Annotated in this window: 50 protein-coding genes, 2 other RNA genes, 2 pseudogenes and 1 riboswitch (1 of these 55 running past the window's edge); of the genes and pseudogenes, 28 read left to right on the top strand and 26 right to left on the bottom strand. The window is 56.7% G+C overall.

Annotated elements, in window-relative coordinates; translation table 11 throughout:
- Both AC07U6_RS20650 and AC07U6_RS20655 read left to right on the top strand, forming a co-directional pair.
- A non-coding RNA gene (locus tag AC07U6_RS20650) (RtT sRNA) lies at positions 1-98 on the top strand.
- A 14-nt stretch (positions 99-112) separates the two neighbouring features.
- Positions 113-226: non-coding RNA, RtT sRNA (locus AC07U6_RS20655), on the top strand.
- Between the two features lie 64 nt (positions 227-290).
- Here AC07U6_RS20655 and AC07U6_RS20660 read toward each other — a convergent pair.
- Positions 291-1,742, bottom strand: coding sequence for an AlkA N-terminal domain-containing protein (locus tag AC07U6_RS20660; RefSeq protein WP_494762035.1), 1,452 nt, complete (start codon positions 1,740-1,742; stop codon positions 291-293).
- 167 nt (positions 1,743-1,909) lie between these two features.
- Between AC07U6_RS20660 and AC07U6_RS20665 the strand changes: the two genes are divergently transcribed.
- From AC07U6_RS20665 to pnuC, 3 genes are all read left to right on the top strand, one after another.
- Complete coding sequence (locus tag AC07U6_RS20665; protein WP_494762036.1) at positions 1,910-2,416, top strand: methylated-DNA--[protein]-cysteine S-methyltransferase; 507 nt, start codon at positions 1,910-1,912, stop codon at positions 2,414-2,416.
- 159 nt (positions 2,417-2,575) lie between these two features.
- Positions 2,576-3,637, top strand: a complete 1,062-nt coding sequence (gene nadA / locus AC07U6_RS20670) for a quinolinate synthase NadA (protein WP_494762037.1) — start codon at positions 2,576-2,578, stop codon at positions 3,635-3,637.
- A 28-nt stretch (positions 3,638-3,665) separates the two neighbouring features.
- On the top strand, positions 3,666-4,367 hold the full coding sequence (gene pnuC, locus AC07U6_RS20675) for a nicotinamide riboside transporter PnuC (RefSeq protein ID WP_494762038.1): 702 nt from the start codon (positions 3,666-3,668) through the stop codon (positions 4,365-4,367).
- 57 nt (positions 4,368-4,424) lie between these two features.
- On the opposite strand, the gene zitB is transcribed toward pnuC, so the two are convergent.
- Positions 4,425-5,357, bottom strand: a complete 933-nt coding sequence (gene zitB / locus AC07U6_RS20680; RefSeq protein WP_494762039.1) for a CDF family zinc transporter ZitB — start codon at positions 5,355-5,357, stop codon at positions 4,425-4,427.
- A 184-nt stretch (positions 5,358-5,541) separates the two neighbouring features.
- Positions 5,542-5,868, bottom strand: coding sequence for a protein YbgS (locus AC07U6_RS20685; RefSeq protein WP_494762040.1), 327 nt, complete (start codon positions 5,866-5,868; stop codon positions 5,542-5,544).
- Positions 5,869-6,153: 285 nt separating this feature from the next.
- Between AC07U6_RS20685 and aroG the strand changes: the two genes are divergently transcribed.
- Positions 6,154-7,206: a 3-deoxy-7-phosphoheptulonate synthase AroG gene (gene aroG, locus AC07U6_RS20690; protein WP_494762041.1), complete on the top strand. Its 1,053-nt coding sequence runs from the start codon at positions 6,154-6,156 to the stop codon at positions 7,204-7,206.
- Between the two features lie 228 nt (positions 7,207-7,434).
- Here aroG and gpmA read toward each other — a convergent pair whose 3' ends face one another.
- The 6 genes from gpmA to modE form a co-directional block, all read right to left on the bottom strand.
- Complete coding sequence (gene gpmA, locus AC07U6_RS20695; RefSeq protein ID WP_494762042.1) at positions 7,435-8,187, bottom strand: 2,3-diphosphoglycerate-dependent phosphoglycerate mutase; 753 nt, start codon at positions 8,185-8,187, stop codon at positions 7,435-7,437.
- A 156-nt stretch (positions 8,188-8,343) separates the two neighbouring features.
- Positions 8,344-9,372, bottom strand: coding sequence for a galactose-1-epimerase (gene galM / locus AC07U6_RS20700; protein WP_494762043.1), 1,029 nt, complete (start codon positions 9,370-9,372; stop codon positions 8,344-8,346).
- Positions 9,366-10,514, bottom strand: a complete 1,149-nt coding sequence (galK, locus tag AC07U6_RS20705; protein ID WP_494762044.1) for a galactokinase — start codon at positions 10,512-10,514, stop codon at positions 9,366-9,368. Before galK ends, galM begins: the two co-directional genes overlap by 7 nt.
- A gap of 2 nt (positions 10,515-10,516) precedes the next feature.
- Positions 10,517-11,563, bottom strand: coding sequence for a galactose-1-phosphate uridylyltransferase (gene galT, locus AC07U6_RS20710; protein ID WP_494762045.1), 1,047 nt, complete (start codon positions 11,561-11,563; stop codon positions 10,517-10,519).
- 402 nt (positions 11,564-11,965) lie between these two features.
- Positions 11,966-13,432, bottom strand: coding sequence for a molybdate ABC transporter ATP-binding protein ModF (modF, locus tag AC07U6_RS20715; RefSeq protein WP_494762046.1), 1,467 nt, complete (start codon positions 13,430-13,432; stop codon positions 11,966-11,968).
- Between the two features lie 74 nt (positions 13,433-13,506).
- Positions 13,507-14,286, bottom strand: coding sequence for a molybdenum-dependent transcriptional regulator (gene modE / locus AC07U6_RS20720; protein ID WP_494762047.1), 780 nt, complete (start codon positions 14,284-14,286; stop codon positions 13,507-13,509).
- A 154-nt stretch (positions 14,287-14,440) separates the two neighbouring features.
- Here modE and AC07U6_RS20725 point away from each other — a divergent pair, with 154 nt between their 5' ends.
- The 4 genes from AC07U6_RS20725 to modC all read left to right on the top strand — a co-directional run bounded on the left by AC07U6_RS20725 (position 14,441) and on the right by modC (position 17,284).
- Positions 14,441-14,593: an AcrZ family multidrug efflux pump-associated protein gene (locus tag AC07U6_RS20725; protein ID WP_494762048.1), complete on the top strand. Its 153-nt coding sequence runs from the start codon at positions 14,441-14,443 to the stop codon at positions 14,591-14,593.
- A gap of 170 nt (positions 14,594-14,763) precedes the next feature.
- Positions 14,764-15,537 carry a molybdate ABC transporter substrate-binding protein gene (gene modA / locus AC07U6_RS20730; protein WP_494762049.1) on the top strand — a complete coding sequence of 258 codons (774 nt, stop codon included), beginning with the start codon at positions 14,764-14,766 and terminating at the stop codon, positions 15,535-15,537.
- Positions 15,537-16,226: a molybdate ABC transporter permease subunit gene (gene modB / locus AC07U6_RS20735; protein ID WP_494764455.1), complete on the top strand. Its 690-nt coding sequence runs from the start codon at positions 15,537-15,539 to the stop codon at positions 16,224-16,226. Before modA ends, modB begins: the two co-directional genes overlap by 1 nt.
- A complete protein-coding gene (gene modC / locus AC07U6_RS20740) occupies positions 16,226-17,284 on the top strand; it encodes a molybdenum ABC transporter ATP-binding protein ModC (RefSeq protein WP_494762050.1) in 1,059 nt (352 codons plus the stop codon). Before modB ends, modC begins: the two co-directional genes overlap by 1 nt.
- On the opposite strand, the gene AC07U6_RS20745 is transcribed toward modC, so the two are convergent.
- Positions 17,285-18,103, bottom strand: a complete 819-nt coding sequence (locus AC07U6_RS20745) for a pyridoxal phosphatase (protein WP_494762051.1) — start codon at positions 18,101-18,103, stop codon at positions 17,285-17,287.
- Between the two features lie 113 nt (positions 18,104-18,216).
- On the opposite strand from AC07U6_RS20745, the gene pgl reads away from it, so the two are divergent.
- Positions 18,217-19,203: a 6-phosphogluconolactonase gene (gene pgl, locus AC07U6_RS20750; protein WP_494762052.1), complete on the top strand. Its 987-nt coding sequence runs from the start codon at positions 18,217-18,219 to the stop codon at positions 19,201-19,203.
- Positions 19,204-19,353: 150 nt separating this feature from the next.
- Here pgl and AC07U6_RS20755 read toward each other — a convergent pair whose 3' ends face one another.
- The 3 genes from AC07U6_RS20755 to bioA all read right to left on the bottom strand — a co-directional run bounded on the left by AC07U6_RS20755 (position 19,354) and on the right by bioA (position 22,528).
- Entirely contained in the window at positions 19,354-19,830 is a 477-nt protein-coding gene (locus AC07U6_RS20755; protein ID WP_494762053.1) for a kinase inhibitor, read from the bottom strand.
- 260 nt (positions 19,831-20,090) lie between these two features.
- The gene (gene curA, locus AC07U6_RS20760; protein WP_494762054.1) at positions 20,091-21,137 is read right to left on the bottom strand and encodes an NADPH-dependent curcumin/dihydrocurcumin reductase; all 1,047 of its coding nucleotides are present in this window, start codon (positions 21,135-21,137) and stop codon (positions 20,091-20,093) included.
- A 98-nt stretch (positions 21,138-21,235) separates the two neighbouring features.
- Entirely contained in the window at positions 21,236-22,528 is a 1,293-nt protein-coding gene (bioA, locus tag AC07U6_RS20765; RefSeq protein ID WP_494762055.1) for an adenosylmethionine--8-amino-7-oxononanoate transaminase, read from the bottom strand.
- A gap of 88 nt (positions 22,529-22,616) precedes the next feature.
- On the opposite strand from bioA, the gene bioB reads away from it, so the two are divergent.
- From bioB to bioD, 4 genes are read left to right on the top strand one after another with little or no spacing between them, the layout of a single operon-like run.
- Entirely contained in the window at positions 22,617-23,648 is a 1,032-nt protein-coding gene (bioB, locus tag AC07U6_RS20770; RefSeq protein WP_494762056.1) for a biotin synthase BioB, read from the top strand.
- Positions 23,648-24,799 (top strand): 8-amino-7-oxononanoate synthase, encoded by a 1,152-nt coding sequence (gene bioF / locus AC07U6_RS20775; protein ID WP_494762057.1) that lies wholly within the window; start codon positions 23,648-23,650, stop codon positions 24,797-24,799. Before bioB ends, bioF begins: the two co-directional genes overlap by 1 nt.
- Entirely contained in the window at positions 24,783-25,541 is a 759-nt protein-coding gene (gene bioC / locus AC07U6_RS20780) for a malonyl-ACP O-methyltransferase BioC (protein ID WP_494762058.1), read from the top strand. Before bioF ends, bioC begins: the two co-directional genes overlap by 17 nt.
- Positions 25,534-26,205: a dethiobiotin synthase gene (gene bioD / locus AC07U6_RS20785; protein WP_494762059.1), complete on the top strand. Its 672-nt coding sequence runs from the start codon at positions 25,534-25,536 to the stop codon at positions 26,203-26,205. Before bioC ends, bioD begins: the two co-directional genes overlap by 8 nt.
- A 61-nt stretch (positions 26,206-26,266) precedes the next feature.
- Here the strand turns inward: bioD and AC07U6_RS20790 are convergent, their stop codons facing one another.
- A complete protein-coding gene (locus AC07U6_RS20790; protein ID WP_494762060.1) occupies positions 26,267-26,983 on the bottom strand; it encodes an ABC transporter ATP-binding protein in 717 nt (238 codons plus the stop codon).
- A gap of 838 nt (positions 26,984-27,821) precedes the next feature.
- Between AC07U6_RS20790 and uvrB the strand changes: the two genes are divergently transcribed.
- Entirely contained in the window at positions 27,822-29,846 is a 2,025-nt protein-coding gene (uvrB, locus tag AC07U6_RS20795) for an excinuclease ABC subunit UvrB (protein ID WP_494762061.1), read from the top strand.
- 176 nt (positions 29,847-30,022) lie between these two features.
- Here uvrB and yvcK read toward each other — a convergent pair whose 3' ends face one another.
- A complete protein-coding gene (gene yvcK / locus AC07U6_RS20800; protein WP_494762062.1) occupies positions 30,023-30,931 on the bottom strand; it encodes a uridine diphosphate-N-acetylglucosamine-binding protein YvcK in 909 nt (302 codons plus the stop codon).
- A 164-nt stretch (positions 30,932-31,095) separates the two neighbouring features.
- A riboswitch (molybdenum cofactor riboswitch) is annotated at positions 31,096-31,231 on the top strand.
- Between yvcK and moaA the strand changes: the two genes are divergently transcribed.
- The 7 genes from moaA (at position 31,222) to AC07U6_RS20835 (ending at position 35,933) form a co-directional block, all read left to right on the top strand.
- Positions 31,222-32,208 carry a GTP 3',8-cyclase MoaA gene (moaA, locus tag AC07U6_RS20805; RefSeq protein ID WP_494762063.1) on the top strand — a complete coding sequence of 329 codons (987 nt, stop codon included), beginning with the start codon at positions 31,222-31,224 and terminating at the stop codon, positions 32,206-32,208. Its footprint overlaps the riboswitch before it by 10 nt.
- Before the next feature lie 15 nt (positions 32,209-32,223).
- Entirely contained in the window at positions 32,224-32,739 is a 516-nt protein-coding gene (gene moaB / locus AC07U6_RS20810) for a molybdenum cofactor biosynthesis protein B (protein ID WP_494762064.1), read from the top strand.
- A 1-nt stretch (position 32,740) separates the two neighbouring features.
- On the top strand, positions 32,741-33,226 hold the full coding sequence (gene moaC, locus AC07U6_RS20815; protein WP_494762065.1) for a cyclic pyranopterin monophosphate synthase MoaC: 486 nt from the start codon (positions 32,741-32,743) through the stop codon (positions 33,224-33,226).
- Complete coding sequence (moaD, locus tag AC07U6_RS20820) at positions 33,219-33,464, top strand: molybdopterin synthase sulfur carrier subunit (RefSeq protein WP_105591131.1); 246 nt, start codon at positions 33,219-33,221, stop codon at positions 33,462-33,464. The genes moaC and moaD overlap by 8 nt, the downstream gene beginning before the upstream one ends.
- A gap of 1 nt (position 33,465) precedes the next feature.
- A complete protein-coding gene (gene moaE, locus AC07U6_RS20825) occupies positions 33,466-33,930 on the top strand; it encodes a molybdopterin synthase catalytic subunit MoaE (protein ID WP_494762066.1) in 465 nt (154 codons plus the stop codon).
- Between the two features lie 78 nt (positions 33,931-34,008).
- On the top strand, positions 34,009-35,100 hold the full coding sequence (locus AC07U6_RS20830; protein ID WP_494762067.1) for a DUF1615 domain-containing protein: 1,092 nt from the start codon (positions 34,009-34,011) through the stop codon (positions 35,098-35,100).
- 122 nt (positions 35,101-35,222) lie between these two features.
- Positions 35,223-35,933: a Bax inhibitor-1/YccA family protein gene (locus AC07U6_RS20835; protein WP_494762068.1), complete on the top strand. Its 711-nt coding sequence runs from the start codon at positions 35,223-35,225 to the stop codon at positions 35,931-35,933.
- A gap of 45 nt (positions 35,934-35,978) precedes the next feature.
- On the opposite strand, the pseudogene AC07U6_RS20840 reads toward AC07U6_RS20835, so the two are convergent.
- The 3 genes and pseudogenes from AC07U6_RS20840 to AC07U6_RS20850 form a co-directional block, all read right to left on the bottom strand.
- Positions 35,979-36,701, bottom strand: a pseudogene (locus AC07U6_RS20840) (lysylphosphatidylglycerol synthase domain-containing protein); the annotation flags it as partial.
- A pseudogene (locus tag AC07U6_RS20845) lies at positions 36,688-36,831 on the bottom strand (cardiolipin synthase ClsB); the annotation flags it as partial. The pseudogenes AC07U6_RS20845 and AC07U6_RS20840, both read right to left, overlap by 14 nt.
- Positions 36,828-37,550: an endonuclease/exonuclease/phosphatase family protein gene (locus tag AC07U6_RS20850; protein WP_494762069.1), complete on the bottom strand. Its 723-nt coding sequence runs from the start codon at positions 37,548-37,550 to the stop codon at positions 36,828-36,830. The pseudogene AC07U6_RS20845 and the gene AC07U6_RS20850, both read right to left, overlap by 4 nt.
- A gap of 221 nt (positions 37,551-37,771) precedes the next feature.
- Between AC07U6_RS20850 and AC07U6_RS20855 the strand changes: the two genes are divergently transcribed.
- From AC07U6_RS20855 to dusC, 3 genes are all read left to right on the top strand, one after another.
- Positions 37,772-38,161, top strand: a complete 390-nt coding sequence (locus tag AC07U6_RS20855) for a YbhQ family protein (RefSeq protein WP_105591138.1) — start codon at positions 37,772-37,774, stop codon at positions 38,159-38,161.
- Positions 38,162-38,418: 257 nt separating this feature from the next.
- On the top strand, positions 38,419-39,885 hold the full coding sequence (rhlE, locus tag AC07U6_RS20860; protein ID WP_494762070.1) for an ATP-dependent RNA helicase RhlE: 1,467 nt from the start codon (positions 38,419-38,421) through the stop codon (positions 39,883-39,885).
- A gap of 51 nt (positions 39,886-39,936) precedes the next feature.
- Positions 39,937-40,875 carry a tRNA dihydrouridine(16) synthase DusC gene (gene dusC, locus AC07U6_RS20865; RefSeq protein ID WP_494762071.1) on the top strand — a complete coding sequence of 313 codons (939 nt, stop codon included), beginning with the start codon at positions 39,937-39,939 and terminating at the stop codon, positions 40,873-40,875.
- A 126-nt stretch (positions 40,876-41,001) separates the two neighbouring features.
- Here the strand turns inward: dusC and AC07U6_RS20870 are convergent, their stop codons facing one another.
- Positions 41,002-41,748, bottom strand: coding sequence for an SDR family NAD(P)-dependent oxidoreductase (locus tag AC07U6_RS20870; RefSeq protein ID WP_494762072.1), 747 nt, complete (start codon positions 41,746-41,748; stop codon positions 41,002-41,004).
- A 179-nt stretch (positions 41,749-41,927) separates the two neighbouring features.
- Between AC07U6_RS20870 and AC07U6_RS20875 the strand changes: the two genes are divergently transcribed.
- Positions 41,928-43,130 carry an MFS transporter gene (locus tag AC07U6_RS20875; protein WP_494762073.1) on the top strand — a complete coding sequence of 401 codons (1,203 nt, stop codon included), beginning with the start codon at positions 41,928-41,930 and terminating at the stop codon, positions 43,128-43,130.
- Here the strand turns inward: AC07U6_RS20875 and ppk2 are convergent.
- Positions 43,124-44,041 carry a polyphosphate kinase 2 gene (gene ppk2, locus AC07U6_RS20880; RefSeq protein ID WP_494762074.1) on the bottom strand — a complete coding sequence of 306 codons (918 nt, stop codon included), beginning with the start codon at positions 44,039-44,041 and terminating at the stop codon, positions 43,124-43,126. The two genes, AC07U6_RS20875 and ppk2, sit on opposite strands and share 7 nt — an antisense overlap.
- 258 nt (positions 44,042-44,299) lie before the next feature.
- Between ppk2 and AC07U6_RS20885 the strand changes: the two genes are divergently transcribed.
- Positions 44,300-44,782, top strand: a complete 483-nt coding sequence (locus AC07U6_RS20885; RefSeq protein WP_494764456.1) for a CorA family divalent cation transporter — start codon at positions 44,300-44,302, stop codon at positions 44,780-44,782.
- Positions 44,783-45,224: 442 nt separating this feature from the next.
- Here AC07U6_RS20885 and AC07U6_RS20890 read toward each other — a convergent pair whose 3' ends face one another.
- From AC07U6_RS20890 to AC07U6_RS20915, 6 genes are all read right to left on the bottom strand, one after another.
- A complete protein-coding gene (locus AC07U6_RS20890) occupies positions 45,225-46,430 on the bottom strand; it encodes a L,D-transpeptidase family protein (protein WP_494762075.1) in 1,206 nt (401 codons plus the stop codon).
- Between the two features lie 500 nt (positions 46,431-46,930).
- Positions 46,931-50,101, bottom strand: a complete 3,171-nt coding sequence (locus AC07U6_RS20895; protein ID WP_494762076.1) for a glycosyltransferase — start codon at positions 50,099-50,101, stop codon at positions 46,931-46,933.
- Positions 50,102-50,121: 20 nt separating this feature from the next.
- Entirely contained in the window at positions 50,122-51,378 is a 1,257-nt protein-coding gene (locus AC07U6_RS20900; protein ID WP_494762077.1) for an HlyD family type I secretion periplasmic adaptor subunit, read from the bottom strand.
- Complete coding sequence (locus tag AC07U6_RS20905; RefSeq protein WP_494762078.1) at positions 51,359-53,557, bottom strand: type I secretion system permease/ATPase; 2,199 nt, start codon at positions 53,555-53,557, stop codon at positions 51,359-51,361. The genes AC07U6_RS20900 and AC07U6_RS20905 overlap by 20 nt, the downstream gene beginning before the upstream one ends.
- On the bottom strand, positions 53,554-54,987 hold the full coding sequence (locus tag AC07U6_RS20910; RefSeq protein ID WP_494762079.1) for a TolC family outer membrane protein: 1,434 nt from the start codon (positions 54,985-54,987) through the stop codon (positions 53,554-53,556). The genes AC07U6_RS20905 and AC07U6_RS20910 overlap by 4 nt, the downstream gene beginning before the upstream one ends.
- Before the next feature lie 218 nt (positions 54,988-55,205).
- Positions 55,206-56,767, bottom strand: partial view of an Ig-like domain-containing protein gene (locus AC07U6_RS20915; protein ID WP_494764840.1) — the 3' portion only. 607 nt of this gene lie beyond the right edge of the window; the window shows 1,562 of its 2,169 coding nt (coding positions 608-2,169); its start codon lies off the right edge, out of view; it ends in the stop codon at positions 55,206-55,208.

The following is a 56,767-nucleotide window of genomic DNA, read 5'->3' on the forward strand; positions in this document are numbered from 1 at the left end:
GAAGGATGAGAACCGAAAAAGGTTCGAGTCGAGCGAAAGCGAGACAACGTTGCGATAGCAACGGCCCGTAGGGCGAAGTCATCCTGCACGACCCACCATCACTTCAGGTGATGCACGATATAAATCGTGAAGGATGAGAACCGAAAAAGGTTCGAGTCGAGCGAAAGCGAGACAACGTTGCGATAGCAACGGCCCGTAGGGCGAAATCATCCTGCACGACCCACCAATGTAAAAAGGCGCCCTAAAGGCGCCTTTTTGCTATCTGCGATTAGGGCAGGGTTCGAATCAGATTAGCCCAGGCTCTTCCAGATATGCATTACCGCATAGCTCCGCCACGGGCGCCACGCCTGAGAGCGTTTCTCCGCCTCTTTCGCATCAATCCTCCCCAGGTTATTACGCACAACGATATCGCCTGCAGGAAACGCGTCAGGCCAGCGTAGCGCGCGCATCGCCAGGTACTGCGCGGTCCACTCGCCAATTCCCGGTAGCGCCAGCAGCTGAGTCACGGTTTTATCGGGCTGGCTTACCGCATCCAGCATCAGCGTACCCTGTGAGCAGGCGGCAGCGAGCGCCAGAATGCAGCGGGTGCGGGCACTGACGATTCCGAGGCTGGCGATATCATCAATACTGCATTGAGCAACCCGTTCAGCCAACGGCGACAGATGCGTCAGCTGCGGCAGTGGGCAGTCAAAGGGATCACCAAAAGCCGTCGCAAAACGTCCACCCAGCGTCGCTGCTGCTTTAACGGTGATCTGTTGCCCAAGAATCGCTCGCACTGCCATCTCGAAGCCATCGAAAGCACCGGGCACACGCAGTCCCGGATAAGCCTGTAAAGAAGGCTGCAGCAGCGGGTCCTGCCCCAGATGCGCGGCAATTAAATCCGGTCGCGCACTCAGGTCAAACAGATTTCTCAGGCGGCGCAGCAGGGCGGGCAACACGGGGATAAGTGAGTGGCTGAACTCCACCTGCAGCATATTCTTTGCCGTCTTCTGGCGAACCTGAATCCAGCCGCAGTGCTGCCTCAGCCTGACCGTCCGGCTGTAGCTCTCCGCATCGACATATTCCACCCCTTGCAGAGCGCGAACGCGCAGGAAATCCAGCATCGCCTGCCAGTCGTACGGCGGACGATACCCTAACTGAAGCATCGAGGTATCGCTGCTATTCATGTCAGAGTCTTTTTCCGTGCTCTCTTTTCTCAGACGGCTGGGCGGCATGCGGTACTGACTGCTGAAGGCATCATTAAAGCGCCGCAGGCTGGAGAAACCGCTGGCAAAGGCAATTTCCGTAACCGGAAGCCGTGTTTCGCTAAGCAGCTGCTTTGCCAGCAGCAACCGGCGTGTCTGACGCAGCTCCTGTGGCGAAACACCGAGTTCTTTCTGCACGATCCGCCGTAGCTGCCGCAGACTGAGATCGAAACGCGCTGCAATTTCTTCAAGGCTTTCTACCTGCTCAATCAGCCCTTCATCAATTTGCTGCATCAGCCGCTCTGCTACCCGCTGGCCGTGATCAACCGGCGCGTTGCCCGGTGCCAGCTCAGGCCGGCAGCGCAGACAGGGGCGAAAACCCGATTTCTCAGCGGCTTCAGCGTTTGCAAAAAACAGGCAGTTGGCCGCTTGAGGCGCTTTCACCGGACAGATCGGGCGGCAGTAAATCCCCGTTGACGTAACGCCAACGAAAAAAACGCCATCAAAACGCGCATCACGAGAGGTGAGGGCAAGGTAAGCTGAGTCCCGGTCGATCATAAGTGGCTCCTGTTATACAGCGGTCGGCACAGGTTAGCGCCTGAGCAGATACCTGGCTGGCCATATTCGGACATCACACTATTTTATGCCGGTGTCCGAAAACGGCTAGTACCGCCATACAAAAAGCGGATAATCAATCGGGAACTGAGACATGGAGGAAGCAACACATGAGTTATGACTTCAAAATGATGCAGTCGCCGGTTGGCGAGCTGAAGCTGGTCGCCTCTGAACGTGGGCTGGTTGCCGTGATGTGGGAAAATGATGACCCCAAATGCGTGCGTTTCCTGCCGCAGGTTGAGCAGCCTGAGAATCCAATTCTGTTGGAGGCGGAACACCAGCTGTGGGAATACTTTTCCGGCAAGCGGCGGGAATTTGCCCTGCCGCTGGAATTTGTTGGCACCGAGTTTCAGAAACAGGTCTGGGCGGCGCTGGTCAGCATTCCCTATGGTGAGACTCGTAGCTACGGCGACATCGCACGTCAGATTGGCAATCCAAAGGCTGTGCGTGCGGTGGGTGCTGCCAACGGACGTAATCCGCTTTCCATTATCGCGCCATGCCACCGGGTTATCGGCACCAATGGCAAGCTGACCGGTTTTGCCGGGGGGCTGCAGACCAAAGCCTTCCTGCTGCGCATTGAGGGCGGTGGCCAGCTATGGCCGGAAGAGGCACTTTAACGATCGTCATCACATCCTGATGTGAAAATTAAAAACTCAGCGACATTGCTCTATATTTCAGCTACCGTGTTTAGCATATAAAACAAACCAGCCGAAGAGTTGGCGCCGGACCGGGTTCCTGGGCCGTTTCGGTTAAGTTGAAAAAACGAGAGTTGCACTATGAGCCTGATGTTTAATCCCGAAGACGCCATCTATCCGTTCCCGCCTAAACCGGCAAAACTGTCCATCGACGAGAAACAGTTTTACCGCGAGAAGATAAAACGCCTGTTAAAAGAGCGGGATGCGGTGATGGTCGCCCACTATTACACCGATCCGGAAATTCAGTCGCTGGCGGAAGAGACCGGCGGGTGTATTTCCGACTCGCTGGAAATGGCTCGCTTCGGCAGCCAGCATCCTGCCTCGACATTGCTGGTCGCCGGCGTACGCTTTATGGGCGAAACAGCCAAGATCCTCAGCCCGGAAAAAACCATCCTGATGCCGACGCTACAGGCCGAGTGCTCGCTGGATCTCGGCTGCCCGATCGACGAGTTCAGCCGCTTCTGCGATGCGCACCCGGATCGTACGGTCGTGGTTTACGCCAATACCTCTGCCGCCGTTAAGGCCCGCTCTGACTGGGTCGTGACCTCCAGCATTGCCGTTGAACTGATCGAGCATCTCGACAGCCTGGGAGAAAAAATTATCTGGGCACCGGATCGCCATCTGGGCCAGTACGTTACGCGCAAAAGTGGGGCCGATGTGCTGTGCTGGCAGGGAGCCTGCATCGTCCACGACGAATTTAAAACCCAGGCGCTACAGCAAATGAAGGCGCTCTATCCGCAAGCCGCCGTGCTGGTGCACCCTGAGTCACCACAGGCAATCGTCGATCTGGCCGATGCCGTGGGATCGACCAGTCAGCTGATCCAGGCTGCGCAGACCATGCCGCATAAGAAAATGATCGTCGCCACCGATCGTGGCATTTTTTACAAAATGCAGCAGGCGTGCCCGGATAAAGAACTGCTGGAAGCGCCCACCGCCGGTGAAGGCGCCACCTGCCGCAGCTGTGCGCACTGCCCGTGGATGGCAATGAACGGACTGAAAGCGATTGCCGATGGTCTTGAGGAGGGTGGCAGTGCCCACGAGATACACGTTGATGAAGCGCTGCGCCAGGGCGCATTGATCCCGCTGAATCGTATGCTAACCTTTGCAGCACAACTCAAACTTAAGGTTAAGGGTAACGCCTGACCGACGCTCTTCAGGATAAGGTCTTAATATGGATTTCTTCAGTACCTCAAATATTCTGGTTCATATTCCTCTCGGCAGTGGTGGTTACGATCTTTCATGGATCGAAGCCATCGGTACGCTGGCGGGCTTGCTCTGCATCTGGCTGGCAAGCCTGGAAAAGATCGTCAACTATGCGTTTGGCCTGCTAAACGTCACGCTGTTCGCCGCGATCTTTTTCCAGATCCAGCTTTACGCCAGCCTGCTGCTACAGCTGTTTTTCTTCGTGGCCAATATTTACGGCTGGTACGCCTGGAGTCGCCAGACCAGTGATAATCAACAGGCGTTGAAAATTCGCTGGATGCCGCTGCCAAAAGCGCTTCTCTGTGGCGTTATCTGCATACTGGCGATTGCGCTGATGACGGTATACATCGACCCGGTATTCGCCTTTCTGACGCGTACTTCGGTGGCGCTGATGCAGGGGATGGGATTGAACGTGGTGATGCCTGAGCTTCAGCCAGATGCCTTCCCGTTCTGGGATTCCTGCATGATGGTGCTGTCAATTGCCGCGATGATCCTGATGACGCGGAAATACGTGGAGAACTGGCTGCTGTGGGTGGTGATTAATATCATCAGCGTGATGATATTTGCGCGGCAGGGGGTTTATGCGATGGCGCTGGAGTATGCCATTCTGACAGTGATTGCGCTTAACGGATCCTGGCTGTGGATTAAAAGCGCGCGCCAGCGCGTTTAGTCCGGCACTGCGAGAGCCCCTGATTAGCGGCTCCCGCAGTTGACGGCTACTGGCTAACTAATGATGATGGCCGTGGTGGCTGTGACTCTCGCCCTGAATCCAGTGCAGATCGCAGTCATCGCCGTCGCAACGCTGATACTCCATCTGCACCGTTGCGTGCTCGATCTGATAATTCTCATGCAGGTAATGGTGTATTCGCTGCAACAGCGCATCATGGTCGCGCGGCGGTATCACCTGCACATGCAGCGTGATCACCGGCTTCTCTCCCACCTGCCACAGATGAACATGGTGCACGTTGCGAACCTCGGGAAAATTCAGCGTCAGCGCTCGCTGCAGCTTGTCGGCATCAATATGCTGAGGGGCACCTTCCAGCAGCTCGTGAGTGCTCTCTTTAATCAACATCCAGCCGCTGCGCAGAACCAGCATCGAAACCAGTACCGAGAGAATGGGGTCAATTGGCGTCCAGCCGGTAAACATAATAATCAGCGCAGCAGCAATCGCTCCCACTGAACCCAGCAAATCCCCCAGCACGTGCAAGGCCGCAGCCCGCACGTTGAGATTTTTTTCACCGCTGCCGCGATGCAGCAGCCAGAATGAGAGGATATTGGCCAGCAGGCCGCCAACGGCAATCACCAGCATCATGCCGCCCGCAACGGGTTGAGGGTGGGAAAAGCGTTGGATCGCCTCCCAGACAATCAGCACGGTAATCACCAGCAAAGCGAGGGCATTGACGAACGCAGCGAGTGTCGTTAAGCGCAGCATACCGAAGGTATGACGCTTGTCCGGCCGGCGTTGGGCAAACTGAACCGCCATCAGCGCAACCAGCAGCGCGGCGGCATCGGTGAGCATATGTCCGGCATCCGCCAGCAGGGCGAGCGACCCGGAAAGCAGGCCGCCGACCACTTCAGCGACCATATAGATTGCGGTAACAAGGAAGGCCGCCAACAGGCGAGAACGGTTTCCATCCGCAGCAGAATGACTGTGTGCCATAGATATCCGGTTGAGTTAACAGAAGCTTGATCCAGTATACTAATGGATTCGTTGCAACAATTATATTGTGCTGTCTCTACTCATCGGTCTGATGACTCAGTCATCAACGGTTTGCAGGCAGCTGCCGTGCAAAATAAAACACCGGGTCGATCACCTGTCCCGGTGCTAAAGCGACAACGCGGCGTTACTGCGTAGTGCCATCCGTTTTATGGTTGGCTTCATCACCGACTTTCTTGCCAATATCCGGGCATTTACCGTCTTTGCACTGAGAATTCTTGTGCACTTCTTCGGCACTCAAATTTTGGTACGCAGAGCTGGCATCGCCCGTGTTGATTTTACTGTTATCCACATTGTTAGGCTGAAGATTCTGTTTCGCATCCGGCGCTTTTGCACCGGCATCGGCTGCTGCGTTAGCCGCACCGTTATTGCTGCTGGTATCTGCGGCTATCGCCGTTGTGCTACCCAGGGACATGGCTGCAGTGAGGAAGATAATCGCTAGCTTATTCACCATTGTGCTCCGTTGAGTTCTGAGTATTGACCAAACCGGCTAAACGGTTTGAAAGTGAATATTTTGAAGAGAAATAAATCTCTATAAAGATAACGGATGGCAATCATTAATTGTGTCGATTACATTTTTATGAACATTAACATTTAAAATTGTAGTAAAGAGGAGCAGAAAATCAAATTTACCCTGAAAAACGTCAGGGAAAGGCGATTTACAGGGCCGGGGACTCGCGATAGATTGGAACAGATGCGCCTGGTGTGCAGTTCGGCAATGAACTAACCTGGAACTATTATGAATTATCAGAACGATGACTTAAGAATCAAAGAGATAAAAGAATTATTACCTCCTGTTGCCCTGTTTGAAAAATTCCCTGCCACGGATAAGGCTGCTGACACAGTATTCCGCGCTCGCCAGGCAATTCATCAGATTTTGCAGCAGCAGGACGATCGCCTGCTGGTGGTGATCGGCCCCTGTTCAATTCACGATGTGACAGCGGCAAAAGAGTATGCAGAACGCCTGCTGAAGCTGCGTGAAGAGTTGAACGATTCGCTGGAAGTGGTGATGCGTGTTTATTTTGAAAAACCGCGTACCACGGTTGGCTGGAAAGGGCTGATTAACGATCCCCATATGGACGGCAGTTTCCAAATCAACGATGGCCTGCGTATTGCGCGTAAGCTGCTGGTGGATATCAACGACAGCGGCCTGCCAGCTGCCGGTGAATTCCTTGATATGATCACCCCACAGTACGTCGGCGATCTGATGAGCTGGGGCGCTATTGGTGCGCGCACTACGGAATCTCAGGTTCACCGTGAACTCTCTTCCGGCCTTTCCTGCCCGGTTGGCTTCAAAAACGGCACCGACGGCACGATTAAAGTCGCCATTGATGCTATTGGTGCCGCCGGTGCGCCACACTGCTTCCTGTCGGTGACCAAGTACGGTCATTCAGCGATTGTCGAAACCAGCGGTAATCAGGATTGCCATATCATTCTGCGCGGCGGCAAAGAGCCAAACTACAGCGCTCATCATGTCAGCGCAGTGAAGAGTGGCCTGGAGAAGGCAGGTCTGCCGGCGCAGGTGATGATTGATTTCAGCCACGCTAACAGCAGTAAACAGTTTAAAAAGCAGCTGGATGTCTCTACCGATGTGGCGGGGCAGATTGCCACGGGCGAGCGTGCGATTATTGGCGTGATGATTGAGAGCCATCTGGTAGAAGGTAATCAGAGCCTGGAGAGCGGTGAACCGCTGGTTTACGGTAAAAGCGTGACCGACGGCTGTATTGGCTGGGAAGATACCGAGACCGTGCTGCGCCAGCTGGCGGCGGCGGTGAAAGCGCGTCGCGGGTAAAGGTCAATGCGGTGGGCGTTGCCTGAACTGACGGGCGTGGCCAGTTAGCTTTCTGATTACAGCGCGTGAAGCGAGGACCGGCCGAGAGGCCGGGAACCCGGTACGGTTTCATCAGCGACAAAGTCGCCGTTCCGACCGGCCTTGTCCCCAAATCGCACGCGAAAAAAACCGCCATCTCAACGACGGCGGTTTGATTAACTCAGCGAACTCCTACCTGTCGGCAGAAAATTACTTCGCTTTACCCTGGTTTGCTACGGCTGCGGCTTTCGCTGCGATCTCGTCAGCATCACCCAGATAGTAGTGCTTGACAGGCTTGAAGTTTTCATCGAACTCATACACCAACGGCACGCCGGTTGGGATGTTCAGTTCCAGAATCTCTTCTTCGCTCATGTTGTCCAGGTATTTCACCAGCGCACGCAGGGAGTTACCGTGGGCAGCAATGATCACTTTCTCGCCGCTTTTCATGCGCGGCAGAATAGACTCGTTCCAGTAAGGCAGAACGCGTTCGATAGTCAGCGCCAGGCTTTCGGTGGTTGGCAGCTGCTCTGCGGTCAGTGACGCATAGCGCGGGTCGTGGCCAGGGAAACGCTCATCGGCACGATCCAGTTCCGGTGGCGTCACCGCAAAACCACGACGCCACTGCTTAACCTGCTCGTCACCGTATTTGTTCGCGGTTTCTGCTTTATCCAGGCCCTGCAGCGCACCGTAGTGACGCTCGTTCAGACGCCATGATTTCTCAACAGGCAGCCAAACCTGATCCACTTCGTCCAGAATGTTCCACAGTGTGTGGATGGCACGTTTCAGCACGGAGGTGTAAGCAAAATCGAAGGTGAAGCCTTCTTTTTTCAGCAGTTGACCCGCTGCTTTAGCTTCGGTGCGGCCTTTATCAGACAGATCAACGTCGTACCAACCGGTAAAGCGGTTTTCGTTGTTCCACTGGCTTTCGCCGTGACGCACCAGAACCAGCTTAGTTACAGCCATAGCTTAACTCCTTAATAACTTTACGTTTCTATGATAATGGGAATCGGTAAACTGCCGGAGCCTGCGCGCGACAATTTTAATGTGCATTACCATAGCTGAAATCGGCGCAGCGCGTAAGCCCGTCGCGCATGCGTTGCGCGTTTTTCATGCGCTTTATCAAACTGCAATCAACTGGTAACGCGTCACCGACTGATACGATTCACCTGGCGCCAGCCAACAGTCCGGCTGCGGCCATTCAGGGTGATTAGGCGAGTCGGGCAGGAACTCGCTCTCCAGAGCAATGCCCTGGAAGGCATTATAGACCCCCTGTTCGCGCGCCGGGGTTCCCGCCAGGTAATTCCCACTGTAAAGCTGCAAAGCCGGGGCTGTGGTAAACACTTTAAGCTGCAGCTGACCGTCGGCGGACCACAGCTCGGCGGCCGGTTCCGGCGAGTCATTTAACAGGTAGGCGTGATCGTAACCTTTAACCCGCTGCTGATCGGCATCCTTCAGGAAATCCTGGGCTACGCTCTTCGCCTGACGAAAATCAAAGCCGGTTCCTTCTACCGCTTTCAGTGGCGCAGCGGGGATACCTTCGCTATCCACCGGCAGATAGTAATCGGCGTTCAGCAACAGGCAATGCTGGCGCGCATCGCCGTGTTCCGCATCCAGATTGAAATAGGCATGATTAGTCAGATTCACCGGGCAGGGTTTATCCACCGTCGCCTGATAGCTAATCGACAGGGTGTTATCTTCATCCAGATGATAGCGCAGCGAGACGACCAGTTCGCCCGGGAAGCCCTGATCGCCGTCGGATGAATCAAGACGGTATTCCACTTCGCTATCGCTCTGGCAGACAATCTGCCAGCGACGATGGTTGAAGCCTTCCGGGCCGCCGTGCAGCTGATGTTCGCCCTGGTTAGCGCTAAGTTTAATAACCTCACCGTTCAGTACCAGCTGCGAGTGGGCGATACGGTTCGCGTAGCGGCCAACGGTCGCACCAAGATAGGCAGACTGGTGAAGGTAGTCGGAAGGTGTCGCGCAGCCCAGCAGCGCTTCACGAACGCTGCCGTCGCGCATCGGCACGCGTGCGGAAAGCCACGTTGCGCCCCAGTCCATAAATGTGGCCACCATGCCGTTGCCGTTGCGCAGGGTGGTGATCCGCCACGGCTGTCCGTCCGGGGCGTGAGAATCAGGTTTTAGCATGGACCGGCTCCTTCTGAGGCTTTGCAAACGTAAAATGTCTCTTTGATACCGGACTGCGCCTCGTACTGTTCCGCCACGGCCGCCTTCACGCCCGCAACACGATCCTGCGGCATCAGCGCCACCACGCAGCCGCCGAAGCCGCCGCCGGTCATGCGTACGCCGCCGCTCTCACCCAGCGCGGCTTTAACGATATCCACCAGCCGATCGATTGCCGGTACGGTGATTTCAAAGTCATCGCGCATTGAGGCGTGGGATTCTGCCATCAGCACCGCCATGCGGGTCAGATCGCCGTTGGCCAGCGCATCAGCCGCTTCCAGGGTACGGGCATTCTCCGTCAGCACGTGGCGTACACGTTTCGCCACCAGCGGGTCCAGCTCGTTCTGGCGCTCGTTAAACTGCGTCAGGGTTACATCACGTAGGGAAGGCTGGCCGAAGAAGGCCGCACCTTCTTCGCACTGCTGGCGGCGGGTATTGTATTCGCTGCCGACCAGGCTGCGGCGGAAGTTGGAGTTAATGATCACGACCGCGATATCTTCCGGCATCGGAACCGGACGGGTGCCGAGCGTACGGCAGTCCAGCAGCATGGCGTGATCCTTCTCACCCAGCGCCGAAATCAGCTGATCCATAATGCCGCAGTTGCAGCCGACAAACTGGTTTTCCGCTTCCTGACCGTTAACAGCAATGGTCGCGCCATCCAGAGCCAGTCCGTAAAGGTGATTGAACACGGTGCCTACCGCCACTTCCAGAGAGGCCGAGGAGCTTAAGCCTGCACCCTGCGGCACGTTGCCGCTAATCACCAGGTCCGCGCCGCCGAAGTTGGGCTGACGCTGCTGCAAATGTTTCACCACGCCGCGCACGTAGTTGGCCCACATATAGTCCGGGTGGGAAACAATCGGCTGGTCGAGGGAGAAAACATCCTGCTGGCTGTCGTAATCAGCCGCAACAACCCGTACCTGACGATCGTCGCGCTTCGCGCAGCTGATTACCGTCTGGTAATCAATCGCACAGGGCAGCACAAAACCGTCGTTATAGTCGGTGTGCTCGCCAATCAGATTCACCCGGCCGGGCGCCTGGATTGTATCGGTTGCCGCGTAGCCAAAAGCGTCGTTAAAAATCTGTTGGGTAGTGGTCTTTAACGTCATGGTTATGCTCCGGTTGCGCGGAAATGAATATCGCTGACGGCACGCAGATGTTCGGCTGCCTGTTCCGGCGTTAAATCACGTTGAGTTTCAGCCAGCATTTCGTAGCCGACCATAAATTTACGTACCGTTGCTGAACGCAGCAGCGGTGGATAGAAGTGCGCGTGCAGCTGCCAGTGCTCGTTGTCGTCGCCGTTAAATGGTGCACCGTGCCAGCCCATGGAGTAGGGGAAGGAGCACTGGAACAGGTTGTCGTAACGGCTGGTCAGCTTTTTCATTGCCAGCGCCAGATCGTCGCGCTGGGCGTCGCTGAGTTCGGTCAGGCGCTTCACGCTGGCTTTCGGCAGCAGCAGGGTTTCAAACGGCCACGCCGCCCACCACGGCACCACGACCAGCCAGTGCTCGGTTTCCACTACCGTACGGCTGCCGTCCTGCCGTTCACGGGTGCAGTAATCAACCAGCATCGGCGATCCGTTTTTGGCATACCACGCGCGCTGCAGATCGTCCTCGCGCTTCGCTTCATTCGGTAGAAAGCTGTTGGCCCAAATCTGGCCGTGCGGATGCGGGTTGGAGCAGCCCATCGCCGCACCTTTATTCTCAAAGACCTGTACCCATGGATAGTTTTGGCCCAGCTCGGCGGTTTGTTCCTGCCAGGTTTTCACCACCTGAATCAGGCCGTCCAGCGTCAGTTCAGGCAGGGTTTTGCTGTGATCGGGAGAAAAACAGATCACCCGGCTGGTGCCGCGCGCGCTTTCACAGCGCATCAGTAAATCATCGCTTTCCGGTGCATCCGGCGTATCGGTCATCAGCGCCGCAAAGTCGTTAGTAAAGACATAGGTACTGGTGTAATCGGGATTTTTATCACCGGTCACCCGAGTGTTGCCCGGGCAGAGAAAACAGTCGGGATCGTGCGCAGGCAGCTTATCCTGCGAGGGCGTTTCCTGCGCGCCCTGCCACGGTCGTTTGGCGCGATGCGGGGAAACCAGAATCCACTGATCGGACAGCGGATTGTAGCGACGATGTGGATGATCCACCGGATTAAATTTTTGCATGTTAAGTCCTGATAACCTTCTGTCTGCGTCAGATCTGATAAAAAAATAGCACAGCCGCGGCGCGGAAAGCGTGATCGAAATGGAAAAAATGGAATCGATTACACAAACTTTAAAAACGTCAATGTCGCTAAGCATAACGCATTAATGAGTTTCTGTAAGATTTTGGTAGTGAAATAGTGGTAGCGATTACAATGCGTGATTTAAACCACGTGCTGATCACTGTAAGCCTGGATAAAACGCAATGGGGTGAAGAGGTAGAGCCGCGTCCGTGCTTGAGATAAGTCATGCAGAAACGGGAAGGGAGAGTGCGAATGAGTATTAAGAGAATAATGCCGGGTGAGTTCCACCAGAAGTGAGAGGAGAACAGGGCAGGTCCACGAACGAACCCGCCCGGCGTAAGAATTACAGCCTTTCCTGCAAATATCCGTAGCGATCGCCATCGGCAATAAAACTCAGACGATGGGTAATGCACTGCGGGGCGTCTTCCGCATGGTGGGAGACAAACAGCAGCTGGGTGCGGCCTTCACCAATCAGCACATCGACAAAGCGGCGTACCAGCAGGCGGTTAATCGGGTCCAGACCCTGTAGCGGTTCATCGAGGATCAGCAGGGCCGGGTGTTTGACCAGCGCGCGGGCGATAAGCACCAGCCGCTGCTGGCCCCAGGAGAGATCGTGGAACGGCGTATCGCCCTGTTTTTCCATGCCCAGCAGATGCAGCCACTGTTTCGCCAGCGCCTGCTGACGATCGGAGACGGCCTGATAGATGCCTATCGAATCAAAATAGCCGGAGATAATCACGTTGCGCACGCTGCTGCTGACCCGATAATCAAGATGCAGGCTGCTGCTGACGTAGCCGATATGCTGTTTGATATCCCAGATGGTTTCGCCGCTGCCGCGACGGCGGCCAAACAGCGTCAGATCGTTGCTGTAGCCCTGAGGATGATCGCCGGTGATCAGGCTGAGCAGCGTCGATTTACCGGCTCCGTTCGGGCCAACGATCTGCCAGTGCTGCTGGCGATCGACCTGCCAGTCGAGATGGTGCAGAATCGGACGATCGTTATAGGAGACAACGCCGTCGCGCAGTACGATCAACGGTGCGTCAGCGGCCAGCTGCGGAATGGCTTCCGCGTCGTCGGGTTCCGGCAGCGTCATGCCGTCAAGTTTTTCACTGTGCGCCAGCTGGGCGACCAGCGCCTCGGCAAGGATCGCTTTACGCGGGCCGGTATGGCTGAGATGACACTCCGCCAGCACGCCCACCTGCTGAATGAAGTCGGGGATATCATCAAAGCGGTTCAGCACCAGCACCAGGGTGAAATCAGGCCGCTGCAGTTCCCCCAGCACGCTGGCGAGATTAGCGCGCGAAGCCACATCCAGCCCGTCAAACGGCTCATCGAGGATCAGCAGGTCGGGCTGCGCCATCAGCGCCTGGCATAGCAGGGTTTTACGGGTTTCCCCGGTGGAAAGGTATTTGAAGCGGCGATCGAGCAGGTAGGTAATGCCAAACTTCTCCGCCAGCTGCTGGCAGCGCGCCGGGTCGCGCACCTCATCCTGAATAATCTCAGCCGCCGTACGTCCGGTATCTTCTTCGCCGGGGCTGAGCAGGTCGGTGTTATTACGCTGCCATTCGTCGGCCACCAGCTTCTGCAGCTGTTCCAGCGACAGGCGTACGGGGTGCCTGAAATCGCCGATCGCCTGGCCTTTAGAGGGGGGTAGCTCACCGGAAAGGGCGCGGGTCAGCGACGACTTACCGCTGCCGTTGGCCCCGACGAACGCCCAGCTTTCACCGGCGCGTAAAGTCAGATCGTTCAGGTTCAGAGTTCGGGTATCGCTCAGGCGAAAGATGCCTTGCGTAATTTGCAATATTGACATTATTCATTCCATTTTATGCATCACACGGTTATTAGGGGCTTCCTGTCGTACAATGTCAAATTCTGCCCGATGATTCAGAGCAGCGTCGCGATGATGACGCGATCGGCATTAAAATATGCTGTCACGGCCGAGCCGGGCTGCAGTTTTTGCTGGGCGATAAGCTGATTTTCAACGGTGGCGCAAAGCGTTTCACCGCTGCCGAGCGTCACCAGCACTTCGCTGCGGCTTTCACCCTGTTCGATTTGGCTAATGTGGCCCGCCAGCAGATTATCCGCGCTGACGCTTCCCCGGGTAACGCCAATCCACGGTGCTTTAATCAACACCAGCACCTCTTTGCCCTCAGCCAGCTGCAGGCGGTTGGCGCTCTGCTCGGTCAATGCGACCTTTATTTGGGTGTCACCGTCGGCCAGCTTTACCGTAACATGCTGCTGTACCGGCAGATTGTCGCGGCTGACGACGGTGCCGTACAGCTGGTTTCGGGCGCTGGTTTGCAGTGAAAAACGTGCGATTGCGCCCAGCAAGCTGCCGAGTGGTGCATCGTCCTGTAAAACATCAAATGCCTTCTGCTGAATCTGTTCCAGCAGTGCATAGAGTTGGATCAGCCGCTCGCCATAAGGGGTAACGATAGCGCCGCCGCCGCCTTTACCGCCGGTGGCGCGCTCAACCAGCGTACGGTCGGCCAGCTGGTTCATCTCGTTAATCGCATCCCAGGCGCTTTTATAGCTGATCCCCGCCAGCTTCGCTCCCTGGCTGATCGAGCCGCTCTCCTTTACCTGGCGCAGCAGTTCAATGCGGCGCGGATCGGCAAACAGCCGCTGCTGTAACTTCAGAATCAGGGCAATTTCGGCCTGCATTTTGCTCTCCTGTTTTCATCATTTCATTGCCGGATTGTAACAGCAGGGGATGCGGATGCGTGGGGAATAAATTCAGCACGAAAGCACAAAAGGTCAGTGCAATCCTGTGTTCTATCGGTACAATAACTTTTTTATTCAGCGAAATGAGGCTTCCATGCTGGAATTACTGAAAGGCCTGGCTGTAGCGATCCTGATGGTCCCGGTTGTGATGGCGATTATCCTTGGTCTGATTTATGGATTGGGTGAAGTCTTTAACGTCATTTCTAAAATCGGGCACCGCGACCGTCCGGCTAAAAACCACCAGTAAAATGTTTTCCCCCTTACGCCCGGTTTACCGGGCGTTTGTTTTCCGCGCTATCCGCTTTTGTGAAATTGACCTCAAATAATGTTCTGTTCCTCTTCATCGATTTTTCTGTGACGTTCGGCCGCGCTGTCGTTATATTAATAGCTACATAACGAACCTCTCTGGAGAAGTGCATGTCTGTAAAAACGAATACCTGGCTGACCGCGGCGGTCGTCACCCTGAGCATCAGTGGCCACGCGGTTGCCGCGGATAACATTACCGTTTTTGCTGCGGCCTCGCTGACCAACGCCCTGCAGGACATCGCCAGCCAGTATGAAAAGGGGAAAGATGTCAAAATCGTTTCCTCATTCGCTTCATCCTCTACCCTGGCCCGTCAGATTGAGCAGGGCGCTCCGGCCGATCTGTTTATCTCTGCCGACCAGCAGTGGATGGACTATGCCGCAGAGAAGAAAACCATCGATGAATCCAGCCGTTTTACTCTGCTGGGCAACGATCTGGTGCTGGTGGCGCCGGCCTCTGCCAAAGCGCAGAAAGTGGATATCAGCAAAACCACCGACTGGAAAACGCTGCTGAACGGCCAGCGTCTGGCGGTGGGCGATCCTGACCACGTTCCGGCCGGTATCTATGCCAAAGAAGCGCTGAAAAAACTGGGTGCCTGGGATCAGCTGTCGCCGGTGATGGCGCGCAGCAACAGCGTTCGTGCCGCTCTGGCGCTGGTCGAGCGTGATGAAACCCCGTACGGCATCGTTTACGGCTCTGATGCGGTTGTCAGCAAGAAAGTGGCCGTGGTCGGCACCTTCCCGGAGGACAGCCACAAGCCGGTGGAATATCCGGTGGCCATCGTAAAAGATCATAAAAACGCCAGCGTCAGCGCCTTTTATGACTACCTGAAGGGGCCACAGGCGGCAGCGATTTTCAAACAGTATGGGTTTGCGCCTAAGTCATGATGTTCCTCAGCGATCCCGAATGGCAGGCGGTGGCGCTCAGCCTGAAAGTCTCTGTGGTGGCGGTGGCATGCAGCCTGCCGTTCGGTATCCTGATGGCGTGGCTGCTGGTCCGCCGTCAGTTCCCAGGCAAAACCCTTCTCGATAGTATTATCCATCTGCCGCTGGTGCTGCCGCCGGTGGTGGTGGGCTATCTGCTGCTGCTGGGCTTTGGGCGGCGCGGGGTGATTGGCGAATATCTGTATAACTGGTTTGGCTTCAGCTTTGCCTTTAGCTGGCGCGGTGCCGCGCTGGCTTCGGCGGTGATTGCCTTCCCGCTGATGGTGCGTGCTATTCGCCTGGCGCTGGAAGCGGTTGATACCCGGCTGGAGCAGGCTGCCCGCACGTTGGGTGCCGGGCGCTGGCGGGTGTTTCTGACCATCACGCTGCCGCTGACCCTGCCGGGGATTATTGTCGGTACGGTGCTGGCTTTTGCCCGCTCGCTGGGCGAGTTCGGCGCCACCATCACCTTTGTTTCCAATATCCCGGGTGAAACACGTACGCTGCCGTCGGCCATGTATACGCTGATTGAAACACCGGGTGCAGAAGGCGCTGCCGCCAGACTGTGTGTGATTGCTATCGTGCTGGCGCTGTTTTCTCTGCTTGTCTCCGAATGGCTGACCCGCTGGGGTCGTAAGCGTTTAGGTCTTTAATGTTAGAACTCGATTTCAGCCAGCAGCTTGGCAACTGCCTGCTTAACGTTCAGACCAGCCTGCCGGGTAAGGGAATTACCGCCGTATTTGGCGTGTCCGGTGCGGGGAAAACCTCGCTGATTAACGCCATTGGTGGTCTGACAGTACCGCAGAAGGGCCGCATTGTGCTCAACGGCGGGGTGCTCAGCGATACCGCTAAAGGTATCTGGCTGCCGCCGGAAAAACGCCGCGTGGGCTATGTTTTCCAGGACGCCCGCCTGTTCCCGCACTACCGGGTGCGGGGCAATCTGGAATACGGCATGGCGAAGAGCGCGCGGCCGCAGTTCGACAGCCTGGTTCAGCTGCTGGGCATCGAACCGCTGCTGTCCCGTTTCCCGTGGTCACTCTCCGGCGGTGAAAAACAGCGCGTTGCCATCGGCCGTGCACTGCTGACCGCACCGGAGATCATGCTGATGGATGAACCGCTGGCCTCTCTCGATCTGCCGCGTAAGCGCGAGCTGCTGCCCTATCTGCAAAAGCTGGCGAAGGAAGTTGATATCCCGATGCTTTACGTCAGCCACAGCCTGGATGAGCTGTTGCACCTGGCTGAGAACGTGCTGGTGCTGGATAAAGGATCGGTTATCGCCAATGGTCCGCTGGAAGAAGTATGGGCAAGCAGCGCCATGCGCCCGTGGCTGCCGCGCGCCGAGCAGAGCAGCGTGCTGCGCGTACAGGTGCTGGAGCAGCATCCGCACTACGAGATGACCGCATTGTCGCTGGGCGAGGAGCGTATCTGGGTCAGCCGCATTGCTGCGCCGCTAACTACTCCGATGCGTATCCGCATTAATGCGGCGGACGTCTCGCTGGTGCTGGAACCACCGGTCAACAGCAGCATTCGCAATGTGATACCTGCCGTCGTAGTTGAGCTGCTGGAGATCGATCATCAGGTTGAGGTGAAGCTGCGGGTCGGTCACAGCGAGCTTTGGGCGCGTATTACGCCCTGGGCTCGCGATGAGTTAGCGATAAAGCCGGATATGGCGCTTTACGCGCAGATCAAAAGCGTGTCGATCACACCCTGATTACAGAATTTCGCGGTAAATGATTTCCGCAATGCCCGGCTCAAGGTTGGTGCCGATCACGCGCCCGGCACGGGCTTTAATCGCTTCGTCAGCGTTGCCCATTGCCACGCCCAGGCCTACGGTTTCCAGCATGCTCAGGTCGTTGTAGTTATCACCAAAGGCCAGCACGTCGCTCATCTGATAGCCCTCTGCGGCCACCCATTCGGCCAGGCGTTTGCCTTTGCTGTTACCCGCTCTGGCAATATCGACCTGATCGTGCCATGACCATTCGCAGGCCAGGCCGAGTTCATCCTCAACCTTCTGCGCGAAGCGCTGCAGTTCCGCCCTGTCCTGGTGAGAAACGGCAAACTTCCAGATCGACCGTGCGCTCTGCGCCGCAGCCGCCAGGCTATCGACATGCAGGAACGTCGGGCGCTGGAATTCCGGCAGGGTCAGACCCCAGTTAATGGTGCGAGTCACGTGGCCGGTTTCGGCCTGGTACAGCATGGCATCATCCACATACAGCAGGCCGTGAATCGCGGCGGCGTCGAGCATTTCAATCACGCGCTGCGCCTGATCTTTTGGCAACGGATCGGAATGTAAGACTTTTTTCGCCTGGTAATCATACAAATAGGTGCCGTTACAGCAGATTGCAGGTGTATCCAGCGCCAGTGCCTGATAAAAAGGATGGATAGCAACATGATGACGACCGGTAACGATCAACACTTTTACCCCGGCCTGGCGCGCTTTAGCCAGCGCTTCCAGCGACTCGGGAAGAATGGTTTTATTTGGCGTTAAAAGCGTGCCGTCCAGATCAAGGGCGATGATGCGATAGCTCATATGCGTTTCCGTGGCTAAATGTGAGTAAAAGAGTGTACACCCTGTGACGCCGGCCACAAAACCGACGAACGCAATCAATGGTTACGACCCCGAAGACTTAACAAGGAGCATTCATGAAACACGTTGTTTATACCGCCAGTCCTGAGAGCCAGCAGATCCACGTCTGGCAGCTGAATGAGGATGGCGCGCTGACGCTGTTGCAGGTTGTCGATGCGCCGGGCCAGGTTCAGCCAATGGTGGTCAGCCCGGACAAAACGTTCCTGTATGTGGGCGCCCGTCCGGACTTCCGCGTGCTGGCGTATAAAATCGACAGTGAAGGCAAACTGAAAGAAGCGGGGCACGCATCACTGCCGGGCAGTCCGACCCACATTTCCACCGACCGCGAAGGGCGCTTTATCTTTGTCGGTTCCTACAACGATGCCTGCGTCAGCGTCAGCCCAATCGGCGATAACGGCCTGCCTGGCGAACCTGCTCAGGTTATTAAAGGCCTGGGCGGCTGCCACTCGGCGAATATCGACCTCGGTAACCAGACCCTGTTTATCCCGGCGCTGAAGCAGGACCGTATCGCGCTGTTTGAACTGGCGCAGAACGGTGAACTGACCCCGCGTGCGCAGGCTGAGGTGAATACCACCACCGGTGCCGGCCCGCGCCATATGGTGTTCCATCCGAATCAGAAGTTTGCCTACTGCGTCAACGAACTGGACAGCAGCGTAGACGTCTGGGCTCTGGGTGACAAAGTCGAGAAAGTGCAAAGTCTGGATATGATGCCGGAAGGCTTCAGCGACACGCGCTGGGCGGCGGATATTCACATCACCCCGGATGGGCGCTTCCTCTACAGCTGCGACCGCACCGCCAGCATTATTACCGTGTTCAGCATCAGCAATGATGGCACTACGCTGGCGATTGAAGGCTACCAGCAGACGGAAACCCAGCCGCGCGGCTTTAATATCGACAGCACCGGGCAGTATCTGATTGCTGCAGGTCAGAAATCGCACCATATCGCGGTGTACAAAATTGCCGGTGATAATGGTCTGCTGCAGGAGCTGGCACGCTATGCGGTAGGTCAGGGACCGATGTGGGTGACGATTAGCTCGCTTTGATAGTCCGCTGAAAGATAATGAAAAAGGCAATCCGAAGATTGCCTTTTTTTATGCGCGACGACTGCCAGATTTGAAAAATGGCCGCGTAACGTCGAAATCTTGCGGTCGCGCAGAATCAGACCCTGCGCGATAGCCATTTCTAAGCGCAGATCAGGTGTAAATAGCGGTAATTGCCGCGCTGCCCAGCGTGTGGAAATGCACGTTAAAACCGACCATTGCCGCGCTGGCGTTCTCATCCACGTCCAGCTTCTCCACGTCCAGTGCGTGAATGGTGAAGATGTAGCGGTGATGTTCACCTTTCGGCGGTGCCGCGCCGCCGTAACCGGCGGTACCGAAGTCGGTGCGGGTTTCCAGCGATCCGGCAGGCAATTCGGCGACGCCGGAACCGGCGCCTTCCGGCAGTTCACGGGTATCCGCCGGCAGGTTTGCCACCACCCAGTGCCACCAGCCGGAGCCGGTCGGCGCATCGGGATCGTAGCAGGTCACCACAAAGCTTTTGGTTCCGGCCGGAACCTCATCCCACGCCAGATGCGGCGACAGGTTCTCGCCCTGGTAGCCCATGGCATTTAATACCTGGCGCTCCGGCAGCTTATCGCCATCGTTAAAACTCGTGCTAAACAGTTTCATTCCTTCTCCTGTCAGTGAAGATGTCAGCCATTTTCAGCCGCTCTGCGGCGGCAAAGGTCATCCCGGCTGCCTGCGCAGCCAACGCCGAAAAGGTATCACATCTGGGGCGGCGGCGGCACCAGCGTGCTGCACATGGACTGCCGCCGGGTTCTGCAGCTCATCACGACGTCATCTTTATGAGCGATGAAACCGCGTTGCCTGGATATCTGTACCAGGGCTCTTTACTGCATCGCAAACAAGGATGATGGCCTTTGCCGCGTTTACGCTGGTGTATCGCCCGCCACCCGAACCACCACCTTGCCGAAGTTTTTCCCCTCCAGCAGGCCAATCAGCGTTTCCGGTGCGTTATCCAGGCCGTCCACCACATCTTCGCGGAATACCAGACGATCCTCCGCTACCCAATGGCTCATCTGGCGGAAGAATTCGTCAAAGCGATGGCCGTAATCCTGATTGATGATAAAGCCCTGCACGCGAAGGCGCTTACGCAGGATAGCGCTTTGCAGCAGCGGCAGGCGGTCCGGGCCGGCGGGCAGGTCAGTGCTATTGTAATCGGCAATCAGACCGCAGACGGGAATACGGCCTTTGGTATTCATCAGCGGCAGCACGGTGTTAAATACTTTGCCTCCCACACTTTCAAAATAGACGTCGATCCCCTCTGCGCAGTGGCGGCTGAGCTGTTGCGCCAGATTGTCGTCACGATGATCCAGGCAGCGGTCGAAGCCCAGCACCTGTTCGGCATAGCGACATTTTTCGGCACCGCCAGCAATACCGACCACGTGGCAGCCTTTCAGTTTGGCAATCTGGCCCACCAGTGAACCCACCGCGCCGGTTGCCGCGGCCACGACCACGGTTTCCCCCGGCTGCGGGTTACCGATATCCAGCAGTCCCATATAGGCGGTGAAGCCGGGCATGCCCAGAATCCCTAAGGCGTAGGAAGGATGCTTCAGTACCGGGCCGCTGAGTTTAAATAAATCGCGACCGTCGGACAGGGAAAAATCCTGCCAGCCGCTGTTGCTGACCACCCAGTCACCGACGGCGTAGTCGGCATGTTCAGACTGTTCGACAACCGAGACGGTGCCGCCGCACATCACTTCGCCCAGCCCAACGGGGGCAACGTAGGAGGGCGCATCGCTCATCCGTCCGCGCATATACGGGTCGAGTGACAGCCAAACGGTGCGCAGCAGCACCTGGCCGGATTTGGGGGCAGGGACGTGCTGGGCTTCCAGACGGAAATTGTTTTCCGTCGGTGCGCCGTGCGGGCGTGAAGCCAGCAGGATGCGACGGTTGGTTTGCTTATCTTGTGTCATAAAAGAACCTCCGGTATCTTGTGCCCGGCTTCAGTGCCGCACACACAATGCTAAAAGCGTAGTGCATACGGCCTGCGGCTGCCTCGCGCTGCGTGCCTTCAGGTAGCCTTAAACAGCTGCGAATTATCCACGGCGGTAGCAACAGCCGCGGTCAGCGTTTCCAGCTCGTCGCGGGAAATGATGTAGGGTGGCATCAGATAAATCAGGCGACCAAACGGACGTATCCACACACCGCTTTCCACAAAGAACCGCTGAATGGCGGCCACGTCCACCGGTCGGCGGGTTTCCACCACGCCAATCGCGCCCAGCACCCGCACGTCGGTAACTTCGGCGGCGGCTTTTAACGGCATCAGCGCCTCGCGCAGCTGTGCTTCAATCGCCGCGACCTGTTCGGGCCAGTGGTTCTCTTCCAGTATTGCCAGGGACTCGTCCGCCACCGCACAGGCCAGCGGGTTGGCCATAAATGTCGGGCCATGCATAAAGCAGCCCGCCGCGCCGTTGCTGATGGTATCCGCCACCTGCCGGGTGGTCAGCGTGGCGGAAAGCGTCATCGTGCCGCCGGTCAGAGCTTTACCGACGCAGAGAATATCCGGTACGATCCCCGCGTGTTCGCAGGCAAACAGCCTGCCGGTGCGGCCAAAACCGGTGGCAATCTCATCGGCGATCAGCAGCAGCTGATAGCGATCGCAGAGTTCGCGTACCCGTTGCAGATAGCGCGGGTGATAGAAACGCATCCCGCCTGCGCCCTGCACAATCGGTTCAAGGATCACCGCAGCCAGCTGTCGATGATGGCTGACGATCAGCTGCTCCAGCGCATCGGCATCGCTTTCCTGCCACACATCGTCAAAACGGCACTCCGGGGCAGGGGCGAACAGATGCTCGGGCAGATAGCCCTGATACAGGTTGTGCATCGAGTTCTGCGGATCGCACACCGACATCGCCGCAAAGGTATCGCCGTGATAGCCGTTGCGCAGGGTCAGAAAGCGCTGGCGTTTTTCACCGCGCGCCTGCCAGAACTGCAGAGCCATCTTCATTGCCACCTCAACCGCCACCGAACCGGAATCCGCCAGGAACACGCATTCCAGCGGCGCGGGGGTGATGGCGACCAGCCGACGGCACAGCGCTACCGCCGACGGATGCGTGATGCCGCCGAACATCACGTGCGACATCTGCGCCATCTGGTTTTGTAATGCCTGATTCAGGCGCGGATGGTTGTAGCCGTGAACCGCTGCCCACCATGACGACATGCCGTCAACCAGCTGCCGACCATCGGCCAGCTGTAAGCGACATTCCTGCGCGGTGACGACCGGATAGCAGGGCAGCGGATCGCGCATTGAGGTATAGGGATGCCAGATATGGTCACGGTCAAAAGCAAGATCGGCTGGGGTCATAAATCACTTGTAAACCAAAAATAAAAAATTTAGTTTACAAGTATAACCAGGCCGTGAAGACAATTGACAGACTTTTTTGGAGCAAGCAATGGCAAAACGTTGGACCCTTTCACAGACGCAGGCGCTGTTTGATAAGCCGTTTATCGAACTGATGTTTGAAGCGCAGCAGATCCACCGCCAGCATTTTGACCCGCGTCAGGTGCAGGTCAGCACGCTGCTGTCGATCAAAACCGGAGCCTGTCCGGAGGACTGCAAATACTGCCCGCAAAGCGCGCGCTATAAAACCGGGCTGGAGTCGGAACGGCTGATGGAAGTGGAGGAGGTGCTGAACTCCGCACGCAAGGCGAAAGCTGCCGGCTCCGGTCGCTTCTGCATGGGAGCGGCGTGGAAAAATCCGCACGAGCGCGATATGCCGTATCTGGAGCAAATGGTGCAGGGCGTGAAGGCAATGGGACTGGAAACCTGTATGACCCTCGGTACGCTGAGCGAGCAGCAGGCGCAGCGGCTGGCCTCCGCCGGGCTGGATTTCTACAATCACAACCTCGACACCTCGCCGGAATTTTACGGCAGCATCATCACTACCCGCAGCTATCAGGAACGCCTGGACACCCTCGGCAAGGTGCGCGATGCCGGGATTAAAGTCTGCTCCGGAGGCATCGTTGGACTGGGCGAAACGGTCAGCGATCGTGCCGGGCTGCTGGTACAGCTGGCGAACCTGCCGACGCCGCCGGAAAGCGTGCCGATCAATATGCTGGTGAAAGTTAAGGGCACGCCGCTGGCGGATAACGAGGACGTTGACCCGTTTGATTTTATCCGCACTATCGCGGTGGCGAGAATTATGATGCCGCGTTCCCACGTGCGTCTGTCTGCCGGGCGCGAGCAGATGAGCGAGCAGACCCAGGCGATGTGCTTTATGGCCGGCGCTAACTCGATTTTCTACGGCTGCAAGCTGCTGACCACCCCGAACCCGGAGGAGGATAAGGATCTGCTCCTGTTCCGTAAACTTGGTCTGAATCCGCAGCATACCGCAACCCATGCCGGGGATCATGAACAGCAGCAGGCGCTTGCCGCACAGCTGATGACTGCTGACACCGAACAGTTCTACAACGCGGCCCTGTAATGAGCTGGTCGCAACGCGTTAAGCAGTCGCTGGAGCAGCGCAGCCAAACCGGTCAGTACCGCCAGCGCACGGTCTGCCAGCAGGCCGATGCCCGCAGCCTGAGCATAGCAGGGTCGGGCTACCTTAATTTTTCTGCCAACGATTACCTTGGGCTGAGCCATCATCCGCGCATTGTGAACGCCTGGCAGCAGGGCGCGGCGCGCTATGGCGTTGGCGCAGGCGGCTCGGCTCACATCACCGGATTTCGTACTCCTCAGGTGGATCTGGAGCAGCAGCTGGCCGACTGGCTGGGCTACCCTCGTGCGCTGCTGTTTATCTCGGGTTTTGCCGCCAATCAGGCGGTTATCACGGTGCTGGCAGGCAAAGACGATCGCATCCTGGCCGACAAACTCAGCCACGCTTCGCTGTTAGAGGCCGCCAGCCACAGCCCGGCGACGCTGCGCCGCTTTGCCCATAACCAGCCCCAGGCGCTGGCCGCCAGGCTGGCGGGTCCGTGCAGCGGTGAAACACTGGTGGTCACGGAAGGGATTTTCAGCATGGATGGCGACAGCGCGCCGCTGGCGGCGCTGCATCAGCTGGCGCAGCAGCATAACGCCTGGCTGCTGGTGGATGATGCGCACGGTATTGGCGTCTGCGGTGAACAGGGGCGGGGCAGCTGCTGGCAGCAGGACGTTAAGCCCAATCTGCAAATCATTACTTTTGGTAAAGCGTTCGGTGTCAGCGGCGCGGCGCTGCTGTGCGATGACGACACCGCCGAATTTATGCTGCAGTTTGCCCGCCATCTGATTTACAGCACCGCCATGCCGCCCGCTCAGGTCTGTGCACTGCAGGAGGCGCTGCGCTGCGTGCAGCAGGGTGACGAACTGCGCCAGCGCCTGCGACAGAATATCGCCCGCTTTCGCGCCGGAGCCGCTGGTCTGCGCTGGCAGATGATGAATTCCGACAGTGCGATTCAGCCGCTGTTAGTGGGCGAGGAAGGGGCCGCCGTGGAACTGGCTGCGCGGCTACGGCAGCAGGGATGCTGGGTGAGCGCGATTCGGCCGCCGACCGTACCACCCGGCACCGCACGGCTGCGTATTACGCTGAGCGCGGCGCATCTGCCGGACGATATCGATCGTCTGCTGGAGGTGCTGCATGCTACAGACGGTTGATAAACAGGCGGTTGCCGTTGCTTTTGGCCGCGCTGCATCAGGCTATAACCAGCATGCCGAACTTCAGCGGCTGTGCGGTGAACGGCTGATGATGCTGGCAAGATGTGATGGCGCGATGCAGGTACTGGATGCGGGCTGCGGTACGGGCTGGTTCAGTCAGCGCTGGCAGGCGAATGGACATCGGGTTACCGCGCTGGATCTCTCGGCAGAAATGCTGCGTCAGGCGGAATCATTGGCGGTAGCGTCGCACTACCGGCTGGGAGATATCGAGGCGCTGCCGTTCGCGGATGCCAGCTTCGACCTCTGCTGGAGCAACCTCGCCGTGCAGTGGTGCAGCGATCTGCGCCAGGGGCTGAGCGAACTGCACCGGGTGACTCGCCCGGGGGGACAGGTGCTGTTTTCAACCCTCGAAGCCGGATCGCTGCACGAGGTGGCCGCCGCGTGGGAAGCCCTGGGGGCCGGGGTGCCCCTTAATCCCCAGCTTACCGCCGACGAAATCGCGCAGGCCGGGGCAGACATGAATATACAGTTGCACCGTTTAACGTTGACGCTGGCCTACCCCGATGCCATTAGCGCGATACGCTCGCTAAAAGGGACCGGGGTGACCCATTTACATCGCGGTAGGGAATGCAATGTTCTTAACCGTGAACGACTACAGCAGCTTGAGCAGGTATGGCAACGTGATGAGCGCGGCTGCCTGCTGAGCTGGAAACTGATTTTAGGAGTCATTGAACGTGAGTAAACGCTGGTTTGTTACCGGAACCGATACGGAAATAGGCAAAACGACCGCCAGCTGCGCGCTGCTGCAGGCCGCCAGCGCGGCGGGATATCGCTGTGCAGGTTATAAGCCGGTGGCGTCAGGCTGTGAAGTGACCGCTCAGGGGTTGCGCAATGAGGATGCGCTGCTGCTGCAGCGGTTTTCCAGCGTGGATTTACCCTACGAGATGGTCAATCCGCTGGCGTTTCTCGAACCCACCTCACCGCATATCGTCAGTGCGGAAGAGCAACGTCCTATCGCCTTCAGCCAGCTATCCGCCGGGCTGTCGTCGATAGCGCAGCACGCTGACTGGGTATTGACTGAGGGTGCCGGAGGCTGGTTTACCCCGCTGTCAGCAGATCAAACCTTTGCCGACTGGGTGGAGCAGGAGCAGCTGCCGGTGATCCTGGTGGTGGGGGTTAAGCTGGGCTGCATCAATCATGCGCTGCTGACCACGCAGGCAATTAAGGCGAGTGGATTGACGCTGGTGGGCTGGATTGCCAACTGCGTACAGCCCGTCGGCAAGCGCCACGCTGAATATACGGCGACGCTACGACGGCTTCTGCCCTCGCCGCTGCTGGGGGAGATCCCTTATCTGCCCGATGAAGCGCAGAGGGCGCAGATGGCGCAGTATCTATCGCTGCCATAATAGCGGCAGACGCCCCGATGCGAATACGCGGGAATAACGCCGGGATGCCACCCCTGGCAGCTCAGGCCGTCAGCCAGGTATTCACCACGCCTTCATCCAGCAGCGCCATTTTACCGTGGGCGACGTTTCGCCCGCGGTGCAGCAGCAGGAAGTAATCGGCCACCCGACGGATAAACGACAGGCGCTGTTCCAGCAGCAAAATGGTCATGCCGAAATCATGATTCAGCCGATAGATCAAATTGCCCATTTCCTCTTCCAGCCACGGCGACATCCCTTCAGTGGGATCGTCCAGAATCAGCAGCTTGGGTTCCAGTACCAGCGCACGGGCCAGCGCCAGATGCTGCTGTTGGTCGAGGGGCAGTTCGCCACTGCGCTGCTGGCGTAGCGAATAGAGTGCCGGAAAAAGGCCATAAACCATCTTTGGAATAGCCCGGTAGCGCTCCTGTTCGGCCCCGGCCAGCAGCGCAATTTGCAGGTTTTCTTCCACGCTAAGCTGAGAAAAAATCTGCCTGCCCTGTGGAACATAGCCAATGCCGAGAGCAGCCCGCCGCTCCACCGGCTGTAGCAGCAGGTCCTGCGGTGGCAGATCGCCTTCCTGCCAAATCATCGAACCGCTGTTGATCGGCAGGTGTCCCATGATGCAGTTAACCAGCGTGGTCTTCCCCATTCCGGGGCGGCCAATGATTCCTGTACAGGTGCCGGGGGGAAGATCGAGGTCCACATCCCACAGAATATGGTTTTGCCCATAAAATTGATTAATTGAACGTAAACTCAGCATCTTGCACTCTCCTCCAGACAGTATCCGATTGCACCCGTGTTACAGGGCGATTTAGCTGGCGAACTGTTTAACAAGCAATTAACGGGCCATCTCTTCAGAACGATGAAAAACTCAATGAACCCTCAGTTCTGCTGCTGTATTTGTCAGAAACGTTAAACAATTTCCACGGGTAATCAGCATGCTGCACCCCGGTAGTGCTCTCCGCTAATCAAGCGTGGTGCAGCTGCTGCGTGAAATGGCAGGAGGGAGCTAAAAGCTGAACGACGGGGATGCTTAAAATTCCTGCTGTCTATGCAGAATTCCACGTTTTCATATCCAAAAAAGAACGTTGAAGTGTGAAAAAAAAAACAAAAAAAAATATTTAGCCGCGGTTATGAGCGATGGGGACGATTTATACACATCAGACGTTACAAGCGCTGTAATCAGTTATCCACTGTTACTGTGGATAACCTTGTGTATTAGATTGTGAAAACTTGCGTAAAGCGAGAGCGGGCGCGGCTTTGGCTCTGATTGGCGCGAAACTCGGCTTGTTATTGAATTTTATTAAAATCAGCAATTTAACTAAAATCAAGCGCCGGAAATTCTTGAGTCAAAGTCGGCCATGCTTTTAACTGCCGGAGCTTGACAAATGTTAATATGACAAAAGTTATGGGGATAACCCGGTAACAGTTTGTGCGCAGTCGTTTGCGTACTGTCGCACAAAAGTGCGGCTTTGCCCTCCGGATTCGCATTATGCAAATTAACTGTTAATTTATCCAGTATTTTTAACTGGCAAATTAGCGATGGCGGAGTAGAATTAGAACCCGGTTCGTGCATATTTCCATCAGGTAGCCTGCTAATGAGCAAAGTCTTTAAACTCAACTCCGATTTTAAACCCTCTGGCGATCAGCCTGAGGCGATCCGTCGTCTGGAAGAGGGTCTGGAAGACGGGCTGGCTCACCAGACGCTGCTTGGGGTAACGGGTTCAGGAAAAACGTTTACTGTCGCCAACGTGATTGCCGATCTCAACCGGCCAACCATGGTGCTGGCACCCAATAAGACCCTGGCGGCGCAGCTGTACGGCGAGATGAAGGAGTTTTTCCCCGATAATGCGGTGGAATACTTTGTCTCCTATTACGATTATTACCAGCCTGAAGCCTACGTCCCCAGCTCGGACACCTTTATCGAGAAGGATGCGTCGGTTAATGAGCATATTGAACAGATGCGCCTGTCGGCGACGAAAGCGCTGCTGGAGCGTCGTGATGTGATCGTGGTGGCGTCGGTCTCAGCGATTTACGGCCTGGGCGACCCCGACCTCTATCTGAAGATGATGCTGCACCTGACGCGCGGCATGGTGATTGACCAGCGCGCGATCCTGCGGCGTCTGGCAGAGCTACAGTACACCCGTAACGATCAGGCCTTCCAGCGCGGTACGTTCCGCGTGCGCGGTGAGGTCATCGATATTTTCCCGGCGGAGTCCGACGACTACGCGCTGCGGGTTGAACTGTTTGACGAAGAGGTGGAACGGCTGTCGATTTTCGACCCGCTGACCGGGCAAATCACCTCGGTGATCCCGCGCTATACCATCTATCCGAAAACCCACTATGTGACGCCGCGCGAGCGTATTCTGCAGGCGATGGAAGAGATCAAAGTGGAGCTGGCCGATCGCCGTCAGGTGCTGCTGGCCAACAATAAACTGCTGGAAGAACAGCGCATCAGTCAGCGCACTCAGTTTGACCTCGAAATGATGAACGAGTTGGGCTACTGTTCAGGCATTGAAAACTACTCGCGCTATCTTTCCGGGCGCGGTCCGGGTGAAGCGCCGCCAACGCTGTTTGACTATCTGCCTCCTGATGGCCTGCTGGTGATTGATGAATCGCACGTCACCATTCCGCAGATCGGCGGCATGTATCGCGGGGACCGGGCGCGAAAAGAGACGCTGGTGGAATACGGTTTCCGCCTGCCGTCGGCGCTGGATAACCGTCCGTTGAAGTTTGAAGAGTTTGCGGCGCTGGCCCCGCAGACCATCTATGTTTCCGCCACGCCGGGCAACTACGAGCTGGAAAAATCCGGCGGTGATGTTATCGATCAGGTGGTTCGCCCAACCGGTCTGCTCGACCCGATTGTGGAAGTGCGCCCCGTCGGTACCCAGGTTGACGATCTGCTGTCTGAGATTCGCCAGCGGGTGGCGATTAACGAACGTGTGCTGGTGACGGTGCTGACCAAACGCATGGCGGAAGATTTAACCGAATACCTGGAAGAGCACGGCGAGCGGGTGCGTTATCTGCACTCTGACATCGACACCGTTGAGCGTGTTGAAATCATCCGCGACCTGCGCCTCGGCAAGTTTGATGTGCTGGTGGGCATCAACCTGCTGCGAGAGGGGCTGGATATGCCGGAAGTCTCACTGGTAGCGATCCTCGATGCCGACAAAGAGGGATTCCTGCGTTCTGAACGTTCGTTGATCCAGACCATCGGCCGTGCGGCGCGTAACCTCAACGGTAAAGCGATTCTGTACGGCGATAAGATTACCCCGTCGATGGAACGCGCTATCGGTGAAACCGAGCGCCGCCGCGAGAAACAGGACGCCTTTAACAAAGAAAACGGCATCGTGCCGCAGGCGCTGAACAAGAAAATTGCCGATATTCTGGAACTAGGGCAGGGGCTGGCGAAAAACAAAGCCAAACCGCGCAGCATGAAGGGCCGCAGCATTGTGGAAGACGATCCGGGTTATGTGGATCTGTCCCCGCAGGGGCTGCAGAAACGCATCCACGAGCTGGAGGAACTGATGCAGCAGCACGCGCAGAACCTTGAGTTCGAGGAAGCCGCCGAGGTGCGCGATAAGCTGCATCAGGTGAGGGAGCTGTTTATCGCCGCTTCGTAAGCAACGTCGCGCTGATTGGCTGGCGCTCATTCACAGATTGGAAAGTCGCCGCAATGAGGTGAATGGCAATGATGATTCACTATCCTGAATCCGGCCCCGCAGCGCACAGTCTTGCGGGGCACGTTGACGCCGAGCCAGGCGACCAGGGAACACAACGGGGGCTGTTTGCCGTTTAGCTAGTTCATCGCCTGGATGGCGTGCTCCAGCGCATTGCGCAGCAGCTGGCGGTCGTGGCGATAGCGGATATCGTTCGCCTCCAGCGGTTCCTGCACGACTACCCGGTCGCTGAGCTGGCTGGTATCGCTGACCGGGCCGACCACCAGTGCATCAATCACCCGCTTGCCAATCGCTTTTTCCATAATCTCCAGTTTATCGGCCACGGTCAGTTTTGCCGCCGCCGGGCTGAGTTCCTTGCCCAGATTGCCGATAAACACCATCGTTGCCGGGCTGCGACGCAGCGCCTGCGCCAGTTCCGGCAGCAGCAGTACCGGCATCAGGCTGGTGTAAAAGCTGCCGGGGCCGATCAGGATCAGATCGGCTTCGGCAACGGCCTCTACGGCTTCGCGGGTGGCGCTAACCACCGGCGACAGCCTCAGTTCCTGCGGCTGATGGATCATCTGATCGATTTCGGTTTCGCCATATACCAGATGCCCTTCTGTATCGACGGCCACCAGGTCTACCGGTTGCTCCGACATCGGGATCAAAAATGCATCAACCTTCAGCAAATTGCGGATAAGATTTATGGCTTCCAGCGGACGTACGCTGAGGTGATCGAGGGATTTCAGCATCAGATTGCCGAGATTATGCCCGGCCAGCTCGCCATTTCCGGCAAAACGATACTCAAACATGGCGGATGCTACACTCGGTTCAGCGATCAGCTGATTCAGGCAGTTACGCATATCGCCCCAGGCAATACCGCCTTCCGAACGGCGAATGCGTCCGGTAGAGCCACCGTTATCGGTGGTGGTGACAATGCCGGTCAGGCGAGAACCCAAAGGAGAAAGAGCGGACATCACACGGCCCAGACCGTGCCCGCCACCCAGAGCCACCACGCGATCGAGGTCGGCTAATGTGCGATTACGCATAGAATTTTTTCATCACGATACAAGAATAATTATGTTTAGCATTTTACGCTAACCGGCAGCGAAAATGCGGAAAAATCGTTATGTATCATAATATACACCGAAACTTTGTACTGGAATCCAGTCTGCTTTAGCGTTAAAATTTTAACCAACTTGGTTTACCGATGAGCGGTAAATCACACTTAGCCCTGATACCTAAGTCCTTAGCGGATACGGTGTCCTGGCCGCAACCCAGAGTTGCCAGGGTGCAGAAAGAAATGCCTGCATCTCCCGACATTGGAAAGGTGTAGCTGGTGTTAAATTTCACGGATAATTACGCGCGTAGTTTTTACTACCTGCGTTTGTCGATCACTGACGTATGCAACTTTCGTTGCACCTACTGTCTCCCCGATGGCTATCGGCCGCAGGGCGAAAATAATAAAAGCTTCCTTTCGCTGGATGAAATCCGCCGCGTGACGCGGGCGTTTGCCGCCGCCGGCACTGAAAAAGTGCGTCTCACCGGTGGGGAACCCTCAATGCGTCGTGACTTCACCGATATTATAGCCGCCGTGCGCGAAAACAAAGGCATCCGCCAGCTGGCCGTCACCACCAATGGTTATCGCCTTCAGCGCGACGTTGCCCGGTGGCGCGATGCCGGGTTGACCGGGATTAACGTCAGCGTAGACAGCCTCGATCCCCGTCAGTTTCTTGCCATCACCGGTCAGGATAAATTTGAAGAGGTGATGCGCGGTATTGATGCCGCCTTTGACGCCGGTTTCAGTAAGGTGAAGGTGAACAGCGTGCTGATGCGTGACGTTAACTACCGCCAGCTCGATTCATTCCTCGGCTGGATTCGCACGCGTCCCATTCAACTGCGTTTTATTGAACTGATGGAAACCGGTGAAGGCGGCGATCTGTTTCGCCAGCAGCATGTTTCCGGTGAATCCATACGTCAGTATCTGCTCGAGCACGGCTGGGTCCTGCAGGCGCGCGCGCGCAGCGACGGCCCGGCTCAGGTCTTCCATCACCCCGATTATCTGGGGGAAATCGGTCTGATCATGCCCTATGAGAAGGATTTCTGCGCCAGCTGTAACCGGCTACGCGTCTCGGCGGTCGGTAAGCTGCATCTTTGCCTGTTCGGTGACGGCGGCGTGCCGCTGCGCGACCTGCTGGAGAATGACGATCAGCAGGACGCCCTACAGGCGCGTATCGCCAGCAGTCTCAGCCATAAAAAGCAAACGCATTTCCTGCACCAGGGCAATACCGGCATCACGCAAAACCTCTCGTTTATCGGCGGTTAATCTAAGGATTTGATTATGGGTAAAGGTACAGCGGAGTTCATCGCGCTCAACGTGGCGATTCTTACCGTGTCGGACAAACACACATTGGCCAGCGACACCTCGGGTGAGTGGCTAAAAGAGGCGGTGAGCGAAGCCGGGCACCAGGTGCTCGATCGCGCCATCGTGCCGGATAACCGCTACCACATTCGTGCGGTGGTATCCAGCTGGATTGCCAGCACGGATATGCAGGTGGTGCTGATTAATGGCGGTACCGGTTTCAACAGCAAAAACAGCACCCCGGAAGCCTTACTGCCGCTGTTTGACCGCGAAATTGAAGGCTTCGGCGAGCTGTTTCGCATGGTTTCATTTGAAGATATCGGTACCTCAACGCTGCAATCACGGGCGGTGGGCGGTATCGCCAACCAGACGCTGATCCTCGCCGTGCCGGGGTCAACGTCCGCCTGCCAGCTGGCCTGGGAGCGCATCATTCAGGATCAGCTCGATGCCAGAACGCGTCCGTGCAATTTCGTTTCACATGTAAAGAAGCTTTGATATGTCCCAGCTAACCCACATTAATGCCGCCGGTGAGGCGCATATGGTGGATGTATCCACCAAACAGGAAACCGTGCGCGAAGCCCGCGCTGAAGTCTTCGTAGTGATGCGCCCGGAAACGCTGCAAATGATTATCGACGGCAGCCATCATAAAGGTGACGTGTTTGCCACCGCACGCATCGCCGGTATTCAGGCGGCAAAACGCACCTGGGAGCTGATCCCGCTGTGCCATCCGCTGATGCTGAGCAAGGTAGAAGTCGCGCTTGAAGCGCAGCCAGATCATCACCGGGTGCGCATAGAAACGCTCTGCCGCCTGACCGGCAAAACCGGTGTAGAAATGGAAGCGCTGACCGCCGCCTCGGTGGCCGCGCTGACCATCTATGACATGTGTAAAGCGGTGCAGAAAGATATCAGCATCGAACAATGTCGCCTGCTGAGCAAAAGCGGCGGTAAATCCGGTGATTTTCAGGCGGTGTCTCATGCTTAATATTCTTTTCTTCGCTCAGGTACGTGAACTGGTCGGCACCGATCGTATTGAGCTCCCTGCGGAGTATGCGGACGTTGAATCCCTGCGCGCGGCGCTGGCCGAACGCAGCGATCGCTGGGCGCTGGCGCTGGAGTCCGGTAAGCTGCTGGCGGCGGTCAATCAGACGCTAGTTTCACATCAGCACCCTTTGCGAGCCGGGGATGAAGTTGCCTTCTTCCCGCCCGTAACCGGAGGCTGAGATGGAAACGCGAATCCGGGTCAGTGCCGAATCTTTCGATATGGCCGCAGAGTATGCCTGGCTTTCCGCCTGTGATAGTGACGGAGCGGTGGTCACCTTTACCGGCAAAGTGCGCAATCACAATCTCGGTGATAACGTCAGTGCGCTGACTCTGGAGCACTATCCGGGCATGACCGAAAAAGCGCTGGCCGATATCGTGGCCGAGGCGCGTCGGCGTTGGCCAATGCAGCGGGTGACGGTGATCCACCGCATCGGCGAGCTGTTCCCAGGTGACGAAATCGTACTGGTGGGCGTCAGCGGTGCGCATCGCGGTGCTGCCTTTGACGGCGCGGAGTTCATTATGGACTACCTGAAAACCCGTGCGCCGTTCTGGAAGCGCGAAGCCACCGCCGAAGGCGACCGCTGGGTAGAATCCCGCGAAAGCGATAAACAGGCCGCCGGGCGCTGGCAGCAAAAGGCGGAGTAAAACTGCTTTATCTGATGGATCTACGGTGCATCAACCGCTAGTCTGAGCGCATAAATCGGGCTAATCGTAAGGATATCCATGCTTTATCGCGCTCTGAGTCGCCTCTCTTTGCTGGCCCTGCTGATCCTGGCAGGCTGTAGCAGCCCGACCTCAAAACAAGCCGGGGCACCGCGCCCCGCCGACGTGAAAACGCAAATCACCCACCTGCTGCCTGCGGGCGTCAGCGACCGCCAGGGCTGGGCCGGGGATATTTTCGTGGCGCTTAACGGCCTGAATATCCCGCCGACCGCCAGCAATATTTGCTCGGTGATCGCCGTGGCCGGACAGGAATCTAACTTCAACGCCGATGCGCCCGTCGCGGGGCTACCGAAAATTGCCTGGGCTGAAATTGACCGCCGCGCGGGCCAGCTGCACATCCCGTCCTTCCTCGTGCGCACCGCGCTGATGATCGATTCCCCGAACGGTAAAAGCTATGCAAACCGGCTCGATAATGTGAAGAGTGAGAAAGAGCTGAGCGCAATATTCGATGATTTTATCAATATGGTACCGATGGGGCAGAAGCTGTTCGGCAATCTGAATCCAATCCACACCGGTGGTCCGATGCAGGTCAGTATCGCCTTTGCCGAAGCGCACGCCCGCGGCTATCCCTATACGCCGGACGGATCTATCCGCCGAGAGGTGTTCACCCGACGTGGCGGAGTGTGGTTCGGTACCCAACATCTGCTGGGCTATCCGGCCGATTATCCAGCCCCGCTTTACCGCTTTGCCGACTACAACGCGGGCTGGTACGCCAGCCGCAACGCCGCTTTCCAGGCGGCGGTATCGCGACTGAGCGGCATCAAACTGGCGCTGGATGGCGATCTGATTAACTATGGTTCGGACAGCGCCGGCGCAACGGAAAAAGCGCTACGCACGCTGGGAAAACGCCTGGATTACAGCGACCGGGCGATCCGTCGCGCGCTGGAAAAAGGTGACGATGCGGACTTCGGCAAAAGCGATCTGTGGCAGGCGATTTTCGCGCTGGCCGATAAAGATGCCGGAAAAAAACTGCCGCGCGCCGTGCTGCCGGGCATCAGGCTGGAAAGCCCGAAAATTACTCGTAATCTGACCACTGCGTGGTTTGCCCAGCGAGTGAACAGCCGCTATCAGAGTTGCCTGACGCGTCAGTAGCAGGTTCAACCCTTGCTCAACGGGGCAACTTTGTCTGGCTGGCAACTGGCACAGACGGGAGAGTGTGTGCCAGACTGAGAACAGATTAACGGTTTTCTTCACTTATCCTTGAGAGGAGCATCATGGACAGATATCCACGTTCCAGTGATTCGATTGTTCAACGCGCCAGCACCGGCCTGTCCACCTATATGGCACAGGTTTACGGCTGGATGACCTGTGGCCTGCTGCTGACGGCGTTTGTTTCCTGGTATGCCGCGAATACGCCGGAGGTGATGCAGCTGGTCTTCGCCAACCGCATTACCTTCTTCGGTCTGATAATCGTGCAGCTGGGGCTGGTTGTGCTGCTGTCGATGATGGTGCAGAAGCTGAGCGGGGCGGTCGCTACCGGCATCTTTATGCTCTATTCGGCGCTGACCGGCCTGACCATGGCCAGTATCTTCCTCGTTTACACCTACTCATCCATTGCCAGCACTTTTGTGGTAACCGCGGGGATGTTCGGTGCGATGAGCCTGTGGGGCTACACGACCAAACGTGACCTCAGTGGTATGGGCAGCATGCTGTTTATGGCGCTGATCGGGATCGTCCTCGCCTCGCTGGTGAATCTGTGGCTGAAAAGCACGGCCTTGATGTGGGCGGTGACCTACATTGGCGTGGTGGTGTTTGTCGGGCTGACCGCCTATGACACGCAGAAGCTGAAAAATATCGGTGAGAGTATTAACGTCGAAGATAAAGAGAATCTGCGTCGCTATTCGATTATGGGGGCGCTGACGCTCTACCTCGACTTTATCAACCTGTTCCTGATGCTGCTGCGGATTTTTGGCAACCGCCGCTGATTCTATCTGTTAGCGGTCCCGGGTACCTCCCCGGACCGCTTTATTTCACGCCGATAAATTCTTTTCTCTCAGCGATTTTGCCCGGCTCTCCAGCCACAGATACAGCACCAGCGCCAGCAGCAGCGGGGCGATAAAATAGAGCAGGCGATAGGCCAGCAGCGCGGCAATAATCGTGCCGTGAGTAACAGGCTCACCGCGCAGCAGCGCCAGAAAAACTGCTTCCAGCACGCCGATCCCGGCAGGAATATGAATAAGCACTCCGGCAATACTGCTGATCAGCAGCACGCCCAGCACCTGCGGAAAATCGACTTTCTGCATCAGCAGCAGCCAGATAATCGCTCCCATCACCAGCCAGTTAGCGCTGGATACCGCAAACTGTACCAGCGCCATACGCAGCGAAGGCAGCGCCAGCTTGTGCCCTTTTATGCTCCAGCGGCGGCGGCGTGAAAAGGCACACAGTAGAAGATAGACAAACACAAACAGCAGCAGCCCGATACCGATAGCTCGTAACGTGCCCGAACCGATAAACCATCCGGCGGGGATTTTTACCATACTCGCGCTGAACACGATGCCGGATACCAGCACGTAGCCCAGCCAGTTGGTGGCAATGCTGAGGGTGAAAATTCGGGTAATGGTACTGCTGCTTAATCCCAGTCGTGAGTAAAGGCGATAACGCATCGCCACGCCGCCAACCCAGGTACTGAGCGTCAGGTTAAAGGCGTAACAGATAAACGACACCAGCATCACCTGGCGTTTTGCCAACATCGTCAAACAAAATAAACGTTTCCAGCAGCAGGCTGTGCTGCGCCCGCCGAATTGCGCCGAAGACCCGAGGGAAAAATTCCTCACCGTTCTCCAGCAGTCTGATGCTGTTGCCTTCACGCCAGGCTGGTTTCATAGATGGATTTCCACCGCCAGCGGCGCGTGATCGGAGAGGTGTGACCACGGGCGTAGCGGGATAGTTTGCGGATGACTGATACTGACATTGCACACGTAAATGCGGTCCAGCCGTAACAGCGGAAAGCGTGCAGGAAAGGTTCGTGTCGGTCGTTCGCGCTGCCGGCTGAACACCTCTTCCAGGCCCGCCTGGCGTTGCAACATATCGTTGGCACGCTGCCGCCAGTCGTTAAAATCCCCGGCGATCGCCACCGGAGCATCGGGCGACAGTTCGTTTACCATCTGACAGATCTTCAGCAGCTGAGCACGGCGATCGGCTTCGCGAAGCCCCAGATGCACACAGAAAACGTGCAGCGTTCCCGCTTTTCCGGGCAGGGCGATCTGGCAGTGCAGGATGCCGCGCTTTTCAGTTCCCGCAATGGAAATATCGCGATTCTCAAATTGGGTAATGGGCAGGCGAGAGAGCACGGCATTCCCGTGATCCCCATCTGGATAGACGGCGTTGTGGCCACAGGCGAAGTCCTGCCAGATCGAATCTGCAAGAAATTCGTAATGCGGCACGCCGGGCCAGTTTTCCACCTTCAGCGCATGCAGATGGTGGCTGCCCATCACCTCCTGTAAGAGAACAATATCGGCCCCGGTAGCACGTACTGCATCACGCAGTTCTGGCAGGATAAAACGTCGGTTAAAGGGGGTAAAACCCATATGTGTATTAATCATCAGGATTTAAAATGAAAATCCTTGCGCATTTTGTGACATAATCAGCGCGCTCTCCCTTTCAACTTGTGAAGAGTAAAGTGTAGTCCTTGTCACAAAAGAGTGCTTAATTGCGCTTTTTTTTGCGGATTTGTCCGAAAGTTGAGTTAGTCTGGAGAACTGCGTTACTGGCCTGTGTCAGTAACATGCTTGGGCGGCCAGTCATGGACCGCCGGGAGAAATAAATGAAATGGTCTAATCGTATTCAGATTGTCACTGGGCAAAACTGTTTACACATCGCGCTACACCTGCTGCTGATTGCCGCACTGGTGTGGGGATGGAAGCACCATGCGCTGCTGCAGGTTAGCCTGCTGCTGCTGGCGATGTATGCCAGCGTGTTTGCCGCCATGCTGTTAACGCAACGCGTACCGGGTTTACGGCGCATTGGCGATTTCCTTGAAGATGTTACAACTACTTACTATTTCGGTGCAGCGATGTTAGTGCTGCTGGTACTGTCGCGGGTGATTCACAATAACCTGCTGCTCGGTGCCGTAGGGGTTGTGATGCTGGCCGGTCCGGCGGTCGTTTCGCTACTGGCGAAAGAGCCGGCGCGTTCGCGCCACCGCCAGCGTTAATCCCAGACGGGCCACTTCGGTGGCCCGTTATTTTATCCACTAAATTTCCCCGTAAGCCTCCCATGATACCCGCATCTTTTTTAGGATTTCAGTACCAAGAATAACTCCCTGTAGAGCGAGGGGATCTGTTATAATCTGCCGCTTACGCACCGTGGTTTGTGCTCTCATTCAAGCGTCAGGACAATCCTGGCGTCATATTCTCCCCCTGGAAACTACACCGCTTTGCGGTCAGGGCGGACCCGGAGTCAGTCAACTTTATGTCATTTGATTCTCTCGGCCTTAATGCCGATATTCTTCGCGCTGTTGCTGAACAGGGCTATAACGAGCCAACGCCGATTCAGCGTCAGGCAATCCCGGTAGTGCTTTCCGGTCGCGATCTGATGGCCAGCGCCCAGACCGGCACCGGTAAAACCGCCGGTTTTACCCTGCCTCTGCTGCAGCTTCTCAGCAGCGAAAACCCGTACGCCAAGGGCCGCCGCCCGGTTCGTGCGTTGATTTTAACCCCAACCCGCGAGCTGGCAGCGCAGGTCGGTGAAAACGTTGCTGAGTACAGCAAATATCTGAATATTCGCTCGCTGGTGGTATTTGGCGGCGTGAGTATTAACCCGCAGATGATGAAGCTGCGCGGTGGCGTTGACGTACTGGTCGCCACGCCAGGCCGTCTGTTGGATCTTGAGCATCAGAACGCGCTTGACCTGTCTAAGGTTGAAATTCTGGTGCTGGATGAAGCCGACCGCATGCTGGATATGGGCTTTATTCACGATATCCGCCGCGTGCTGGCCAAGCTGCCGGCAAAACGTCAGAACCTGCTGTTCTCCGCCACCTTCTCTGATGAGATTAAATCCCTGGCGGAAAAACTGCTGCACAACCCGGAGCAGGTGGAAGTCGCGCGGCGTAACACCGCATCCGAGCAGGTTACCCAGCACGTTCATTTCGTAGATAAAAAACGCAAGCGGGAACTGCTGTCGCAGCTGATCGGTAGCGGTAACTGGCAGCAGGTGCTGGTATTTACCCGCACCAAACACGGTGCTAACCACCTGGCCGAGCAGCTGAATAAAGATGGCATCACCGCCGCCGCGATCCACGGAAATAAAAGCCAGGGTGCGCGTACCCGTGCGCTGAGCGATTTTAAAGACGGTAAAATCCGCGTGCTGGTGGCAACGGATATCGCCGCGCGCGGTATCGACATCGAAGAGCTGCCGCACGTGGTGAACTACGAGCTGCCAAACGTGCCGGAAGACTACGTACACCGTATTGGTCGTACCGGTCGCGCGGCGGCGGTGGGTGAAGCGCTGTCGCTGGTCTGCGTGGATGAACACAAACTGCTGCGCGATATTGAACGCGTACTGAAGCGTGAGATCCCGCGTCTGGCGATTGACGGCTACGAGCCGGACCCAACGATCAAGGCTGAGCCGATCGTTAACGGTCGTCAGCAGCGCGGTGGCGCAGGTGGCGGCGGTGGTCGTGGTCGCGGCGGTGCCCCGGGCCAGCGTAGTGGCGGTGGACGTAGCGCCGGTGGCAACCGTAGCGGTAACGGCAGCGGCAACAACGGTGGCGAGCAGCGCCGCCAGGGCAACGGCGGCGAACAGCGTCGTCAGGGCAACGGCGGCAGCGCGGCTAGCGGTTCCGGTGCAGCACGCGGTGCTCGCCCTGAAGGTGGCAACGGTGCACCACGCGTAAACCGTACCCGTCAGCGTCGTGCTAATCCTGGCAACAACGGCTAATTCATTCGGGGGAACCGCCCGGTTCCCCCTTTTACAATCCACAGGTTTACCATGCGCGTGCTACTTGCCCCGATGGAAGGCGTTCTCGATTCGCTGGTGCGTGAACTGCTGACCGACGTCAACGATTACGATCTCTGTATTACCGAATTTTTGCGGGTAGTGGATGCACTGCTGCCGGTGAAATGTTTTTCTCGCCTTTGCCCTGAACTGGATCACGCCAGCCGGACGCCTTCCGGTACGCTGGTGCGTATTCAGCTGCTGGGCCAGTACCCGGAATGGCTGGCGGAAAACGCCGCACGAGCGGTGGAGCTGGGGTCATGGGGGGTGGATCTCAACTGCGGCTGCCCGTCTAAAACGGTCAACGGCAGCGGCGGCGGGGCCACGCTGTTAAAAGATCCCGAATTGATTTATCAGGGCGCGAAGGCTATGCGTGCCGCCGTTCCTGCTCATCTGCCGGTGACGGTAAAAATTCGACTCGGCTGGGATTCCGGCGATCGCCAGTTTGAAATCGCCGATGCGGTACAGCAGGCGGGCGCGACCGAGCTTGCCGTACACGGCCGCACCAAAGAAGACGGTTACAAAGCCGAGCGCATTAACTGGGCAGCGATTGGTGAAATTCGTCAACGCTTAACGATTCCGGTGATCGCCAACGGCGAAATCTGGGACTGGCAGAGCGCGCAGGACTGCCTGGCGACGACCGGATGTGATGCGGTGATGATCGGACGCGGCGCGCTGAACGTTCCGAATCTTAGCCGGGTGATTAAATACAATGAACCGCGCATGCCGTGGAACGACGTCGTGATGCTGCTGAAGAAATACGTCCTGCTGGAAAAACAGGGCGATACCGGCCTGTACCACGTCGCGCGCATCAAGCAGTGGCTGGGCTATCTGCGTAAGGAATACGAAGAAGCCAGCGGGCTGTTCGCTGAAATTCGCGCGCTGGGCACCTCAAAAGATATCGCGCGGGCGATCGGCAATATTCGCGTCTGAGCCCCGGCAGGGCACCGGTAATCGATTTTCCTGGCTACGCCGGGGATTGAAATATCACCGTGTTATCCCGCGCGCTCATCTGGCTGCCTCACTTTCCGGCCCGCCTCGCCCGCCGCTTAATGTGGCTTATTGGGCAACGTAACCGCCATCCACCAGCAGGGCGGCGCCGTTAATAAATGAAGCATCATCGCTGGCGAGAAACGCGACCACGCTGGCAACTTCCTCCGGGCGGCCAAGGCGGCCTGCCGGATGCAGTTTCACCAGCTCGGCTTTTGCCGCCGCTCCCTGTGGATCGAGCAGCGGGGTATCTATGTAGCCAGGGCAAACGGCATTCACACGTATATTCTTCGCAGCGTAGTCTATTGCCAGGGTTTGCGTCAGCAACTTCACGCCGCCTTTCGCCGCGGAATAGGCGCTCAACCCGTGTTTCCCTACCCAACTGTGAATTGAGCCGCAGTTAACGATAACGCCAGGCTGCTGCTGCGCGAGCCAGTACTCTATGGCGGCCTTATCCAACAGAAAAACGCCGGTAAGGTTGATATCAATGGTTTTGCGCCATTTCTCCAGCGAAAGCGCGTCGGCGGGGGCATCATCGGCGATACCGGCATTGGCAAATACAATATCCAGGCGGCCAAAGCGCGCGACCGTCTTCTCGATCAACTGTTGATTCTGCTGGGCGTCGGTGACGTTAATCTTAAAGAACAGGCTCTGATGACCTTCGCTGTTCAGGCGGTTTTCCAGCTTTTTACCCGCCGTCTCATTCAAGTCGGCAATAACTACCGCAGCACCTTCTGATGCCAGCCGCTGAACGGTCGCTGCGCCAATTCCGCTGGCACCGCCGGTCACGATCGCCACTTTTCCTTTAAATCTCATGATAAAATCTCCGGTAAATGAACTCGTTCAGCCTAAGCTTCAACGGCAATAAGCGTTTAACATTCGCTGCTGGGAATAAAAATCCTGTTTTTGACATAACTTATCGCGATTCTTCGCGGGATCTGTTAGCAAGCTAAGGGTATGATATAGCGACTATTACAACCTGTTTTGGCTCTGCTATGTCTGCAATTCCGGCATTAACCAATGCCCAGCTTAATAAACGCATTATCTCCGTGGTGGTTTTTACCTTTTTTTGTTACCTCTCCATCGGTCTGCCACTGGCAGTGCTGCCGGGCTATGTGCATAACCAGCTGGGATACAGTTCGTTTGTTGCCGGACTTATCATCAGTCTGCAGTACTTCGCCACGTTGATTAGCCGCCCGCAGGCCGGTCGCTATGCCGATCTGCTCGGACCAAAAAAAGTGGTGCTGGCCGGGCTGGTGCTGTGCGGTGCCAGCGGCGCGCTGAGTATTCTGGCAGTGGTGTTTAATACTTCTCCCCTTGTCAGCCTGCTGCTGCTGGCCGCAGGGCGAGTAGTGCTGGGCTTCGGTGAAAGTCTGACAGCCACCGGATCGATTCTGTGGGGGATTAACGTCGTGGGTACGGTGCAGAGCGCCCGGGTGATCTCCTGGAACGGCGTCGCCACCTATCTGGCGATGGCGATGGGGGCGCCGCTGGGGGTGATGCTGAATTCGCTGTTTGGTATTCCTGGCTTTGCCGGATTGATCGTTGTGATGGCCATTTTCGGATTCTGGATGGCAACGCGCCGTCCGGCGGTCAAAGTGCAGGTGGGCGAACGCACCCCGTTCAGCCAGGTCTTTGGCAAAATCTGGATCTACGGTCTGTGCCTGGGGCTGGGCACGGTGGGCTTCGGTACCATTGCCACCTTTATCACACTTTATTTCAGCCATCACGGCTGGAGCGGTGCGGCCTTCTCGCTGACGCTGTTCAGCTGCGGGTTTATACTGATGCGCCTGCTGTTTAACAACAGCATCAGCCGCTTTGGGGCCATGCGCGTTTCGCTGGTGTCATTCACTATCGAGTGCGTTGGCCTGCTGATTATCTGGCAGGCGAGCAGCGTGTGGATGGTGGATCTTGGGGCGTTTCTCACCGGCTCCGGCTTCTCACTGATCTTCCCGGCACTGGGCGTGGAAGCGATTCGGCGTGTTAAGCCGCAAAATCAGGGATCGGCGCTGGGGCTCTATTCTGCCTTTCTCGACTGCGGTCTGGGGATCACCGGGCCGCTGGCGGGCCTGCTGATTGGACACTGGGGAATTGATACTATCTATCTGGCGGCTGCGGGCGTGGTGCTGATTGCGCTGGCGCTGATTGTCAGAATGTTGATGCGGGGGGAAGGTCAATCCCCCCAGCCAGATCAGTAAATTTCCGGCACGATCATCTCTTCCGGCACCGGGTTGCGGCGGTACTTATCGTGGCGCTCGCGGTGCGGTAGGGTGAAGGTTTTCTGCTCCGTGTCTTCATACGGGATCTGGCGCAGCAGATGACTGATGCAGTTCAGGCGCGCCTTCTTTTTGTCCACGCCCTGCACGATCCACCAGGGCGCTTCGTCAATATTGGTGCGCTCCAGCATCTCTTCTTTCGCCTCGGTGTACTCTTCCCAGCGGCGGCGGCTTTCCAGGTCCATCGGGCTGAGCTTCCACTGTTTTAACGGGTCGTGGATACGGCTGAGGAAGCGCAGCTCCTGCTCTTCATCGGTAATGGAGAACCAGTATTTAACGATCTGAATTCCGCTGCGCGTCAGCATCTTTTCAAACTCCGGCACGCTGCGGAAAAACTCTTCCACTTCCTGTTCATTGCAGAAGCCCATCACTCGCTCAACGCCCGCTCGGTTGTACCAGCTGCGGTCAAACAGCACCATTTCTCCTGCGGCCGGAAGGTGAGCGATATAGCGCTGGAAATACCACTGGGTGCGTTCACGATCGTTAGGCGCGGGCAGGGCGGCAACGCGGCAGGTACGCGGGTTAAGGCGCTGGGTAATGCGCTTAATCACCCCGCCTTTGCCCGCGGCATCGCGGCCTTCAAAAATAATCACCAGGCGGTGCCCGGTACGCGTGACCCAATCCTGCAGTTTGACCAGTTCACCCTGCAGGCGCAGAAGCTCGCGGAAATAGTGCTTACGCCAGGCCTTTTCACCCGGTTCAGGCTCGCGGCCGTCGCCGAAACGCAGATCGTCAAGCTCCATCTCCAGCTCTTCGTCGTAGCTGTCGTAGAACTCCTGCAGCAGGCGCTGGTTAATATTCTCAATGGAGAAATCATTACCTTGCATCGCCATTCTCGCTTACCCCCGGTAAGGTTAAAAAGAAGTCATTGTGCTGTTAAACAGAATTACTCTCCGGTAATACGCAGTTTTAATGACAACTAAATGACGAAGCGGGCGAATAATTGCTCATCCGGCGGCGACGGTAACAAAACTGTCATCTGCATAGGTCAGGATAGGGTTATTGCGGCCCTGTTTTAGCCTGGTAAATCTATGACTCAACGCCTGCCGCTGGTGCGGTAAAAACCCGACTTTAGTGATGATGTTTCCGGCCTGATTTATGGCTATCAGTTTTTCAACGGCCGCGAGCCGCAAAGTTTGACCGTACAGCAGTCGTGTGAGGCATGGAACAGCCAGAGCAGCACGGAAGATAGCTTTCTGTGGCTTCACGTTAATCTTAATCACGCTGCTGCTGCGCGCTGGCTACAAACCCATTTTGCCGTTGACGAAGAGTTCTTCGACGAGATCCAGCACGGTTCACACAGTACCCGCATTGAGCGGCAGAACGATGCGTTGATGGCGGTGCTGAACGACGTCATTTTTGATGCGCGTGAAAGCCGGGAGGAGAGTGCCACGCTGTTTACCCTGACGCTGATTACCGTGCTGGCGCTGCCCATTAATCTGGTCGCCGGTTTTTTCGGCATGAATGTGGGAGGGATACCGCTATCGGGCAATCCGCATGGTTTCGTGCTGTTAGTGGTGGTGTTTAGCTGTGCGGCAGCCTGGCTGGTACTTCGGCGGCGGGAACCGGGATAAAAAAAAGGGAAAGGGTGGCATCCTTTCCCGGTGGAAATGCTGGCCGAGACACAAACGCCAGCGGTGAGAACAACATGGGTTCTCCAAAGCCTATTGTTGTCGAGGGCATCAGCAAATTAACGCTAACGCAACACTAAGCTATTGCGATCAGCCTGGTCAGTACCACTCATTCCGTGCGCTTAAATCGGATTTTCATTCATTAAATCAGTTATTGAGATAAATCTCACCCAATAGTGATTTTATAAATTACGGGCGATTAAATAGAAGCAGAACACTATCCGGTGATGTGCAGATTAAGAAGTACGCCGCCACCCTGGAGAGGGTGTTTATTATTCTGCAAGTGAAGGTTTACGGCATAAAAAACTGCATCTTAATCAGCGGCCCTTGCCGCCTTTCAGGTGCAGTTTTAATCACCGGGCCAGTGAAAGGCCCCTGATGCGAATCAGGATTTCGGCGTGCTGTAGATTGGACCCGGCTGGCTCAGGCCTGGAATGGTCTGTGCGTTGCTTTCCGCAGATGCATCGGTCGCTGCCGGTACAGACTGCTCGGTTGCTGGCTGCTCAGCTGCGGCCTGTTCAGCTGCTGGCTGCTGCGCAGCGGCAGTGGCGTCACCGGTAACGGAATCAACCACGTTGGCACCCTGCGGAGTGACCGGCGTCATCGGCTCTTCTTTCGGCAGTGCACCTTCCTGCTCGGGCACGGCAACCGGAGCGCTGGCATCGGCTTCACCATTCACTTTTACTGGCATACCGGAACGTGCTTTCAGCGCGTCTTCCATACTGGTGGTGTTAACGCTGGCATCGCTAACCATTTTCGTTACCGCAGCGGTAAGCGTCAGTGGAACCGGCTCGCGGGACTGGAACTGCTCTTCGGTCTGCGACAGCGGGTTGTGGATCTCAACATAGCGAGAACCGTCCGGCTCGACCGTTGCCTTAATCGGCTGATCGATAAACTGCACGCGCGTGCCAACCGGCACGTTGTCGAACAGCCATTTAATATCGTCCGCGCGCAGACGCACGCAGCCGTGGCTTACGCGCAGGCCAATACCAAAGTTGGCGTTGGTACCGTGAATCGCGTACAGACGGCCAATATACAGTGCGTACAGACCCATCGGGTTATCCGGGCCAGCCGGGAAAACGGCAGGCAGAGACTCACCGCGCGCGGCATACTCTTCGTGCATTTTCTTGGTTGGGGTCCAGGTCGGACCGTCTTTTTTACGCTGAACGGACGTGGTCCAGTTAACAGGCGTATCTTTACCCAATTCGCCGATGCCGATTGGCAGTACAACAACGGTTTTCGTGCCTTTCGGATAGTAGTACAGGCGCATTTCAGCGCTGTTGATCACAATGCCTTCACGCGGAGCGTCTGGCAGGATCAGCTGCTGAGGAATAATCAGTTTGCTGCCGGCTTTCGGCAGATAAACGTCAACGCCTGGGTTAGCTTCCATCAGGTTGCTCAGACCCATCTGGTACTGCGCAGCAAAAGCTTCCAGCGGCAGCTTGCTGTCTTCAGGAATTGTGATTTCCAGGTTCTGTCCGATCAGGCGGCTGTTGGCGGCCGGAAGCGGATAAACCACGGCTAAGGCTGAGTGGCTGAACGCCGCTGCGGCCAGAAACAGGGTGACAAATGCACGGATGCTTTTTTTCATATTATTTCAGGTGTAGCGCCATGTAGACTGTTGATAAACGACCCAATACTGGTCAACTGTGACCGGCTGCACATTATATGTTCATAATAGCCTCGGATGAAACCGGGATTTATCTTTGTTGAACTTTCTTTACGAAGAATTGCCTGCTATGCCACCAAATTGCGGCGAATTTTTACCCGAGCTGGTGCCAACAACGACTTCAGCGATATTTCATCTCAGTTAATTCTTAAGAAGACATCACGTCATTTCGTCCAGGTAGCAGAACCTGTGTGATGTTAAAGCCCCTGAAGTGGTAAGGGTACGCCGATAAGCACAATAAAGATCGTGTGTTTTCTTAACCAATCAGAACGGTGATATGCGCTTGGGTATGAGTACGAGCAGAAAAATCGCGGATGATGGCGATGTCGGGGCGGAAAACCGCCCCGTTAACGATTGAATAAAGCGTGTTATGCCTTAGGCAATGATGCTCCTGATGCCGATTGTGACGGCAGGGCAAAGCTTTATTGCCCGATTGCTGCGCGTTCCTGGCTGACTGGGAGCGCCTGCTGTTCGCGATCGGCCGCCAGCTGGCGTATATCATCCCACCACTGCCGCCATTTCTCGGCCACCACCGGCGTAAAGAAGCGTGCCGCGCTGCGTGCAGCTGCTCCGCGCATGGTGCGCAGTTTGCCCGGATGCTCCAGCAGGTCTATCAGCGTATCCGCCAGCGCCTGCTCGTTGCCATCTTCGACCAGTACGCCCGCTTTGAAATTGCCCAGCAGATCACGCGGACCGTAATCGACGTTAAAGCTGACCAGCGGCGTGCTGTAAGCCAGCGCTTCCAGACCAAACAGCGAGAAACCTTCCTGATCTGAACACAGCACCGCGCAGCATGCCTGACGGTGGATGCCTTCGACATCGGCGGAGAAGCCGTTGATATGAATATTTTGCGTCAGCCCTTTGTCCTGTACCTGTTTAATCAGGCCAGCACGCAGCGGGCCAACGCCCCAGGTATGCAGCTGCGCATCCGGTACCGCCTTCAGCACTTTTTCAAACACCCGCAGCAGCAGTCCGTGGCGCTTTTCTTCTGAGTAGCGGGCCATATACACCACATTTTTACTGGCCTTCTTGCTGATCTTTTTCGTCGCCTGCGGATTATCAATGTGGTTTGGGATGGTACGCAGGCGCTGAGCCGGGAAACCGCCGTTAAGCAGCGCCTGCTGCTGCCCGTCGGTCAGAACCACCAGCTGGTCGATGTTTTTCTCGCTGTCGAGTATGCGCGCATAGCCCGCTTTCAGCTTGCCATTGGCCAGCAGGTGAGTAGAGTGGAACAGCGAGGTCAGCGTGCCGTTGCAGTGCAGATGCGGCGCAAGGCGAATAAATTCACTCCACGGACGGTTTTTATCCACAAGGAAGTGCCATTCAGTACGCGGATCGAGGCACATAATCGCCAGCGCCGCGACAAATGCTGCATCGCTGCGCCAGCTCAGTTTCTTGCCGTTTGGCTGGCCGACTTCAATGCTGGACAACAGGCTGCTCTGCTGGCGCTGGGTATAGTGCTTGCGCAGAACGATACGCTGGCGGCTATCGACATAATCTTCGAAGCTCAGCTCGCCCTCACGCCCCGGCAGCGCATACTGCAATACGCGCAGCGGCGCGTCTTTAGTCCCCGTGGAACGTAACAGCACGCCCTGCGGGATCGCCGCCAGCGGCGCGAGTTTTTTGCTATCGCACAGCGGCGACAGCCACTGGTAAATGCTCATCACCTGGGTTTCTACCGGTAGCTTACCGGCGGCCTTAAAGGCCTCCGTTGTTTCTTCCAGCGCCGGGTTAAATGATGAAATCAGGATGGTCGGCACCACGCCGAGATACTCTTTAAACAGCCTGACGCGGCGCATTGTCGCCACTTCAACGCCGTTACCGACGTTACGCAGGTTTTCACACAGGAACAGTACACGTGGATCGCCGGATTTGCGCGGTCCACCGCGTGCAGCAAGCGCCTTAGACGCTACCGAGGCCTTCACAGCGGTCGCCTGTTCATGGGATGGCTGGCGCAGATAGTTATGGTAGGCGACATAGCCTGAAAGATAGTGTTCAACATCATCGATCCTCACTCGGAAGCTGTGGTGGCGGATAAAGAAGCTGCCAACAATGCGCTCTGGATTTTTAAAGAACATGGCCAGTTCCGGCCAGAAGAAGCCGTTCAGCAGGTAGCGGGCGCGGAACTCCAGTGCTTCGTAGAATTTATTCAGGTTGAAGTCAAACAGCAGGTGACAGTGGCGCTCGTCGGCGGCCATCCGCACGATCATTTTCTGCGCCGCCATCATCAGCTCAAGCAGCGTTGGGAAAGTGGTGATACGCGTCAGCACAAAATTCAGATAGTCGCTCACGTTATCCAGCCCGAACTTGAAATAGCGCTCTTCCGGGCGATACAGCGTCAGTTCATTAACGCAGTAGCTCAACCAGTGGTCGTGCGCCTGCCAGTGCTTATTCTCAATAAAGTAGTCAAACGCGCGCTCGACGATCTCCAGCCAGCGTGGATTGCGAGTAATGCCGTACAGCCGCATCAGCGCAAACGCCGCTTCTCCGTCGTAATAGATGATGCGCTGCTCCGCCTTCACCGACAGGCTGGGGTAGTTCAGCACATGCACAAACGACTTCTTATCGGTCTGCATGAAACCGATACCGTTTGCCAGCCGCTCCATTTGCGCCAGATAGCGCTCATCCCCGGTCAGCTCGGTGTATTTCGCCATCGCCAGAATACAGACGGCGTTACCGCCCAGCTTGATCTCATTCCCGGTATCCACGAGGAAATCGGCGTCGCTGCCGTCCGGCAGTTTGCGCGTGTGGATCAGCTTGCCGGTCAGGTAGCGCAGCGAGCGCTCAACCGCTTCCATCTGCTGCGGCTGCTGGCTTTTCTCCCAGCCTTCGAGCAGGGCATAGGTCGAGCTGGCATGGCGCAGCGCGTTATAGGAGTCGATAGGGCGGTCAAAGCAGGGGAACCAGCCGTAGTAAAACTCACCGGAGGATTTCACCTGTTCGGCCAGGAAGCTGGTGGCGCTGTCAATCACCTCAGGCAGCGTCTCGCCCGGCCAGTTATCGATGCGGCGATAGCCTGCGTTCAGTCCGCGATTTTCCAGCGGCAGGGTTTGAGTGCCGTCGGTAAATACGCCGCTGGTTGTAAAGCACCAGATCGTTTCGTCGTCACGCTGCGGCCACTGTAACGGCTGGCCAAAGCGCTGACGGCCATAGCTTGCCAGATTAATCACGTTCGGCGTCGCCAGGTTCTTATTGCCTTCGTACAGCACGGCGTTGGCGCACAGCTCCTGAGGCAGCATGGCGAGGGTAAACTGACTGTCCAGCGACAGCCCGCAGCCAAAGTAGTTACGCTTGGTCTTGCCGAATTCACGCTGTAAATCTTCCCAGCTTACCGCGCGGACCTGATCTACCACATCAACCCGCAGCCAGAGCGGCTTACGGCTCTGTTTTTTATTCCATTTTTGCAGCGCTTCCGCGCCATGACTCCAGGCCTGTTCAAAACTGTTGCCGCTGGCAATATGGACATGCGCACGTTTATTACCGTGACAGAGACTGAAAAAGAGTACCCAGCCGGGATGACCTTCCGGCAGCGCTGTGGTCGTCACACTTTCGGCAGAAATACGGGCTGCCTGCAAGAGTTTGCTTAATGACATCTCATCTCCTCCAGAGACTATTAACGCTCTCTGAGCGCTTCTTTTACGCGGTTAAACGGTTTAAACAGGTAATCCATAACGGTTTTCTCGCCGGTTTTAATATCAACCGACGCGATCATTCCCGGTGAAATGGAGAATCGTTTGCCATTTTTATTCTGCAAATAGTCAACATCCGTGCGGATAAATACGCGGTAGTAGTAAATCTCGGGCTTCACTTCGTCCTGGATGGTGTCCGGGGAAATCGTTTCAACCACGCCGTGCAGCCCACCGTAAATGGCATAATCGTAGGCGCTGATCTTGACCAGGGCATCCTGGCCGGGGTGGATAAAGGCGATGTCGCGCGGCGACAGGCGGGTTTCGATCAGCAGGCGACCGTCCAGCGGTACGATCTCCATCAGATCGCCGTTAGGGGGGATAACGCCGCCGATGGTGTTCACTTTGATATTTTTGACGATGCCGCGTACCGGTGAGCGAACGGTCAGTCGATCAACGGAGTCCGCGCGGCCTTTAATCACCTCGGCAAGGGTATCGACTTCGGCATTGGCCTTCGATAATTCTTCCCGCGCCTGCACATAGTACTGCGAGCGCAGATCGGTCATTTTCAGGTCGAGGTCTGCTTTCTGACGGCGCAGACGCAGCACTTCCACATTACTGGCCGCGCCGGTGGTGGCCAGCCTTTCGGTGATTTGCAGTTCGCGTTTCACCAGGTCCAGCGCTTCGGAAATCCGCGACTCAGAATCGTTGAGCTGCGCCCGGCGGGTGTTATACAGGCGCGTTTCTGATGCTTTCAGCTCCGTGTATTTGTCCAGGTCCGCCGGGAAGGTCAGCGGCAGATCGTTCACTTCGGCAGTCAGACGCGTAGCCGAGGCCAGTGAGGCGCGATAGCGTGCCGCACTTTCACCGACGTTGGACTGTGAGCGAGTCGGGTCCATCCAGGCTACGATCTGGCCAGCTTCAACTCGCGAACCTTCACGCACGTTCAGGCCGCCAAGAATACCGCCGTCCAACGACTGCAAGACCTGTTCGCGGGTGCTGGGGATCACCTTACCGGTACCGTTAGACACTTCGTCCAGCGTGCCAAACCACGCCCAGACGCCGATCACCGCCAGCATCAGTCCGCAAAGCCAGACAATCCGCGTTGCGCTGGAGAGCTTGACTTCATCGCTGTGGATGCCATCAACATCATCCGCCAGCGAAATGGCCGCGGCATTGTAGGTTGGAGCCGGTAGGCGCGCCGCGTCGAGCGTGGCGGGCAGATCAGGCAAATTTGCTTTCATCACCGATCTCCTGAGTACGTTTTTTCTCTTCTGCACGATTCATTGCTTTATCCTTCGGTGCATCCATCACCAGCGCACCGTCTTTCAACACCAGCACCCGTTCGGCCAGCTCCAGCACGGCGGCGCGGTGGGTGGCAATAATTAACGTACGACCGGCCAGCCAGCCGCTCAGGCGCTGCAGGAAATCGCGTTCGGTATGTTCATCCAGAGAAGCGGTAGGTTCATCGAGCAGGACAATATTGGGATCGCGCAGCAGCATACGCGCCAGCAGAATGGACTGACGCTGTCCGCCGGAAAGACCTAGTCCGCCTTCCATAATTTTATGTTCCAGCCCCAGCGGCAGGCGCTTAATAAAGTCGGCGGCACCGCAGACTTCCAGCACCGCGAAAATATCCTCGTCGCGAGCGTGGGGGGCACCCATTGTCAGGTTATCGCGCAGCGTACCGTGGAACATGCGGGCGTTCTGCGTTAGCAGGCCGACGTTGCGGCGCAGATCGGCCACGTCGATATGCGGCAGGCTGAGGTTGTCCAGCCGCAGTTCACCTTCAGCCAGCTCTACGCCGCCGGCCAGCGCCTGCAGGAAAGTGGATTTACCGGCACCGTTGCGGCCCAGTACCGCAATCCGCTCGCCGCGGCGAATCTCCAGTTTGGCCACCCGCAGCGGTATCTGATTAGAATCCAGATCGTAGCGGAACACGGCGGATTTGAACTGGTAGTCGCCGTACAGAGTGGCGCAGTGGACGCGGGCCTCATCGCCGCCGTTTTCCACTGGCAGCTGCATGATGTTATCCAGGCCGTCCTTCGCCGCTTTGACCTGCTGCCAGCGGGCCAGCACACCGCACAGATTGGTCATTGGGGCAATCATGCGGGAAGAAAGCATCGAAGCCGCAACGATCGCACCAGTAGTAATTTCACCCTCAATGACCATTGGCGCGCCGATCATCACCACCGTGGCATACACGAGGTTCTGCACGGTCATTCCCCAGCTAATCAGCCCCTGGGTCAAACGGCGGGTTTTCACCCCGGACTGCGCGGTAATCTGAATATAGCTGTTCCACTGCTGCTGGAAGCGCTGCTCGGCCTGCATCAGCTTGATATCTTCCAGCCCCTGCAGGCTTTCAACCAGAATGGCGTTACGCAGCGTGGTTTCCAGCGAGGACTGACGCGCCAGCCGGGCCAGTTTCTTTTGCAGCAGCAGGCCGGGAACCAGCATCAGGATCGTGGCAACCGGTGCGATCCACGCCAGATGCGGGGAAATCACCACCAAAACGCCCATAAACAGCAGAAAGAACGGCATATCAACGATGGCAGAAACGGTGCTGGAGGTGACCATTTCGCGTACCTGCTCCAGCTCGCGAACCTGGGAAATGAAGCTGCCGGTAGAGCGGGGGACTGCGCTGTTACGCAGGCGCAGCGCGTGGCCAAATACGCGGTCTGAGACGCGCAAATCGGCGCGTTTTCCCAGCAGGTCGGTAATATGCCCGCGGGCAATACGCATAATAAAGGAGAAGATAATGGCGATCATCACGCCGCCGAACAGTACATACAGTGTTGGGTATGACTGCGCCGGGATCACCCGGTCATAGACCTGCATCGAGAAAACGATGCCTGACAGCGCCATAATATTAATGATCAGCGAGGCCAGCATCACATACCAGTAGGGACGGATATCGCGCAGCACCAGGTTGCGTAACCAGTTCGGCGTGTACTCGGCCAGATAGCGGTCGGCGCGGATATCTTTTGCCACAGCGACCGGTCGGAAGGCGGCAATATGGCGGATTTCCGGCAGCAGTTTGGAAAACGGTAGCTGGGTCACCAGCTGGGCGTCGCTGATAAAGCTGACGCCGACGTTGTCGATGCCGTCATAGCTTTCGATTATTCCCACCTGGCCGTCTTTCAGCTGGATCACCAGAGGCAGCCGCCAGTTAGAGATCTCACTGTCTTTTTCATTCAGCAAACGTCCTGACAACCCGGCCTGGCGACCGAGGTTCTGGATCACTGAAGCCAGGGGTTTATCCACCTGCCAGCTGGCCGCAGCCTGCAGGCCGCCGGGGGAATATTCCAGACGGTAGTGTCTGGCGATGTGTCCAATGGCAGTCACCCAGTCGTGAAGATGGCTTTTCTCATTATTATTCTCGCCGTTATCGGGTTCGAGAGGTTCCTGGTGCAGCTGACTCATGGTTGGATCTCCACCTGCTGGATCTTCTGATTATCCAGTGCAAAGGCACTTCGGATATGCCCCGTGCTGTACAGACAGTCCAGCTGCAGGGTGCGCAGCTGGGCAATGGTCTGCTGCTCGGTAAAACGGGACTGATAAATTTCCTGCTCGGCGTTCAGCACGTCGAGCAGCTGACGGGTGCCAAGCTGCAGATACTGCTGTTGATACAGCTCGCGGGTTTTTTCACCCAGCGCCTGCTGGCGAGCCTGAATGGCCAGCGTAGTGCTAAGGCTCTGCGATTCGTTCTGTGAAGCGCTGAGCTGCTGCCGGGCGTTGAGTCGCGCAGAACGGACCATCGCATTGGCGGCTTCCAGCGTGTGTGCCGCCGCAGCGCGCTGTGCGTCCAGACCACCACCCTGATACAGCGGCATCTGCACCCGCACATAAGCGGAGTACTGGGTACGATCCAGCGACTGATTGTTCGGATAGCGGTCGTTGAGGTAATGAGTGACTTCCGGCTCCAGGGAGATGGTCGGCATCCGCTGGGCATTGGCGTAATCCAACTGGGCCTGCGCCTGATTAGCCTGCGCCCAGGCAGCCAGTACGGAAGGAATTAAGCGATCGTCAACCTGGTTAACTTCACAGGCTTTCCCCAGCTTTGCGGGGAAGTCATTGTTGACGCGGTTCACGGCTTTCCAGCCGAGATAGGTGGCCAGCGTTGCGCGCCAGCGGTCAAGGTTCGCGCGATACTGCATCAGCGTGGCGCGCGCGCCTTCAATACGGGTGTTGGTCTGTACGACATCGGAGAGGGAACTGGCCCCCTGATCGTTACGCTCGCGGGCCAGGCCACCGATGGCGTCAAGCGAGTCGAGTTGCGCCTGCGCGATAGCGACAAGCTCCTGATAGCCCTGAACCTGAACGAGTGCGGCGGCCGTATCGTGTGCAACCTGATCGATGCTCACCAATACTTTTGCCTGCTGTTGTGCCACGCCGGCATTCGCTGAACGCACCGAACTGTCAACTTTTCCGAAGTCATACAGCATCTGCGAAAGTGAAAGCACCAGCGACGGGCTGTAACCGTGTCCACTGTATGTGTTGGTAATACCGTTATTCATCCCACCGCTAATTTGTGGGTAGTACTTGGAACGGGCGTAGTTCACCTGTTCGGACTGCTCAAATAGCTTGCCCACCTGTTCACTGATCGTGGGGTGCCACTGTACCGCGCGCTGCACCGCTTTGGTAATATCCAGCGGCTGGTTGGTATTTTCGATAATGAGTTCGGTGACTTCGCCGTTCAGGCTGGGTAGTTCCTGTTGTGAAACAAGGTATTGTGCGCTGATGCGCGAGGAGGAATCTTCATCCAGCTCTTCGGCCAGGGCCGGAGCTAGTGGGAATAAAGCACCGGTCAGCATTAATAAGCCTGCCGTACTGCGTTTTACGCGAGGAATCATAGAAATTCTTTTTCCTGTTCGCTGTTGCTGATCTCTTACATGCTTCACCCGTCTGCGGGATTTTACTGTTGAAATATTTAACAATCCGCGTACTCCTTCAGGCAAACCGTAACAGGAAACGGGGGTGCGGCAGCCCTCGGCTGCACTACCCCCGTTAGTAAATAACGTTACATTTTTTGGCACATCCCTGTGCCACTGAAATATCCCTCAAACATTAGTTACACGGAAGTATTGTGCTGTTGCAGCAATTCGTCCAGGGTAACGGTCACATTTTCGAGAGTAATCAGTTCGGTTGAGTCGTACTGTGTTCCTGCACCGTCACGGTCAATCGACACCACGGTATTGCCGTCGTCGGTATGTTCTACCGAGACATAGTTACCGATAGTGGCGGCCGAACCGTCCCAGCCCTGCAGCAGTTCACTGACATCGATGTGGTCTTCGCCGACGGTGAAGTCGGTCCAGGTATCCGCACCGTTGCCGCCGGTAGAGTCATCCTGATCCAGCAGGTGGTAAACCACCGTGTCTGCCCCGTCACCCAGAGTGAAGGTGTCGTTGTAGGCACTGCCGGAAACAGAGTCATCTTCACTGGTGCCGGTGACCGCTGGTGCCAGGTCAATGGTCAGTGAGTTCAGCGTGATTGAACCGTCGGTTTCGACCAGCGAGTACGAGAACACTTCTTTAGAAGTGATATCGGCCGCAGTGATCCCTTCGTTCAATTCATAGCTGTACGTACCATCAGCGTTGATGGTCAGCGTACCGTACAGGCCATCCACGGTGGTTGATGCCGTACCGTCATCCGTCAGGCTGATACCATCAATATTCAGCGTTGCGCCGGTATGAGTGGTGGTATCGCCATCGTGCACGTTGCCGTGAAGGGTGCCGGAGGCTTCAGCATCGGTATCGAAGGATTCCACCGCCATCAGCGCACTGAGCACATTCACACCGTTGTGCAGCGTGATGGTCAGCGTTGATGAAGTCGTCACGTTATGCGAGTCAACGACCTGATAGGTAAAGGTCGTTGTTGCTGGCAACGAGTTCACTTTCAGGTTGGCTGCCAGGGTGAAGGTGTAATCCCCCGCCGCGTTGACAGCCAGAGAGCCGTACGCATTAGTGATGGTAGTCAGACCAGAGGTCGCGATCGTCGTACCGTTCACCGTGGAGACATGCGTGCCTGTTGGAATTTCACCGGTAGAGGAGCTGGTGTCATTGGCTAACAGCTGGCCAGTCGTACTGGTGGAATTGGTCAGTACCGTGTTGGTAAGATCAGTTGCTGCGTCAACACTCATGGTGTTGGTGGTGGCTGCTGCGACACCGGTTGAGTTCATCGCAATAACGTAAGACCCTGCCGTGGAAACGGTGAAGGTATGTGACCCCGTGCTGGTTCCGCCCAGGCCGAGAAGGAGCTGGTACAGCTGGCCACTCTGAACCCGGGTTAATGAACCATCGGTATTCACATGATACAGATACGCCGAAACGGTTGAGATAGCCTGAACCCCGGTAACGGTACCTGTTACGGTCAAGGTTCGGGTTTCATTCGCACCTACGGTGAACTGCAGATACGGGTTGCTACCCAGAAGGGTAATATTCAGCAGATTCGCCCCAAGACCCACACTCAGTAATGCATTCTGAGTGTTTGAGCCGATAGGCGTAGACTGCACGTTGCCTGTATGGGTCAGGAAGTCCACTTCCCCGGTATCCGGCGTTGCCGTGACGATGATCGCTGATTTGATCGACGTCGCCGTTGACGGGTTACCTGCTGCATCCGTCAGCGTAACCGACA

The sequence above is a fragment of the Erwinia sp. GW821-FHT03D09 genome (assembly GCF_059420805.1).

Bases quoted from the DNA above. Each gene is read 5' to 3' on its own strand.
- AC07U6_RS20660 (WP_494762035.1), bottom strand. From the start codon at position 1,742: ATGATCGACCGGGACTCAGCTTACCTTGCCCTCACCTCTCGTGATGCG.
- AC07U6_RS20665 (WP_494762036.1), top strand. From the start codon at position 1,910: ATGAGTTATGACTTCAAAATGATGCAGTCGCCGGTTGGCGAGCTGAAG.
- nadA (WP_494762037.1), top strand. From the start codon at position 2,576: ATGAGCCTGATGTTTAATCCCGAAGACGCCATCTATCCGTTCCCGCCT.
- pnuC (WP_494762038.1), top strand. From the start codon at position 3,666: ATGGATTTCTTCAGTACCTCAAATATTCTGGTTCATATTCCTCTCGGC.
- zitB (WP_494762039.1), bottom strand. From the start codon at position 5,357: ATGGCACACAGTCATTCTGCTGCGGATGGAAACCGTTCTCGCCTGTTG.
- AC07U6_RS20685 (WP_494762040.1), bottom strand. From the start codon at position 5,868: ATGGTGAATAAGCTAGCGATTATCTTCCTCACTGCAGCCATGTCCCTG.
- aroG (WP_494762041.1), top strand. From the start codon at position 6,154: ATGAATTATCAGAACGATGACTTAAGAATCAAAGAGATAAAAGAATTA.
- gpmA (WP_494762042.1), bottom strand. From the start codon at position 8,187: ATGGCTGTAACTAAGCTGGTTCTGGTGCGTCACGGCGAAAGCCAGTGG.
- galM (WP_494762043.1), bottom strand. From the start codon at position 9,372: ATGCTAAAACCTGATTCTCACGCCCCGGACGGACAGCCGTGGCGGATC.
- galK (WP_494762044.1), bottom strand. From the start codon at position 10,514: ATGACGTTAAAGACCACTACCCAACAGATTTTTAACGACGCTTTTGGC.
- galT (WP_494762045.1), bottom strand. From the start codon at position 11,563: ATGCAAAAATTTAATCCGGTGGATCATCCACATCGTCGCTACAATCCG.
- modF (WP_494762046.1), bottom strand. From the start codon at position 13,432: ATGTCAATATTGCAAATTACGCAAGGCATCTTTCGCCTGAGCGATACC.
- modE (WP_494762047.1), bottom strand. From the start codon at position 14,286: ATGCAGGCCGAAATTGCCCTGATTCTGAAGTTACAGCAGCGGCTGTTT.
- AC07U6_RS20725 (WP_494762048.1), top strand. From the start codon at position 14,441: ATGCTGGAATTACTGAAAGGCCTGGCTGTAGCGATCCTGATGGTCCCG.
- modA (WP_494762049.1), top strand. From the start codon at position 14,764: ATGTCTGTAAAAACGAATACCTGGCTGACCGCGGCGGTCGTCACCCTG.
- modB (WP_494764455.1), top strand. From the start codon at position 15,537: ATGTTCCTCAGCGATCCCGAATGGCAGGCGGTGGCGCTCAGCCTGAAA.
- modC (WP_494762050.1), top strand. From the start codon at position 16,226: ATGTTAGAACTCGATTTCAGCCAGCAGCTTGGCAACTGCCTGCTTAAC.
- AC07U6_RS20745 (WP_494762051.1), bottom strand. From the start codon at position 18,103: ATGAGCTATCGCATCATCGCCCTTGATCTGGACGGCACGCTTTTAACG.
- pgl (WP_494762052.1), top strand. From the start codon at position 18,217: ATGAAACACGTTGTTTATACCGCCAGTCCTGAGAGCCAGCAGATCCAC.
- AC07U6_RS20755 (WP_494762053.1), bottom strand. From the start codon at position 19,830: ATGAAACTGTTTAGCACGAGTTTTAACGATGGCGATAAGCTGCCGGAG.
- curA (WP_494762054.1), bottom strand. From the start codon at position 21,137: ATGACACAAGATAAGCAAACCAACCGTCGCATCCTGCTGGCTTCACGC.
- bioA (WP_494762055.1), bottom strand. From the start codon at position 22,528: ATGACCCCAGCCGATCTTGCTTTTGACCGTGACCATATCTGGCATCCC.
- bioB (WP_494762056.1), top strand. From the start codon at position 22,617: ATGGCAAAACGTTGGACCCTTTCACAGACGCAGGCGCTGTTTGATAAG.
- bioF (WP_494762057.1), top strand. From the start codon at position 23,648: ATGAGCTGGTCGCAACGCGTTAAGCAGTCGCTGGAGCAGCGCAGCCAA.
- bioC (WP_494762058.1), top strand. From the start codon at position 24,783: ATGCTACAGACGGTTGATAAACAGGCGGTTGCCGTTGCTTTTGGCCGC.
- AC07U6_RS20790 (WP_494762060.1), bottom strand. From the start codon at position 26,983: ATGCTGAGTTTACGTTCAATTAATCAATTTTATGGGCAAAACCATATT.
- uvrB (WP_494762061.1), top strand. From the start codon at position 27,822: ATGAGCAAAGTCTTTAAACTCAACTCCGATTTTAAACCCTCTGGCGAT.
- yvcK (WP_494762062.1), bottom strand. From the start codon at position 30,931: ATGCGTAATCGCACATTAGCCGACCTCGATCGCGTGGTGGCTCTGGGT.
- moaB (WP_494762064.1), top strand. From the start codon at position 32,224: ATGGGTAAAGGTACAGCGGAGTTCATCGCGCTCAACGTGGCGATTCTT.
- moaC (WP_494762065.1), top strand. From the start codon at position 32,741: ATGTCCCAGCTAACCCACATTAATGCCGCCGGTGAGGCGCATATGGTG.
- moaD (WP_105591131.1), top strand. From the start codon at position 33,219: ATGCTTAATATTCTTTTCTTCGCTCAGGTACGTGAACTGGTCGGCACC.
- moaE (WP_494762066.1), top strand. From the start codon at position 33,466: ATGGAAACGCGAATCCGGGTCAGTGCCGAATCTTTCGATATGGCCGCA.
- AC07U6_RS20830 (WP_494762067.1), top strand. From the start codon at position 34,009: ATGCTTTATCGCGCTCTGAGTCGCCTCTCTTTGCTGGCCCTGCTGATC.
- AC07U6_RS20835 (WP_494762068.1), top strand. From the start codon at position 35,223: ATGGACAGATATCCACGTTCCAGTGATTCGATTGTTCAACGCGCCAGC.
- AC07U6_RS20850 (WP_494762069.1), bottom strand. From the start codon at position 37,550: ATGATTAATACACATATGGGTTTTACCCCCTTTAACCGACGTTTTATC.
- AC07U6_RS20855 (WP_105591138.1), top strand. From the start codon at position 37,772: ATGAAATGGTCTAATCGTATTCAGATTGTCACTGGGCAAAACTGTTTA.
- rhlE (WP_494762070.1), top strand. From the start codon at position 38,419: ATGTCATTTGATTCTCTCGGCCTTAATGCCGATATTCTTCGCGCTGTT.
- dusC (WP_494762071.1), top strand. From the start codon at position 39,937: ATGCGCGTGCTACTTGCCCCGATGGAAGGCGTTCTCGATTCGCTGGTG.
- AC07U6_RS20870 (WP_494762072.1), bottom strand. From the start codon at position 41,748: ATGAGATTTAAAGGAAAAGTGGCGATCGTGACCGGCGGTGCCAGCGGA.
- AC07U6_RS20875 (WP_494762073.1), top strand. From the start codon at position 41,928: ATGTCTGCAATTCCGGCATTAACCAATGCCCAGCTTAATAAACGCATT.
- ppk2 (WP_494762074.1), bottom strand. From the start codon at position 44,041: ATGGCGATGCAAGGTAATGATTTCTCCATTGAGAATATTAACCAGCGC.
- AC07U6_RS20890 (WP_494762075.1), bottom strand. From the start codon at position 46,430: ATGAAAAAAAGCATCCGTGCATTTGTCACCCTGTTTCTGGCCGCAGCG.
- AC07U6_RS20895 (WP_494762076.1), bottom strand. From the start codon at position 50,101: ATGTCATTAAGCAAACTCTTGCAGGCAGCCCGTATTTCTGCCGAAAGT.
- AC07U6_RS20900 (WP_494762077.1), bottom strand. From the start codon at position 51,378: ATGAAAGCAAATTTGCCTGATCTGCCCGCCACGCTCGACGCGGCGCGC.
- AC07U6_RS20905 (WP_494762078.1), bottom strand. From the start codon at position 53,557: ATGAGTCAGCTGCACCAGGAACCTCTCGAACCCGATAACGGCGAGAAT.
- AC07U6_RS20910 (WP_494762079.1), bottom strand. From the start codon at position 54,987: ATGATTCCTCGCGTAAAACGCAGTACGGCAGGCTTATTAATGCTGACC.